The sequence below is a fragment of the uncultured Methanobrevibacter sp. genome, from assembly GCF_947170395.1.
Taxonomy (GTDB): domain Archaea; phylum Methanobacteriota; class Methanobacteria; order Methanobacteriales; family Methanobacteriaceae; genus Methanocatella.
Window position 1 is genome coordinate 1 of record NZ_CAMVTE010000007.1, and the last position, 56,768, is coordinate 56,768.

Annotated in this window: 62 protein-coding genes (1 of these 62 running past the window's edge); 39 read left to right on the forward strand and 23 right to left on the reverse strand. The window is 36.0% G+C overall.

Annotated elements, in window-relative coordinates; all coding sequences use genetic code 11:
• Positions 1–587 (forward strand): putative PEP-binding protein (locus Q0W04_RS02855; RefSeq protein WP_366938620.1); only part of this gene is annotated, 587 nt, incomplete at its 5' end.
• A 59-nt stretch (positions 588–646) separates the two neighbouring features.
• Positions 647–1,804, forward strand: coding sequence for a tyrosine decarboxylase MfnA (gene mfnA, locus Q0W04_RS02860; RefSeq protein ID WP_298500181.1), 1,158 nt, complete (start codon positions 647–649; stop codon positions 1,802–1,804).
• Between the two features lie 3 nt (positions 1,805–1,807).
• Here mfnA and Q0W04_RS02865 read toward each other — a convergent pair whose 3' ends face one another.
• Genes Q0W04_RS02865 through Q0W04_RS02880 form a run of 4 tightly spaced genes read right to left on the reverse strand, consistent with a single transcriptional unit; the run spans position 1,808 to position 4,864 of the window.
• Positions 1,808–2,182: a dihydroneopterin aldolase family protein gene (locus Q0W04_RS02865; protein WP_298500184.1), complete on the reverse strand. Its 375-nt coding sequence runs from the start codon at positions 2,180–2,182 to the stop codon at positions 1,808–1,810.
• Positions 2,182–2,904: a class E sortase gene (locus Q0W04_RS02870; protein WP_298500187.1), complete on the reverse strand. Its 723-nt coding sequence runs from the start codon at positions 2,902–2,904 to the stop codon at positions 2,182–2,184. The genes Q0W04_RS02865 and Q0W04_RS02870 overlap by 1 nt, the downstream gene beginning before the upstream one ends.
• Positions 2,905–2,941: 37 nt before the next feature.
• Positions 2,942–4,111, reverse strand: coding sequence for a DUF515 domain-containing protein (locus tag Q0W04_RS02875; RefSeq protein WP_298500191.1), 1,170 nt, complete (start codon positions 4,109–4,111; stop codon positions 2,942–2,944).
• A gap of 51 nt (positions 4,112–4,162) precedes the next feature.
• Positions 4,163–4,864 carry an archaetidylserine synthase gene (locus Q0W04_RS02880; RefSeq protein WP_298500193.1) on the reverse strand — a complete coding sequence of 234 codons (702 nt, stop codon included), beginning with the start codon at positions 4,862–4,864 and terminating at the stop codon, positions 4,163–4,165.
• A 389-nt stretch (positions 4,865–5,253) separates the two neighbouring features.
• Between Q0W04_RS02880 and Q0W04_RS02885 the strand changes: the two genes are divergently transcribed.
• The 11 genes from Q0W04_RS02885 to atwA all read left to right on the forward strand — a co-directional run bounded on the left by Q0W04_RS02885 (position 5,254) and on the right by atwA (position 14,525).
• Positions 5,254–5,892 carry a hypothetical protein gene (locus tag Q0W04_RS02885; RefSeq protein WP_298500196.1) on the forward strand — a complete coding sequence of 213 codons (639 nt, stop codon included), beginning with the start codon at positions 5,254–5,256 and terminating at the stop codon, positions 5,890–5,892.
• A 2-nt stretch (positions 5,893–5,894) separates the two neighbouring features.
• Positions 5,895–6,968, forward strand: a complete 1,074-nt coding sequence (locus Q0W04_RS02890) for a rod shape-determining protein (RefSeq protein WP_298500199.1) — start codon at positions 5,895–5,897, stop codon at positions 6,966–6,968.
• Positions 6,969–7,008: 40 nt separating this feature from the next.
• Positions 7,009–7,623: a ribonuclease HII gene (gene rnhB / locus Q0W04_RS02895; RefSeq protein ID WP_298500202.1), complete on the forward strand. Its 615-nt coding sequence runs from the start codon at positions 7,009–7,011 to the stop codon at positions 7,621–7,623.
• 91 nt (positions 7,624–7,714) lie between these two features.
• On the forward strand, positions 7,715–8,554 hold the full coding sequence (locus Q0W04_RS02900; RefSeq protein WP_298500205.1) for a MotA/TolQ/ExbB proton channel family protein: 840 nt from the start codon (positions 7,715–7,717) through the stop codon (positions 8,552–8,554).
• 8 nt (positions 8,555–8,562) lie between these two features.
• Positions 8,563–8,976 carry a biopolymer transporter ExbD gene (locus tag Q0W04_RS02905; protein ID WP_298500208.1) on the forward strand — a complete coding sequence of 138 codons (414 nt, stop codon included), beginning with the start codon at positions 8,563–8,565 and terminating at the stop codon, positions 8,974–8,976.
• A gap of 14 nt (positions 8,977–8,990) precedes the next feature.
• Complete coding sequence (locus tag Q0W04_RS02910) at positions 8,991–9,617, forward strand: IMP cyclohydrolase (protein ID WP_292813140.1); 627 nt, start codon at positions 8,991–8,993, stop codon at positions 9,615–9,617.
• Positions 9,618–9,650: 33 nt separating this feature from the next.
• Positions 9,651–10,415, forward strand: a complete 765-nt coding sequence (locus tag Q0W04_RS02915) for a coenzyme F420-0:L-glutamate ligase (RefSeq protein WP_298500212.1) — start codon at positions 9,651–9,653, stop codon at positions 10,413–10,415.
• Positions 10,416–10,423: 8 nt separating this feature from the next.
• Complete coding sequence (cofD, locus tag Q0W04_RS02920) at positions 10,424–11,329, forward strand: 2-phospho-L-lactate transferase (protein WP_298500216.1); 906 nt, start codon at positions 10,424–10,426, stop codon at positions 11,327–11,329.
• Between the two features lie 21 nt (positions 11,330–11,350).
• Positions 11,351–12,112, forward strand: coding sequence for a GTP cyclohydrolase III (locus tag Q0W04_RS02925; RefSeq protein ID WP_298500219.1), 762 nt, complete (start codon positions 11,351–11,353; stop codon positions 12,110–12,112).
• 30 nt (positions 12,113–12,142) lie between these two features.
• Positions 12,143–12,853 (forward strand): tRNA-dihydrouridine synthase, encoded by a 711-nt coding sequence (locus tag Q0W04_RS02930; protein WP_366938623.1) that lies wholly within the window; start codon positions 12,143–12,145, stop codon positions 12,851–12,853.
• A 73-nt stretch (positions 12,854–12,926) separates the two neighbouring features.
• Positions 12,927–14,525 (forward strand): methyl coenzyme M reductase system, component A2, encoded by a 1,599-nt coding sequence (gene atwA, locus Q0W04_RS02935; protein ID WP_298500225.1) that lies wholly within the window; start codon positions 12,927–12,929, stop codon positions 14,523–14,525.
• A gap of 6 nt (positions 14,526–14,531) precedes the next feature.
• On the opposite strand, the gene Q0W04_RS02940 is transcribed toward atwA, so the two are convergent.
• Complete coding sequence (locus Q0W04_RS02940) at positions 14,532–15,224, reverse strand: M48 family metallopeptidase (protein ID WP_298500228.1); 693 nt, start codon at positions 15,222–15,224, stop codon at positions 14,532–14,534.
• A gap of 176 nt (positions 15,225–15,400) precedes the next feature.
• Between Q0W04_RS02940 and Q0W04_RS02945 the strand changes: the two genes are divergently transcribed.
• From Q0W04_RS02945 to hemA, 3 genes are read left to right on the forward strand one after another with little or no spacing between them, the layout of a single operon-like run.
• Complete coding sequence (locus tag Q0W04_RS02945) at positions 15,401–15,883, forward strand: methanogenesis marker 9 domain-containing protein (RefSeq protein WP_298500231.1); 483 nt, start codon at positions 15,401–15,403, stop codon at positions 15,881–15,883.
• Between the two features lies 1 nt (position 15,884).
• Entirely contained in the window at positions 15,885–16,505 is a 621-nt protein-coding gene (locus Q0W04_RS02950; protein WP_298500234.1) for a bifunctional precorrin-2 dehydrogenase/sirohydrochlorin ferrochelatase, read from the forward strand.
• Positions 16,502–17,701 carry a glutamyl-tRNA reductase gene (gene hemA, locus Q0W04_RS02955; protein WP_298500239.1) on the forward strand — a complete coding sequence of 400 codons (1,200 nt, stop codon included), beginning with the start codon at positions 16,502–16,504 and terminating at the stop codon, positions 17,699–17,701. The genes Q0W04_RS02950 and hemA overlap by 4 nt, the downstream gene beginning before the upstream one ends.
• A 7-nt stretch (positions 17,702–17,708) precedes the next feature.
• Here the strand turns inward: hemA and Q0W04_RS02960 are convergent, their stop codons facing one another.
• Positions 17,709–18,833: an AAA family ATPase gene (locus Q0W04_RS02960; RefSeq protein ID WP_298500242.1), complete on the reverse strand. Its 1,125-nt coding sequence runs from the start codon at positions 18,831–18,833 to the stop codon at positions 17,709–17,711.
• A 101-nt stretch (positions 18,834–18,934) separates the two neighbouring features.
• On the opposite strand from Q0W04_RS02960, the gene Q0W04_RS02965 reads away from it, so the two are divergent.
• Together Q0W04_RS02965 and Q0W04_RS02970 are read left to right on the forward strand one after the other, a co-directional pair.
• Entirely contained in the window at positions 18,935–20,005 is a 1,071-nt protein-coding gene (locus Q0W04_RS02965) for a metallophosphoesterase (RefSeq protein WP_298500245.1), read from the forward strand.
• A gap of 49 nt (positions 20,006–20,054) precedes the next feature.
• Positions 20,055–20,567 carry a zinc ribbon domain-containing protein gene (locus Q0W04_RS02970; RefSeq protein WP_298500248.1) on the forward strand — a complete coding sequence of 171 codons (513 nt, stop codon included), beginning with the start codon at positions 20,055–20,057 and terminating at the stop codon, positions 20,565–20,567.
• Here Q0W04_RS02970 and Q0W04_RS02975 read toward each other — a convergent pair.
• The 7 genes from Q0W04_RS02975 to top6B all read right to left on the reverse strand — a co-directional run bounded on the left by Q0W04_RS02975 (position 20,564) and on the right by top6B (position 27,893).
• Positions 20,564–21,400, reverse strand: coding sequence for a TIM barrel protein (locus Q0W04_RS02975; RefSeq protein ID WP_298500250.1), 837 nt, complete (start codon positions 21,398–21,400; stop codon positions 20,564–20,566). The genes Q0W04_RS02970 and Q0W04_RS02975 overlap by 4 nt on opposite strands.
• Positions 21,401–21,436: 36 nt before the next feature.
• Positions 21,437–22,453 carry a phosphorylating glyceraldehyde-3-phosphate dehydrogenase gene (locus tag Q0W04_RS02980; RefSeq protein ID WP_298500252.1) on the reverse strand — a complete coding sequence of 339 codons (1,017 nt, stop codon included), beginning with the start codon at positions 22,451–22,453 and terminating at the stop codon, positions 21,437–21,439.
• A gap of 121 nt (positions 22,454–22,574) precedes the next feature.
• Positions 22,575–22,778, reverse strand: coding sequence for a heavy-metal-associated domain-containing protein (locus Q0W04_RS02985; protein ID WP_298500254.1), 204 nt, complete (start codon positions 22,776–22,778; stop codon positions 22,575–22,577).
• A 63-nt stretch (positions 22,779–22,841) separates the two neighbouring features.
• A complete protein-coding gene (locus Q0W04_RS02990) occupies positions 22,842–24,656 on the reverse strand; it encodes a cation-translocating P-type ATPase (protein WP_298500256.1) in 1,815 nt (604 codons plus the stop codon).
• Between the two features lie 60 nt (positions 24,657–24,716).
• Entirely contained in the window at positions 24,717–24,989 is a 273-nt protein-coding gene (locus Q0W04_RS02995; protein ID WP_298500258.1) for a metal-sensing transcriptional repressor, read from the reverse strand.
• A 100-nt stretch (positions 24,990–25,089) separates the two neighbouring features.
• Positions 25,090–26,190, reverse strand: coding sequence for a DNA topoisomerase IV subunit A (locus tag Q0W04_RS03000; protein ID WP_298500261.1), 1,101 nt, complete (start codon positions 26,188–26,190; stop codon positions 25,090–25,092).
• A gap of 8 nt (positions 26,191–26,198) precedes the next feature.
• Positions 26,199–27,893, reverse strand: coding sequence for a DNA topoisomerase VI subunit B (gene top6B, locus Q0W04_RS03005; RefSeq protein ID WP_298500415.1), 1,695 nt, complete (start codon positions 27,891–27,893; stop codon positions 26,199–26,201).
• 435 nt (positions 27,894–28,328) lie between these two features.
• Here top6B and Q0W04_RS03010 point away from each other — a divergent pair, with 435 nt between their 5' ends.
• Positions 28,329–29,063: a hypothetical protein gene (locus tag Q0W04_RS03010; RefSeq protein WP_298500264.1), complete on the forward strand. Its 735-nt coding sequence runs from the start codon at positions 28,329–28,331 to the stop codon at positions 29,061–29,063.
• A complete protein-coding gene (locus Q0W04_RS03015) occupies positions 29,056–29,277 on the forward strand; it encodes a hypothetical protein (RefSeq protein ID WP_298500267.1) in 222 nt (73 codons plus the stop codon). Before Q0W04_RS03010 ends, Q0W04_RS03015 begins: the two co-directional genes overlap by 8 nt.
• A gap of 28 nt (positions 29,278–29,305) precedes the next feature.
• Here Q0W04_RS03015 and Q0W04_RS03020 read toward each other — a convergent pair whose 3' ends face one another.
• The gene (locus Q0W04_RS03020) at positions 29,306–29,923 is read right to left on the reverse strand and encodes a KH domain-containing protein (protein WP_298500270.1); all 618 of its coding nucleotides are present in this window, start codon (positions 29,921–29,923) and stop codon (positions 29,306–29,308) included.
• 54 nt (positions 29,924–29,977) lie between these two features.
• Here Q0W04_RS03020 and Q0W04_RS03025 point away from each other — a divergent pair, with 54 nt between their 5' ends.
• From Q0W04_RS03025 to Q0W04_RS03065, 9 genes are all read left to right on the forward strand, one after another.
• Positions 29,978–30,595 (forward strand): hypothetical protein, encoded by a 618-nt coding sequence (locus Q0W04_RS03025; protein ID WP_298500274.1) that lies wholly within the window; start codon positions 29,978–29,980, stop codon positions 30,593–30,595.
• 111 nt (positions 30,596–30,706) lie between these two features.
• Positions 30,707–31,915, forward strand: coding sequence for a chloride channel protein (locus Q0W04_RS03030; protein WP_298500277.1), 1,209 nt, complete (start codon positions 30,707–30,709; stop codon positions 31,913–31,915).
• Positions 31,916–32,362: 447 nt separating this feature from the next.
• Positions 32,363–32,974 carry a UPF0175 family protein gene (locus Q0W04_RS03035; RefSeq protein ID WP_298500280.1) on the forward strand — a complete coding sequence of 204 codons (612 nt, stop codon included), beginning with the start codon at positions 32,363–32,365 and terminating at the stop codon, positions 32,972–32,974.
• A complete protein-coding gene (locus Q0W04_RS03040; protein ID WP_298500283.1) occupies positions 32,971–33,477 on the forward strand; it encodes a hypothetical protein in 507 nt (168 codons plus the stop codon). Before Q0W04_RS03035 ends, Q0W04_RS03040 begins: the two co-directional genes overlap by 4 nt.
• Positions 33,470–33,940: a hypothetical protein gene (locus Q0W04_RS03045; protein ID WP_298500286.1), complete on the forward strand. Its 471-nt coding sequence runs from the start codon at positions 33,470–33,472 to the stop codon at positions 33,938–33,940. The genes Q0W04_RS03040 and Q0W04_RS03045 overlap by 8 nt, the downstream gene beginning before the upstream one ends.
• Complete coding sequence (locus Q0W04_RS03050; RefSeq protein ID WP_298500289.1) at positions 33,925–34,641, forward strand: hypothetical protein; 717 nt, start codon at positions 33,925–33,927, stop codon at positions 34,639–34,641. The genes Q0W04_RS03045 and Q0W04_RS03050 overlap by 16 nt, the downstream gene beginning before the upstream one ends.
• 37 nt (positions 34,642–34,678) lie before the next feature.
• Complete coding sequence (locus Q0W04_RS03055) at positions 34,679–35,188, forward strand: hypothetical protein (RefSeq protein WP_298500293.1); 510 nt, start codon at positions 34,679–34,681, stop codon at positions 35,186–35,188.
• Positions 35,189–35,388: 200 nt separating this feature from the next.
• On the forward strand, positions 35,389–36,438 hold the full coding sequence (locus Q0W04_RS03060) for a hypothetical protein (RefSeq protein WP_298500296.1): 1,050 nt from the start codon (positions 35,389–35,391) through the stop codon (positions 36,436–36,438).
• A gap of 605 nt (positions 36,439–37,043) precedes the next feature.
• Positions 37,044–37,592, forward strand: a complete 549-nt coding sequence (locus Q0W04_RS03065) for a hypothetical protein (protein ID WP_298500299.1) — start codon at positions 37,044–37,046, stop codon at positions 37,590–37,592.
• Between the two features lie 148 nt (positions 37,593–37,740).
• Here Q0W04_RS03065 and Q0W04_RS03070 read toward each other — a convergent pair whose 3' ends face one another.
• Positions 37,741–38,514 (reverse strand): serine protein kinase RIO, encoded by a 774-nt coding sequence (locus Q0W04_RS03070; protein ID WP_298500302.1) that lies wholly within the window; start codon positions 38,512–38,514, stop codon positions 37,741–37,743.
• Between the two features lie 27 nt (positions 38,515–38,541).
• Positions 38,542–38,847: a translation initiation factor eIF-1A gene (gene eif1A, locus Q0W04_RS03075; RefSeq protein ID WP_292793457.1), complete on the reverse strand. Its 306-nt coding sequence runs from the start codon at positions 38,845–38,847 to the stop codon at positions 38,542–38,544.
• A 107-nt stretch (positions 38,848–38,954) separates the two neighbouring features.
• On the opposite strand from eif1A, the gene glp reads away from it, so the two are divergent.
• Genes glp through Q0W04_RS03090 form a run of 3 tightly spaced genes read left to right on the forward strand, consistent with a single transcriptional unit; the run spans position 38,955 to position 40,927 of the window.
• Positions 38,955–40,178, forward strand: coding sequence for a gephyrin-like molybdotransferase Glp (gene glp, locus Q0W04_RS03080; RefSeq protein WP_298500306.1), 1,224 nt, complete (start codon positions 38,955–38,957; stop codon positions 40,176–40,178).
• Positions 40,179–40,205: 27 nt separating this feature from the next.
• The gene (locus Q0W04_RS03085) at positions 40,206–40,667 is read left to right on the forward strand and encodes a GyrI-like domain-containing protein (RefSeq protein WP_298500309.1); all 462 of its coding nucleotides are present in this window, start codon (positions 40,206–40,208) and stop codon (positions 40,665–40,667) included.
• A gap of 8 nt (positions 40,668–40,675) precedes the next feature.
• Positions 40,676–40,927: a hypothetical protein gene (locus Q0W04_RS03090; RefSeq protein ID WP_298500312.1), complete on the forward strand. Its 252-nt coding sequence runs from the start codon at positions 40,676–40,678 to the stop codon at positions 40,925–40,927.
• 10 nt (positions 40,928–40,937) lie between these two features.
• Here the strand turns inward: Q0W04_RS03090 and Q0W04_RS03095 are convergent, their stop codons facing one another.
• From Q0W04_RS03095 to hypD, 3 genes are read right to left on the reverse strand one after another with little or no spacing between them, the layout of a single operon-like run.
• On the reverse strand, positions 40,938–42,248 hold the full coding sequence (locus tag Q0W04_RS03095; RefSeq protein WP_298500315.1) for a TldD/PmbA family protein: 1,311 nt from the start codon (positions 42,246–42,248) through the stop codon (positions 40,938–40,940).
• Between the two features lie 7 nt (positions 42,249–42,255).
• Positions 42,256–42,960: a phosphoglycolate phosphatase gene (locus Q0W04_RS03100; RefSeq protein ID WP_298500318.1), complete on the reverse strand. Its 705-nt coding sequence runs from the start codon at positions 42,958–42,960 to the stop codon at positions 42,256–42,258.
• Between the two features lies 1 nt (position 42,961).
• Complete coding sequence (gene hypD / locus Q0W04_RS03105; protein ID WP_298500321.1) at positions 42,962–44,008, reverse strand: hydrogenase formation protein HypD; 1,047 nt, start codon at positions 44,006–44,008, stop codon at positions 42,962–42,964.
• 85 nt (positions 44,009–44,093) lie between these two features.
• Here hypD and Q0W04_RS03110 point away from each other — a divergent pair, with 85 nt between their 5' ends.
• Entirely contained in the window at positions 44,094–45,767 is a 1,674-nt protein-coding gene (locus tag Q0W04_RS03110) for a cytidylyltransferase domain-containing protein (RefSeq protein ID WP_298500324.1), read from the forward strand.
• A 10-nt stretch (positions 45,768–45,777) separates the two neighbouring features.
• On the opposite strand, the gene Q0W04_RS03115 is transcribed toward Q0W04_RS03110, so the two are convergent.
• From Q0W04_RS03115 to Q0W04_RS03125, 3 genes are all read right to left on the reverse strand, one after another.
• Positions 45,778–47,328, reverse strand: a complete 1,551-nt coding sequence (locus Q0W04_RS03115) for an NERD domain-containing protein (RefSeq protein WP_298500327.1) — start codon at positions 47,326–47,328, stop codon at positions 45,778–45,780.
• Positions 47,329–47,464: 136 nt separating this feature from the next.
• A complete protein-coding gene (locus Q0W04_RS03120; RefSeq protein ID WP_298500329.1) occupies positions 47,465–49,174 on the reverse strand; it encodes a glycosyltransferase family 39 protein in 1,710 nt (569 codons plus the stop codon).
• Between the two features lie 10 nt (positions 49,175–49,184).
• The gene (locus tag Q0W04_RS03125; protein ID WP_298500331.1) at positions 49,185–50,027 is read right to left on the reverse strand and encodes a UbiA family prenyltransferase; all 843 of its coding nucleotides are present in this window, start codon (positions 50,025–50,027) and stop codon (positions 49,185–49,187) included.
• 132 nt (positions 50,028–50,159) lie between these two features.
• Here Q0W04_RS03125 and Q0W04_RS03130 point away from each other — a divergent pair, with 132 nt between their 5' ends.
• The 5 genes from Q0W04_RS03130 to Q0W04_RS03150 all read left to right on the forward strand — a co-directional run bounded on the left by Q0W04_RS03130 (position 50,160) and on the right by Q0W04_RS03150 (position 54,968).
• Positions 50,160–51,254, forward strand: a complete 1,095-nt coding sequence (locus Q0W04_RS03130; protein ID WP_298500334.1) for an inositol-3-phosphate synthase — start codon at positions 50,160–50,162, stop codon at positions 51,252–51,254.
• A 143-nt stretch (positions 51,255–51,397) separates the two neighbouring features.
• A complete protein-coding gene (oadA, locus tag Q0W04_RS03135; RefSeq protein WP_298500337.1) occupies positions 51,398–53,107 on the forward strand; it encodes a sodium-extruding oxaloacetate decarboxylase subunit alpha in 1,710 nt (569 codons plus the stop codon).
• Between the two features lie 33 nt (positions 53,108–53,140).
• Positions 53,141–54,139 carry a tRNA-dihydrouridine synthase gene (locus Q0W04_RS03140; RefSeq protein WP_298500340.1) on the forward strand — a complete coding sequence of 333 codons (999 nt, stop codon included), beginning with the start codon at positions 53,141–53,143 and terminating at the stop codon, positions 54,137–54,139.
• Between the two features lie 162 nt (positions 54,140–54,301).
• On the forward strand, positions 54,302–54,607 hold the full coding sequence (locus tag Q0W04_RS03145) for a nucleotidyltransferase domain-containing protein (protein ID WP_298500342.1): 306 nt from the start codon (positions 54,302–54,304) through the stop codon (positions 54,605–54,607).
• Positions 54,600–54,968: a HEPN domain-containing protein gene (locus Q0W04_RS03150; protein WP_298500345.1), complete on the forward strand. Its 369-nt coding sequence runs from the start codon at positions 54,600–54,602 to the stop codon at positions 54,966–54,968. The genes Q0W04_RS03145 and Q0W04_RS03150 overlap by 8 nt, the downstream gene beginning before the upstream one ends.
• Before the next feature lie 128 nt (positions 54,969–55,096).
• Here Q0W04_RS03150 and Q0W04_RS03155 read toward each other — a convergent pair whose 3' ends face one another.
• Positions 55,097–55,582, reverse strand: a complete 486-nt coding sequence (locus tag Q0W04_RS03155) for a hypothetical protein (RefSeq protein WP_298500350.1) — start codon at positions 55,580–55,582, stop codon at positions 55,097–55,099.
• Between the two features lie 244 nt (positions 55,583–55,826).
• Here Q0W04_RS03155 and Q0W04_RS03160 point away from each other — a divergent pair, with 244 nt between their 5' ends.
• Positions 55,827–56,768, forward strand: partial view of a M48 family metallopeptidase gene (locus Q0W04_RS03160; protein WP_298500354.1) — the 5' portion only. Its footprint extends 69 nt past the window's final position; 942 of the gene's 1,011 nt are visible here — the first part of the coding sequence; the start codon lies at positions 55,827–55,829; its stop codon lies beyond the right edge, outside the window.

Here is a 56,768-nt window from a genome sequence, read left to right on the forward strand (position 1 = left end):
GTTGGAGAGGAATCAGAAGAGAACTCGATCAGCCTGAAATCCTTAAATGTGAATTTAAAGCTATCAAAAAATTGCATGAAAAAGGATACACAAACATTGGTATTATGATTCCGTTGTCACAAAGCCCTGAAGAACTTAAACAGGCAAAAGCACTCTGTTCTGAAATTGGCTTTGAACCTCACAAAGATGTTGATTTCGGAATGATGGTTGAAATTCCAGCAGCTGCAATAATGATTGATGAATACATTAAAGTTGGTATCGACTTCGTAAGTTTAGGAACCAACGATTTAACCCAATACACTCTTGCAGTTGACAGAAACAACGAGTTTGTAGCAAAACACTACTCCGAAGAACACCCTGCAGTAATGAAACTGATTGAAAGAACAATCAGAAAATGTGCTGAAGCAGGTGTTAAATGCAGTATCTGCGGTCAGGCAGGTAGTGTACCTCACATTGTTGAAAAACTTGTTGAATTTGGAATTACAAGTGTATCATCAAATACTGATGCTATAGCTGATGTGAGAAAAACTGTCGCTAGAGCTGAACAAAAAATTATTCTTGACGCTGCCCGTAAACGTTTAGAATAATCTTTTTATTCTTTTTTTTATTTTATTTTTATTTTAATTATTTTTAGTTAGGTTGTTTTATGCAAGATGAACCAATAGACAAGAATGTTATTTTAGAGGAACTCTCCAAGCTTCATGAACTGGATTGCAATTACGGTGACGGCCGAATCTTAGGATCCATGTGTACTGAAGCACATCCTTTTGCAAAGGAAGTTTACTGCAAATTCCTTGACACAAATCTGGGAGATCCAGGTCTTTTTAAAGGAACAAAATCCATTGAAAATAAAGTAATTGAATCTATTGGTGAGTTGCTGTCTCTTGATTCTGCTTATGGAAATATCGTGACAGGAGGTACTGAAGCTAACCTCATGGCAATTCGGGCTGCCCGAAACCATGCAAGAAAATATAAGGGAATTGTAGATGGTGAGATAATCATTCCTAAATCTGCGCATTTTTCCTTTAAAAAAGCGGCCGACATGCTGAATCTAAAGATTGTCGAAGCCCAGTTGGATGAAAATTACAAGATTGATGTGGAATCATTGAAGGAAGTAATTTCAGACAGGACTGTGGCTATTGTAGCTATTGCTGGAACAACTGAATTGGGTTTGATTGACCCTATAGAAGAGATTTCACAAATTGCCTTTGAAAAAAATATATATTTCCATGTGGATGCGGCATTTGGAGGATTTTCCATTCCATTTTTAAAGCAGAGGGGATATGATTTACCTGATTTTGATTTTTCCCTTCTAGGGGTCTGTTCAATAACTGTTGACCCTCATAAAATGGGTCTGGCTCCAATTCCTGCCGGGGGAATAATTTTTAGAAAAGAGGAATATCTCGAAGTCATGGCGGTTGACTCCCCATATCTGACCGTAAAGACACAGTCCACAATTGTTGGAACTCGTCTGGGAGCTTCTTCAGCGGCAACCTATGCTGTAATGAAATACTTTGGCAGAAAAGGATATTGTGATTTGGCTGAAGATTTGATGAAAACAACCCGATTTTTTTATGACGGTTTGGTTGAGATAGGCTATGATGTGGTTTGTGAACCTGAACTTAATATTGTTGCATTCAATCATCCGGATATGGAAACCAACGAGCTTGCCCAAAAATTGGAAAAATTAGATTGGAAGGTTTCCGTTGCAAAGTGCCCGAAATCCATTCGTGTAGTTTTAATGAATCATATTAAAATGAATCATATAAAAGAATTGTTAGAAGATTTAAAAGAAATATATTAACTTTCAATCTTCTTTAATGTCTTCCACATACATTAAAGGATAATTAAGTTCTTCTATAAACTCAATCCTTATTGTTGCGGTGACATTTTCAACTTTTGTGTAGATTTTAACGTCCAGCATGTCTCCTGTAAGTGATGTGTATTCGAATTCTGTCATTGACTCTTCGAGTTTGTCAAATCGGATGTTTACCTTTACATCTTCAATTGCAGGCTGTAACTTCAGTGATTCTTCCATACTTGTTTCCAGGCTTTTTTTGGTGGTTTGGTTTACGGGAGTTCCCACAAACTGGTGGAAAAGCGCTCCCATACTGATGGCTCCTTCAAATATGGCTCTTTCACGTGTAGTTATATTTGAAAAGTATTCCTTGTCTACGTCCATTATATTCCTCCATTCAAAAAGATAATCTTGTCATATATCAGTTCCGATGGGATTGGATTTATACAGCAATATAATAAAATTGCGAATATGATTAGGATTATTGCCAATATGTAAATCCTTTGGTCTTTAGGATATATGAAACTGAAAATCAATCCTGCCACTAAAAATATTGCAGTTATAATCAGTGCATTTGATTCCTGCGGATTGTCCTGAAGGATTTGTGTATTTATAGGGTTGGTCTCGCTTAATTCACCCTTTATGATTAAACGGTTTTCTGTAGATCCTATAGGATCGCATGTAATTAAGTATAAATAGTTTCCACCCTCTTCGGCATTAAGTGAATATGTTGCCGGAACAATGGTTGAATCCACCACTTTATATTTCATTTCTCCAATTCCAGGCCACTCCAAAACCAATTCGTCTCCATTGGACAATTCATTAAGTCTTAAAAATGGTGAGCCCTGCAAAGTCCTGTGTCCAAACAGGAGCACATCTCCGGTTAATGGAACATATGAACTAGGTTCGTGCAGAACCCCCTGTGATAATGATTCATTGTTAATCTTTTCATTGACACCTATGGATGGAATTACAATTGTCGGAGCTTCAACATTTCTTTCCACAGCAATTTTTGAAGAGAAATAATTGACTTCCCCCATAGCATATAATCCAATTATAAGTATGCAAATTATAACGATTATAGTTGAAATAGTTGGCTTTTTCATATTATCACTTTTGTAATGACCTAATATAATAATTTTTTCAGTTTGAATATGTGGTGTTGATTTCATTGACCATCCAATTTGGCGCATTTGCCGTTGGGATTGTCAGCACAATATTGTCCATGTTGTTGATCATGAAATTGACTTTATCTCGTGGTGTTTCAATCAGAATCATGTACTGAGCATCCAAATCTCCAAGATTGATTTGGCGTTCGTAATTGGATAATTTGATACCATAGTCCTTAAGCATGTCGATTGTCTGCTTTTCATCATAGCCTTCAATTATAGACCCTTTAAGCAGTTCCAATACGTTGGATGAAAAGCTTTTAGTATTTTCTGTAGGGTAGGTGGTATTTCCTTTCACGTTCATTTTTGATTTGGAATATTCGGAATCGATTTCGCCGTTTTCTTCATATCTCATGATGGATAAAACCGTACAGCCGCTTATTTCTGGACTGGTAGTGTTATTGTCAATGCCTTCTTCAGTATAATTGTTGCTCAAGTAAACGTCAACTATGCTGCCCACATTGATAAGTCCTGCCCCGGCCTGAAGTCTTGATACAAGCAGAGGTACCGAAACGGTATTTGGTTTTTCAAATTTTAACTTGGATAATATTGTGGCATCATTGCTGCTTACAATATTCATTGCATCTCTGCTGTTCATCAAAACGTCTTTGCTTTCATTTTCATAAACGACCATTGTCCTGTTGTAATCATCCTGATTGGCGGTAATCGATTTTTTGTGATATGATCTCCAGTCCTTTGTAGCGGGCGATAGAATGTTTATGCTTTCAAGTTCGCCTGTGCTTCTTGCATCATTGATTTTGTTTTCAAGCATCAATGCGTTTGATGAGGTTACCAGAGGTCCTGAATATAAATCATGCAGCTCATTTAGTTTTGTGGTTTTTACAAGTGACAGTTCTTCCTGCTGCGGTTGGTAAATCAGGAAATAATAGGAAGTTATAATCAGTGTAATCAGAATCAGTGTCGTGATTATGATTCCAATTTTTCTTTTCTGTTCATCTTCTGTTATTTTTGTTGTTTTTGGGTTTAGATAAATTCCAATTTTATGATTTAATCTTTTCAGAGGACTTAATTCATCTTTTTTATTGGGTTTTGGAAGATTTTCTTCTCTAAACTGCTGTTTAATGTCTTTAGTTTCTTCAAAACCTTTCGGAAACAATGGATCTCGCGGTCTTTTGGTAGTCATGGTTCTACTCCTAATCAGTCAATTAAAAGTAGATGGATTAATTTAATGGTGTTATAGATAGTTTTTGATTAAATTAATTATTAGGTAGTATAGGCAAAATACTAACAGTAATAGTGCAGGGATATTTATGCCGTATAAAACAAGGTTTATAGGCAAAATTAACAACACAATTAATATACATGATATTGCAAGGATAGGAACATTGTCAAATTTGGGATAAATTATTGTACTTATCATAATCAGTGAAACTGCAACGCTTAAGAGGAATGCAAGGTAAATGTTGTATATTCCGCTTAGGTATAATGTGGCTATTATGAATGCAATTCCAGGTATTGGAAATCCAATGAAATCCCTAGTTTCAATCTTATCCGCAATCACATTATATCTTGTTAATCTTAGAATTCCGCAGATAACAATTAATAAACTTATTAGTAAACCTATGGATTGAATAATGGCTGATGTGGTGTTAATAGTTGAATACACAAAAATTGCTGGTGCCACACCAAAGGAAACTGCATCGGATAGTGAATCTATATTTTTTCCAAATCCAAATGAGTCCTGCCTGTTGGTTTTTCTTGCTACCCAACCATCTACTGAGTCGAACATGATTGCAAATATCATTAACAGAGCGGCCATTCTGAAATCATGATTTATGGAACAGATTATGGATAAAAATCCGCAGCACATGTTTAGTAATGATATCACATCAGATATTGCAATAAATTTTTTAATGTTTGTATCTTCGATTTTCATGTTAAACTCCAGTAATACTTTTAATTTCATAGGTTATTAATTTTATCTTTGTTTTCGCCTTATTTTTATTAATATTTGTTTTTAATTATTTATAAGTGTTATTTTTTAATGGTTTAATTATTTTTTTTATATTTTTAAAATTTACTTGCTACTGTTTATTTTTTTTTAATTTAGTCAAGGTAATTATTTACTTTGGTTAAAAAATTGTAATTTATTAATTAGTTTTGAAAAATCAACACTAAAAGATAACATATATATAATAATATTTTTAATAAATATTAAGTGTTAGACGTTAGGTAAGTAGCTTTAAAATTCATTTTTCAATGCATTTTAATGGTTATTTATTTTTAATATGTGAGTTTATATTAATTTAAATTGCGAGTAGTCAAATGATAGAAGATAATATCCGTGTTCTCAGACAGGCTGCAAGGGTCACAACCGATAAGGATTATAAAATCGAGAAAAATTGGTGTGTCATTGCAGGCAATGTTGATTTGGTTGATGAAATGGCCTACAAAGCCATACTGTCCAATTCAACAATAAAGATTTTGTTCAGGGAACATGTGATGTTGAAGGATGGAAAATTGGATAAAAAATTTGATTTTCTCATGCTTTACGGCAATTCCATTGTCATCGACAATTTCGAAAACGCTACAAAAGACTATGGCGGGGCGTATGTCAAGGTGCCGCGCAGGTATCTTTCCGAGGAATCCAATGTGATGGTGTTTGTCGGACCTGATGATGTGATAAGGCGTGCCGTATCGACAATCGAGAGGTCAAGGATTCATTTCAAAATCCTTAAGGAATCTCAGACTACTAGTTTCATTGATGTTGATATAAATAAGGATGTTAAATTACCAAATTTCATCAAATCTGCTTTGAAACCTTTTTACAATGCAAATGAGGTTGTCTTAACAACTCTTGTTGTATCTGTTGAAAACGATGCAGATGTCGGAAAGGTTCAAAGTATAGCTACATCTAATAAGATATTCGTTATAGACTTTAAAGACATTGTAACGGAGGATTAACCATGAATATTTTTGGAAAAGACGAGGAAGAACCACAAGTTGATGATACCAGAGTCATTAGCAATAGTTTAGGAATAGATTTAGGAACTTTAAATACCGTGATTGCAAAACCTTCCGGAGATAAATTTGACTTATATCAAATTCCATCCGTTGTTGCAGTTAAAAAGGATGACCCATCAGAAGTTTTAGCTGTTGGTGAAGAAGCTAAAAGGATGCTTGGAAGAACTCCAGAAGACATTCTTGCGGTAAGGCCTTTGAAAAAAGGAGTAATCGAGAATGTTGTACAGGCACAGGCATTACTCATTAAAGCAATGCAAATCGGTATTAATGAGGGAGAAAGCGTTGGAAGAATCGTTATCGGTATTCCTGGTGACGCATCTGAAGTGGAAAAGAATGCTGCTGAAGAAATTGGTAGAAAAGCTGGTGCACAAAATATCTTAGTTATCAGTGAAGGTTTGGCTGCAGCTATCGGTGCAGGTTTGCCTATTGCTGAACCGAACGGTACAATGGTTATTGATATCGGTGCAGGTTCAACAGATGTTGTTGTAATTTCTCTTGGTGGTATTAACGATATCGAAACCGTAAGATGTGGCGGTGACGACATTGACAACAGAATAGTTGAACTCGTTGCAGAAAAATATGATGTAGCTATCGGTATTCATGATGCCGAATCTGCAAAAATTGAAGTGGGTATGGTTCACTGTTCAGAACAAATTGAAAACCTAAGTGTGGAAGTCATTGGTAAATCCTTAGAAACAAACAGGCCTAAAAAAGTTGTAATTGACTCAATGTTGGTTGCTGAAGCTGTAGAGCCTTATATTCAACAAATCATCGGTGGTTTAAACGTAATATTGGAAAGGTTATCTCCAGAATTGATGATGGGTGTTTACAACAATTCCGTTGCAGTCGGTGGAAGTTCAAGACTCAGAGGTCTTAAGGAAAGGATTTTCGATGAAATTGGAATTCCTATAGAAATTTCCGATGATCCGATGACTGTTGTTGCAAAAGGTACTGCTATTGTAGCTGCTGAACCTCTTGCATTAGAACCTGAAGTCCGTCTTAGGGCAATGAAATAAATAAATTTTTATTTATTTCTCTTTTTTTTATTTGATTTTTATGGATATTTTAGGCATTGATGAAGCAGGCAGAGGATCTGTTTTAGGGCCTTTGGTTATTGCAGGTGTGGTTGTACCTGAAAAGATGGAAAAAGTGTTGGAGCGTATGGGCGTTAAGGATTCCAAAAGATTAGCTCCCCACAGACGAACTATTTTATCTCGAAAGCTTAAAAAGATGTTTGAATATGAGATTGTTGTGATTTCAGCTCGTGAAATTGATGAGATGAGAGCAGATGGAATCAATCTCAATGAAATAGAAAAAAATGCAATGGAATCTATTCTGCTTAAAATAAAACCCGAAAAGGCTATTGTCGATGCCGTTGATGTAAAGGCACAACGTTTTCAGGATAATCTCTGCAGTGATACTGGTGTTAATGTCATAGCAGAACATAAGGCAGATGACAAATATATTGAAGTCAGTGCAGCTTCAATCATTGCTAAAGCAGAAAGAGATGATCATATAGCGCAAATCAACAAGGAATTTATTAAATCTGGAGGCATTGGTTCAGGTTATCCTTCAGATCCAAAAACAAAGGAATTTTTAACTAATTATACTTATGATGAAATGCCGGATTTTGTAAGAAGGTCATGGGCTACTGTAGCCAAAATGAAGTAATTTTAAGATTTTTTTTAAATAATATTTAAGTATATGAAAAAATATAATATTCTTATAAAATTTTCGATAATAATAAACATAGAGGATAAAAATGATTATTGAATACGTTACTCCACTTCTTGATGGGATTGTTGACATTTTCTCTCAGGGTGGAATTATTACTTACATAATTCTTTTTGTTGGAATTTATGGTCTTGTTATTTCAATAAGAAAAATCGCTTACCTTAGAAAAATCAGTAAGGTTGATACCACTGAAATATTTGGGGTGGTTACCGCATCTATGGAAAGAGGCGGTGCTGTTGAAGCCTTAAAGCAAATAAACGGTTTTAAGAATCCTATTTCTAAGATTATTTCTGAAACTTTAAAAATCGGTTATAAGAATAAGACTGAAGTTGAGGAAAGTATGGAGCAGATTTTCATCGTTGAAGTGGCAAAGATGACTAAAGGATTGAGTACTATTAAAACCATTACGGAACTCGCTCCTTTTTTAGGTTTGATTGGTACTGTTATCGGTATTTGGATGACATTCAAATCATTGGGGGTTCATCCGGATTCCGCAGCAATGGCTGAAGGTATTTATGTTGCATTGACAACCACAATCATGGGTCTTTTGGTGGCCATTATATTGTTGCCGGTTTATACCTATATCCAGGGGCTTATTGAAGCGGAAATGGATAAGATTGAACTTGCCACTAAAATGACCAACTGGGGATTCGCAGTTGTTAAGGTTAGAGTTGATTCTAATGTGGAATGTGCACTTGAGGCCCTTCAGGAAGCCGAAGGTGTTGTTAACACAAGATTGATATCTGACCCTTATGCCAATATTAAGGTTTCATTCAAGCCGAGTATGTTAGATAAGAGTATTGCAAATATTATTTTAGAAAAATGTAATGTTAATGCTGAAATAACTGAAAGTAAGCTAAAACAATAGGTGATTGGATGGCTATTGATGTAAGAAACTATAAGAAGAAAGTTTTGGATCAAAAACCAAGTATTAATTTAGTTCCTTTTATTGATATTCTGTTCACAATCATGATTTTTTTAGTGGTTACTAGTAACTTTTCAGCTACTGATGTTCAAACTGATGATGCTGATGTTACAGAAGATGCATCCGGAAAGCCAAATGTCACCGATGTTTCGGGTGATGCTCAATACTATGTTATGCCTGTAGCTAACTTGCATAAGGTTACAGTCAACGGTGTTGATAAGTCTGATACGATATCGGGTAGCGCCGTTGGTGTTCTGGGCAAAGTAATTGATCAAGGAGAAATTTCCATTAAACCGGGTGAAATAGACATTACAACTCCTGCTGGAATCTCTCCGGATGAGGCTGTAAAACGTCCTGAAGTTTAATTGGGGGAATTATTGTGTATACAGGTAGAATATTATCAACAGGAATGAATAATGATGGTAAACCTTTTGTGGCATATCGTGTTTCAAGCAGGTCATTTCCAAACAGGCAATGTTTGAAATTTGAAAATCGTGCAGCGATTGTTCCGAAGGAAGGTTTTGAAAAGGATATTTATGAGAACACATACATCACATACAATTGTATTCGTATTGTAAGGGATATGGCTATTGTGTCAAACGGTTCTCATACTGATGTTATAGCAGATAAAATTGCTTTAGGAATGAATATCAAAGATGCTATTGCATATTCATTGCTCACTATGGACTATGAAAAGGATGATTATCATACTCCAAGAATTGCCGCTGTTGTTACATCCACTAACAAAAAGGACGAATATGGCTGTTATGTTGGAATAGCTAACGATAAGAAATTGTTGGTTGAACAAATCCCATATGGGGATGCAGTATTCATTTCAACATATGGAAGCCAGGTACATGATTTGGTTGAGTTTGAAGCAAAAACCGCTACCGAATCTGCTAAATTTATTTTCGATGAAGGTACTTTTGCAAATTATAAAAAGCCAGTAACTTCATGTGCTGCTGTTTTTGATGGAGAATGGACTATTGATGTCTATAATCCATAATTCTTTTATTTTTTTTAATTTTTAGATGATATTATGACAATTGAACTGATAGGCTTAGAGAATATTCCCATTGTTGATGACAGTGATGATGTTTCAAAAATCATCAAGGATGCAATCGATAAGCAAGGCTGCTCAATCATGCATGGGGATATTATTTTAATCGCAGAAACTTTAATTTCAAAATCTGAAGGAAATTTCATCAAATTGGACGAACTGGCCCCATCCGATGAGGCTTTGGATTTGGCTAAAAAAGCCAATAAGGACCCCAAACTTGTTGAAGCAATTATCCAGCAATCCAATGAGGTTGTTGAAGTGGGTCCCAGTTTCATCATTACTGAAACCAAACAGGGTTTTGTCTGTGCAAATGCAGGAATTGATGAGTCCAACGTCGGTGAAGGTCTGGCCACTCCAATGCCTGTTGATGCCGACAAGTCCGCTTTTAAAATTCGTGAATATTTGGAAAAGGAATTTGGCGAGGAAATTGCCGTAATCATAACCGATACTCAGGGAAGAGCATTCAGGTTCGGAGCAATCGGAACTGCAATCGGATGTTCAGGTATTTCACCACTTTGGAAAAGGGTTGGAGAAAAGGATTTGTACGGCCGTGAACTTGAAACCACTGAAATTGCAACCGCAGATGAACTTGCAGCTGCCGCATCTCTTATCATGGGGCAGGCAGATGAAGGATTGCCGGTTGTTCTTATTCGTGGATTTGCCAATTTCGATGATTTGAGAAATGTTGACTCAGACATATCTCCGTTAATCATGCCGAAGGAGTTCGACGTATTTAGAAAATAAGTGGTTTTATGATTACTGTTTTATCAGGGGGCACAGGAACCCCAAAATTATTGCAAGGCTTAAAAGAGATTATCGATCCAAGCGAATTGACAATCATTGTCAATACATTGGAAAACGATTACTTTGCGGGAGTTTACGTATCGGCAGATATTGATACTGTACTGTATACCATGTCAGATTTAATCAACGATGAGCTGTGGTACGGAATTAAGGATGACACATTCATCACTCATGAAAGGCTTGAGGAAATTGGATGTCCTGAACTTTTAAGGATTGGTGATAAGGACAGGGCCACCAAAATCCAGAAAACATTGCTGATGGAAAAGTACGATTTGACAAGGGCCTGTGAAATTCAGGCGAAAAACATGGGTCTTGAGTGCAGAGTCATCCCGATGAGTAATGAAAACTCAGACATCAAAATAGTCACCGATATGGGTGAGCTGGAGTTTCATGACTTCTTAATAAAACACCGTTCAGAGCCTGAAGTTTTGGACGTTAAATTCTCAAAGGTTTCTCCGGCCGAGGGGATTATAGATGCAATCAATAATTCCGATGCGGTTATTATCGGTCCATCAAATCCGGTTACTTCCATTTCACCGATATTGTCTTTGGAAGGTGTAAGGGAAGCTTTAAAAAATACTTTTGTCGTTGCCATATCTCCGATTATTGGTTCGGGTGCCGTTTCAGGTCCTGCAAACAAATTCATGAATGCACTTGGTGTTGAAGTCTCAGCAGCAGGTGTTGCATCAATGTATAGTGATTTTTTGGATATGATGGTAATCGATGCAAAAGATGATGACAAAAAAATTAAGGTAAATCAAATAATTAATAAGGTAATAGTAACAAATACTATAATGAATAATTTAGATGCTAAAAAAAATTTGGCTAAAATTATTATTGAAAATATTCCTTAATATTTTATAGGCGGTTATTCAATGATACAAATGACTTTAATACAAATTGACAATTATGGTCCTTGGACAGTAACTCCAAGGCCGAGAACTGAATCTGATTTACAAATGCTACAGGCAAGTTTATTTGCTGATTTAAATAATCATTTTGGAAATAAAAAAGGTTTAGTTTTCTTTACAAGATTCGACAACTTGCTTGCGATTTCAAACGGTCTTGATGAAGAGGACCATTTAAGAATTCAAAGATCTATCAGAAACAGATACCCTATCACTATTAGTATGGGTGTTGGCGCTGCAGAAACTCCTCACGAAGCTCAAAAATTAGCTACCATTGCTCTTCAAAAGGCAGGTAGTGCTCAATCCGGTGAGAGAAAGGAAATTTTAGCTATCGACAGTTTGGTTAGTGAGGAAGACAGTTTTGTTCAGGCAGCACACATTGACATCAATAGTGTTACAGAAACCTTAACTGATATAGAATCTGCATTTGATACAAGTTTTATGGTTAATAAGGCTCAACATTACTTGATGACTAAATTAATCAAAAAAGGAGCATTGCTGTTCTTCATAGGTGGGGATAACTTCATGTCTCCATGTAACGGTTTGTCCGAACAGGAAATTGAAGACATCATGGTCGAAATTGATGAAGAGATTGGTATCAAACTCAAAGCAGGTATCGGAAGAGGTAAAAACGCTGAAGATGCAGCTTATATGGCTGATATAGGTCTTGAAGAAATTCGTGCTCATAATAATGAAATGTGGACTTGGGTAATTGAAAAGGAATACTAGGGAGTATTTATGATTAAAGTAGTTGCGCCTATGGCTGGAATAACTGATGCTGATTTTTTAAATAGGGTTATTCCATTAGGTTTTGATGTGGCTACTTTGGGGGGATACAGTTTAGATGCTCCAACAATTGAAGCAAGCAAAAAGATTATCGCTCGTGGAAGAAAGGAATTTGACTTTCCTTTAAACGATATCTTTTCACACATTGAAAGAGAGGTTGCTTCAATCAAAAGGGTTCACAGCAATGTAAAGGTATCAGCAAATGTTAGGTCAACAACTCCTCAACCAATAATTGATGTTGGGAATATTCCTGATTTGGATATAGTTGAAATTAATTGTCATTGCCGCCAAGACGAGATTTTAAGTATTGGTTGTGGACAAGAAATGTTAAAAAGGGCTGATTTGAAAAAATTTATTTCTCAAGTTGTTGACAATGTTGATTGTGAAGTTTCAGTTAAAATCAGGGCTAATGTAGATGGAGTAGATACATTGGCTGTAGCTTGTTTAATTGAAGATGCTGGTGCTGATTATTTGCATGTTGATGCTATGAAAAAGGGAGTTTTCGATGCAGATTACAGTCTTTTAAAGGAAATCTGTAATAATGTTCATATTCAAGTTATTGGAAATAATTCTGTTAACAGCGAAGCCAATATTAAAAAGATGATTGAAACTGGTGTAAACGGTTTTTCAATAGCTCGTGGGGTTATTTCCGGTAATTTAGATTTTAATATTTCTAATTTTTAATATTTTTAAAACAATTGTTATTAGAAAACATTATTAATGGTTTAAAATAAAAATTATTTCAATAGGTGATTACATGGATTTTATAACTCTTAAGAATATTACCAAAACTTTTGATGGTGTTGATGTTCTTAAAGATATTAATTTAAAGATTAGTGAAGGAGAGACTTTAGGTATTTTGGGAAGAAGTGGAAGTGGAAAATCTGTTTTAATCAATATGCTCAGAGGAACACTCGATTACAAGCCTGACGGTGGACAAATTTTAATCAATGTTGCAGTTTGTCCTGATTGTGGTATTGTCGAGTCCCCATCTCATGGCGGCAAGAAATGCAGCTGCGGAGCAACATTTGAAACTCAGGAAGTTGATTTCTTCAATTGTGAAAGGAAATTGTTTGCAAGCATTAAAAGAAGAATTTCCATCATGTTGCAACGTAACTTCGCATTATATGATGAAGAAACAGTTATCGAGAATGTCATGAGGGCAATGGGTGATGACAAACAGTATGAAGAAAAGATTTACTTCGCTTTGGAATTATTGGAAATGGTTCAGATGAACCATAGGATTACTCACATTGCACGTGATTTGAGTGGTGGAGAAAAACAGAGAGTTGTACTTGCAAGACAATTGGCTAAAAACCCTATGATGTTTTTAGCAGATGAACCGACCGGTACTTTAGACCCGCAAACTGCGGTAAAACTTCACAATACTTTAAAAGAAGGTGTGAAGGATGAAGGAATTACCATGTTAATCACATCTCACTGGCCTGAAGTAATGGTTGAACTTGCAGATGAAGTAATCTGGCTCGAGGACGGTCAGATTAAACAGGAAGGAAACCCTCAGGAAGTTGTAGACAGTTTCATGGAAACAGTTCCTATTCCTAAAAAACCGGAAATCCCTGAGTTCGGTGAACCTGAAGTTGTTCTTGAAAATGTTAAAAAACATTATTATTCAATTGAACGTGGTGTTGTAAAGGCTGTTGACGGTATAAACTTAACAATTAACAAGGAAGAAATCTTCGGTATTGTAGGTTTAAGCGGATCCGGTAAAACAACCACTACCCGTATGTTAATGGGATTGACCGAACCAAGTAGTGGAGATATTCAAATCAAACTTGGTGATGAATGGATTGACATGACCAAAGTTGGTCCTCTTAACCGTGGACGTATCATGCCTTATATCGGATTATTGCACCAGGAATATTCTTTATATCCTCACAGAACCATTTTGGGTAACTTGACTGATGCTATCAGTTTAAACTTGCCTGCGGAGTTCGGTAAAATTAAAGCTATTCATGCATTGACCACTGTTGGTTTTACAGATGCAAACGCTCAGTTAATTTTGGATAAATATCCTGACCAGTTGAGTGTAGGAGAAAAGCATAGGGTTGCACTTGCACAGGTTTTAATAAAAGAACCTAATCTCATCGTCTTGGATGAACCTACAGGTACAATGGATCCTGTTACACGTGTTGTCGTAACCGATTCCATTTTGAAAGCCCGTGCAGAATTGGAACAAACATTCATTATCATTTCTCACGATATGGACTTTGTTTTAGATGTTTGTGACAGGGCAGCCTTAATGAGAGGAGGAAAACTCCTTGATATAGGCACTCCTGAAGAAATAGTTGACAAATTAACTGTAGATGAAAAAGAAGACATGCTTAAAGAACATTAGTTCTTCTTATTCATTCAATATTTTTTTTATTTTTTTCCATTCCGGACAGAATTCGTCCATTAATTTTTTAAATTTTTTGCCGTGATTGAATTCAATCAGATGGCACAGTTCATGTATCATCACATATTCAAGACATATGGGATCTTTTTTTGCCAGATTCAAATTCAGTGTTATTCTTTTGTCCTGATATCTGCAGTTTCCCCAATTTTTCATGTTTCTGATTTTCACTTCAGATGGTGTTTTTCCGACGATTTTTGTGCACTTGTCCAAAACAGGGGGTATGGCCTTTTTCATCTCGCTTCTATAAAATTCTGCCAGTATCTTTCCTCTTTTTTCAATTGTGCTTCTTTTTGGAATCGGCAAATACAGGATGGATTTTTCTTTATCCACCAGAACATGCTTTATGTTTTCATTTGAGATTAGCTGCATTGTGTATTCCTTTCCCCAAAGGTAGTGTTTTTCGCCGTTGTCATATTTCAGAGGTGCTTTGATGTTATTGTCTTTTATGTATGATTGTTTTTTTAAAATCCATTCTTTTCTGGATTTTACAAAATCTGCGATATCTCTGTCGGATAAAAACAGTGGCGCAGAGATTTTGACTTCACCGTCTGGGGGCAAAATGCGCATATACATGTTTTTAATGTTTTTTCTGTGTAATGTGATGGCTATTCCTTCAATAATTGTTGTTTCTTTTGTCATTTTAAAAACCTGATTTATTAACCTGATTTTGGTGTTGCAGATAGTATGGTATGGTATATTTATAAGTACTATTTTTGAATATTATATATTTTTCTCACAAAAGATTATATATTTAGTATTTCAATAAATTATATTATTATTTTGTAATTTTTACTATTATTGTTCGGAGGTTTATTATGACTTGGGAAGATGCGCCATCTCATATTTGCAGAGGCGGGGATGTTAGAGGATTGGCTTTTTGTTGCCCTCCAGTCAAACCATGTCCAGTTTTAAATGCATTACAGGAAGTTAACTTAACTCCTCAAGAGTATATAGATATTAAAATTCAATTCGGAAAAGAAACCCGGTTAGGGGAAGGTGCCGGAACTTGTTTCGGTTCACTTATTTGGTGTTGCAAACCATCAAAACCTTGTCCGTTAAGGGACATGACTTTAAGGAATATGGGAATGAGTCATGATGAATATTTGGACTTGAAAAAGGAGCTGTCCGAAAAGTTGGTTGGCGTTAAAAAACCTGATCCTGATGAACGAGCAGAAGCATTGGCTGAAACATTCCATGTAAGTAAATTGGAAGCCATGAATGTTTTAACCGAATGCAATAATGATTTAAGAGCAGCTGTAAAAGTTTTGCATGCAAGATCTCTTGAAAATTCTGATTAAAATGGATTGGACTTCTCTTTATTTGAAAACTTCAAATTTAAATGTTTTTATTTTGGGAACTGGTGAAGTTGCAACCAGGCGTGCCAATAAATTTCTAGACCATGGTGCCAATGTAAGGTTGGCGGGAAACAGTCTGTCAGATGAACTGGAACATAAGGGGGCTGTCTTGTGTTCAACTGATGATGTCGACGATTTGGTTGAGTGGTCTGATATTGTTGTTGTCGCCAGCGGTGATGAAGAGATGTGTGATTATGTCTGCGGAATAGCTCACGACAAATTGGTCAATAGGGCCGATTTTCCACAGAAAGGGGATGTTATTGTTCCGACAAGTTTCAATATTGGAGAAATTGAAATATCTATTTTTACAAACGGCAAAAGCCCGTTGATGGCTCGTCAGTTAAGAAAAAAGATTCAGTCAATAATCACTGAAGAGGATATTCTGAAAATAGAGCTTCAGGATTATGCGCGCTCAATGTTAAAGGAAAATCTTGAAAACCAGAAAGAGAGGAGAAAATACCTTTATGAAATTTTTGAAGATGAGCATATTAATGATTTGATTGAAGAGAGAAAACTTGATGAGGCCAAGGCTTATATTGACAATTTAATAAGGGGATTAGAGTGATACTTAATTTAAGGGTTGACCATAAGATGGCTGATATTCAGTCAATGGAAAATATTTCAAAGGAAATGGATGAGCTGTTCTGGAAACTCCAGGAAAAATATTCCGTTGGAGAATATGTGGAGATTTCAACATGCAACAGGAAGGAATACTACATTAACAATGACAACATTCCGGAAGATGATGAACTGCTCTCCCATGAAAATCAGAGCATTCTAATTGAATATGGTCAATCAGCGGTTATGCATTTGCTGCGTATGACTTCAGGTCTGGAATCCATGATTGTCGGTGAAGACCAGATTTTGGGTCAGGTAAAGGATGCAAAGAATAAGGCAGTAAAAAATCATCACTGCGGAAAATCCCTCGATGCAATTTTTACAAAGGCCATTCACGTTGGCCAGGTTGTAAGAAACAAGACCAACATTAACAAGGGGTCTGTTTCAATCGGTTCTGCAGCCATTGATCTTGCAGAAAAGCATATCGGCAGTTTGGATGACAAGTCAGTTCTTGTTATCGGTGCCGGAAAGATGGGCAGATTGGTTGCCAAGGCGCTTGCAGAAAAGGATTTGAATGCTATTTTTGTTGCAAACAGAACTTATTATGTTGCAGTTGACCTTGCAAAGGATTTGGGTGGAGAAGCTATTTTATTCAATGATTTGGAAGAATATTTGGCCACTGCGGATTTGGTAATAAGCGCAACCAGTGCTCCACATGCAATAATTGATAAAAAACGTCTGTTAGGTATTGAAAGGGATTATGAAAGCTTGATGATAGTTGATATTGCAAATCCTCGTGATATATCTGAAGATGTCTGTGAATTGGGTGTTAAATCTTTCAATATTGATGATTTAAGGGAAATTGCTGATGAAAATACTCGCCTCAGAATCAAGGAGTTCGGTGAAGCTGAAAACATCATCGAAGAAGAGTTCCTTTTACTTAAAGAAAGCTTCAAAATAATGGAAGTTGAAGAAATTCTTGGTAATTTAAGAGCATCTATGGAAGATATAAGACAACGTGAAACTCAAAAAGCTAGTGTTAAGTTGGCTGATATAGATGGCAGTGCAAAAATTCTTGATAATTTAACAAATTCCATTGTCAATAAGATATTCTTTGACATTTCCAAAAATGTTAAGGCAGCCGCAAAGGATGAAAACAAGGATATTATTGAAGCTGCAGAATACATTTTCGATTCAAAATAAGGATGTTTTATTCAAACATCCCTTTGATATCCTGATTTTTTATTTTTGTTGATTTTATTGCATAGTCAATATTGGACATGACAATCATGTTGGAATCATTGGCTATTGCATTGTGAAGGGCGGTCTTCAGAATCTTTTCTTTAATGTCCCTTCCGGACAGTCCTTTGGTAAGTTTGGCGATTTTATTCAAATCCAAATCGTATTTCAAAGGCATTGTCTTCAGATTTTTTTCAATGATGGCTAATCTTTCTTCATCATCAGGCAGACTGAATTCGATTTCCTCTTCAAATCTGCTTCTCACAGCATAGTCAAGTGATGTCGGATTGTTTGTAGCTCCAATTGTTATTACTGATTCATTTTCACTTATTCCGTCCATTTCGGTTAAAAGTGAATTTACTATTTCTGAAACGTCTCCTCTTAGAGACTGAAATGACCTGTGAAGTGCAATTGCATCAATTTCATCTATGAATATTATGGATGGTGAATTTTCGCTTGCTTTTTTAAACAAATCGTGGATTTTAGATGCACCGTCTCCAACATGGTCGCCTATCAGTGAAGTTGCCTTGATTAAATACAATGGAACATCAAGCTCGTTGGCAAGGGCCTTGACAAGCATGGTTTTACCGGTACCGGGAAGTCCGTAAAAGAGAATGTTTTTCGGTGCCCATGGTCCGAATGTTTCGGGGTTTTCCAGATATTTTGTTATCACCTTGACCTTGTTTTTGGCATTTTTCTGTCCAACAATGTCTGAAAGCAGTAATTTTGATTTGATTTTTGATTTATCGTTTAATTTGTTCAATTCGTCTGTTATAATCTTGATTTTTGTCTTTTCAGAAATTATGGAGTTGTTTGGTTTTGCGGTTACTATCTCAAAACCGTAATCCGGGATGATTTTTTGATCAAACAAGTGTGATTTTTCGCATACCTCCAATCCCAGCCACTGTTCACGGGCATATTCTTCAAATAGCTTGGTGTTGGTAATTTCTATATCTTCGTCCATCAAATTGAATTCAAATGGATAACCAACAGGTTTAACTACAACAAGCTCAGCATAGTCTTTGTTTTCATTATCTTTAATGACCGGTTTGGAATTGGCTGATTTCATCTCTTGTTTTTTGTTGTCACTTTTCAAATCATCACCTCCTATGGCTCAATTTTAACATTTTTCTTATTTGTTTTAATTATTTAAATAGTTGTTGAAAGTAATATATCTATTGAATGGGAGTATAGTTTATGAGTTTTAGAACAAGAAGAGTCGTATTCATGACGCCATTTTATATGCTGTTTGAATTTTTCCTGCTTAAATACACATTGGCGCTTTTGGGTGATGTCAGTGACATCTATTTGATTTTACTGACTGTGGTTATTGGTCTGCTGCATGTTGTGCCGATGTTTTTTGAGGCAAAAAAGTCAACACCTATGGGCAGGATGTGCCAGACGGTTGACGGCGTTTGGATGTGGGCATCATTGATGTTTCTAATTGATATAATAATCATTTATGCTCTTGGCATGTTTGTTGAGTTGCCTTTGATGATTAAAATTGCATTGTTGGCTATTGTTCCGATTTTAGGCATTTACAATTATTATAAGGCTCATAAACTGGTTGTAAATGAAAAGACAATCGTGTTGGATAATTTGTCCCGTGAAATAAACATTGCTCATTTGTCTGATGTTCATTTCGGTTCTGTAAGGCACAGGGAAGTCATTAAAAAGGTCGCAGATAAGTTGAAGGAACTTGAAGATACCTGTGAAATAGCCATCATATCTGGTGATTTGGCCGACGGGTCATCTGTTGTTGAAGAGGATGATTTTTGTGAACTTAAAAAGGTCAATATGCCTATAATATTCACTCCGGGAAATCATGATTTCTATCCTGGTCTTGAAAATGTCTTCAGAGCATGCAAAAAGGCAGGAATCATTATTTTGGATAATCAAAGCTTTGAATTTGAATGTCTTAATATTTTCGGCTTGACATTCAGTTTTGAGGATAGGGCAGTTCCAAAAATTGATGAAACACTTATTCGTGACGGTTTTGTAAACATCATAAATTATCATGTCCCCTATTATTTTGATGAGTTTTCCAAAATTGGTTTTGACATCCAGCTTTCAGGCCATACTCATGGGGGACAGTTCTATCCTGCAAAAACCTTTGCAGAAAGATTGTTCGAATACAATATGGGTCTTTTCAAGAATGATTTGGGCAAATATATTCATGTGACAACAGGTGTCGGTTCAATGGATACTCCAATGAGATGGGGAACCGATTCCGAGATTGTCGTTTTGAAATTGAAAAAGAGAAATTGAATATAAGTTTTTAAATGACTTTCATCTAATATTAACTTAGGTATTTATCATGGCAATAGAAAATAATCACAATCACTTTTGTATTTACTGCGGAGCGAAAATAGATTCCAAGCAGAATTTCTGTGCGGTATGTGGAAAACCGGTTTACAAGGATGAGCCTGAAGTTCGAATCCATCCTTCAAAATATAATGCTAAAATTGAGGAACTGGCTCAGGAGTATGATGTCAAACAGGCAAGAGCTAGTGAACTGGTTGAAAAGCTTTTCGATCCAAATCACCTGGCTTATGAGAGATTTTCAGCTTCAATAAATAAATCCAACAATCTTTTTGATATTCAATTGGGAATTGCAAAAAAGATGGCTGAAATAGACGTTGATGAAAATCCTTTTGTTGAAAAGGAAATGGAATCCAAACTGGTTACTCTGCAGACTTTCATCGACAAGATGGATGATTTGACAAATGAACTGATTATTCATTTAAGTTCAAATAAACAGGATAATGATGATATAAATAATCTTTTTAAGGATATGGATGATTTAATAGATTCCGTTAAGGATTATTAAATCATGCTTTCATATATTTCTTTCATTTTAAGTGCGTCAACATCTCTTAAAGGTGTTTCGCAGATGATATTTGCCTTCCAGCCATTGTCAATAAGATTTGCCAGCAAATCCTTAATGTTCGGACCGTATTCATCACTTTCATCAAGCGTGTGGTGTTTCACTTCACCATGATTTGAATATTCTATGGTTGTAAAGTGACAGTGCAGGCGGTCAATGTCAAGCTTGTTTTCGATTGTTGAGAATATGCAGTTGTAATCGTCTTTTTTTGTTAGAAATCCTCTTCCACGGGCATGGATATGGGCAAAATCTATTGTAGGTTCGAAATGATCAAATGTTGCACACAAGTCAACGATTTCTTCGATGTTTCCCTGTTGTGTTCTTTTGCCTGTGGTTTCAGGTGCGAATGTGAACTCCTCGATTCCTTCAGCTTCAAGTTCTTCAAACAATCTTCTAACTGTATCTTTTGATATTTCCATCGCCTTTTCAGGCTTTCTGTTCAGATATGCTCCTGGGTGGAATACCAGTCTGTAGGCGCCCATCCATTCTCCTGCACGTGCCATTGAAACGAGATGGCCGAGACTCTTTTCAAGCTTGTCTTCTTCCTTTGCACATAAATTAATATAATATGGACCATGCATTGAAATCAGAACGTCATTCTTTTCGGATTCCTTTTTCAATGTGGTTGCAGAACTTTCACCAATCCTTACTCCATAGGGGGATTGATATTCGTATGAATCAAGTCCTTCCTCATGGATATATTTCGGAGCCTTATATGCCGCTCCCTTATAATTGACAGGGCTTCCTGCAGGACCAAAAAGTACATCATGTTTCATTTAAATCAGTTAAAAAAATAGTAAAAAAAGGGGAATTTAGAATATTCCCATAGCTTTGTTGGTTTTTGCAATTGACTTTTCGTTGTCACTTTCCATTTCAAGGAGTGCACGAATCGCATCGATGTTTTCAGGAATTACGTCAGATTCCTGGTGTACAGCTTGCATGTAGAACAGTTCATTTCCAACGACATTGATGGATTCTTTCCATACTGGAATTTCATATAAGTCGTTTCTGTTTCTTCCAAGCTCTTTAGCATATTCCATAAGCTCAGCGGTTGAACCTAAACCTTCTTCAGCTGACACTACAATGACTCTTGAACGTTTTTCCAATGCTTCAACGATTTCTTCGGTTTCAACATCGTTGTTGATTTCAACCATGATGTTGTGTTGGTGCATCAGGGTAGTAGGAACGAGCAATGCCATTGTGGTTACATCAATGCCGTTCATTACGGTCTTTACGTCAGGACCGTGGTGGGAAGGCACTTTTGGAGGGTTAGGAACAATTGCGTTGATTGGACCCTTTTTGATTTCTGATGGGTCTGATCCTCTTCTAACCATTACTGCCCTTACTTTTTTAATGTCTGCAATAGGGTCAATTGTTGATAATGTACGGGTGAGTCCGGTAGTGTTACATGAAACTACTCTTGTGTAATCTGCACCGTATGAATCATCATAATTTGAAATAGCATTAAATGAAAGACCGGTCAATTCGTGGTCTTCTCCACCTTGATAAATAGCTTTAACGCCTGCTTTTTTATACATTTCAAGATTTTGAGGTCCGATGCTTCCAGGTGTACAGTCGACAACAACATCTGCTTCCCGAATCATGTCTTCAACGGTACCGGCTATTTCAATTCCGGCGTCTTTAAATAATTGTTCTCTTTCCGGAATTCCAATGTATAACGGATAGCCTTTTTCTTCAACTGCAGTTCTTGCTTCGTAGTTTGGTCTAGTTTTACTTACACCAATTACTTTCATATCATCCTGAGCAGCTACTGCATCAGCCACTCTTTTACCGATGGTTCCATAACCATTAATTGCAACAGTTTTCATTTTAATCCCTTTTTTATTTATAATAATTTTAAAAATATTATTATATGGATTAAAATTTATTGTTTAAGTTATTTATAATTTGATATTTGAAAATTAGAAAAAAATAAAAAAAGAAGTAGAATTATTCTACTTTGAATCCAGCTTCTTCGACAGCTTCGTTAATGTCTGCATCACTTACTTCGCCGGACATTGTGATGGTGGTGATTCCGGAGTCCAAATCTGCTTTGGCGTCATCGATTCCATCTACGTCTTTTAAGCAAAGTTCAACAGCGTTTACGCATGATGGGCAGTGCATGCCCACTACTTTAATTTCTTTTTCAGCCATTTTTATTCACCTTTAATTGATATGTAATAGTAGGTCATCGGATTATTTAAATTTTTAGTATGCCTAACTTTTTGATGTTTTGTAGTTGACTAATGTAGAGGAATAAATGATGACAATAACGGACCCGATATTGTGAACCAATGCCCCTTCAATCGGGTTTAGACTGCCCAGAAGAGCCAATGCCATTGCCAGGAAATTCAATCCGAGGGAAAATGCTATGTTGAGGTTAATTGTCTTTATTGTTTTTCTGGCAATAGATATTAAATGAGGCATATCTTCAATGTTGTCGTTGATAAGAGCAATATTGGCGGCATCAATTGATATGTCGCTTCCAATGCTTCCCATCGCTATTCCGACATTGGCCTTTCTTAGGGCAGGAGCATCATTTATCCCGTCGCCAATCATCGCAATCTTTTCGTCATTCATCTGTTTTTGTTTAATGTATTCGCTTTTATCTTCTGGAAGGCAATTGAATCTGGCGTTGTCGACGTTGACTTTTCCTGCAATGTATGAGCCGGTTTTTTCGTTGTCACCTGTAAGCAGTGTGGTCTTTATTCCCAATGTTTTCAATTTTTCAATTGTGCCTTTTGAGTTTTCTCTAACGACATCTGTTAAAATGACTTTACCAAGCATTTCTTTGTTTTTGCACACATATATTGCTGTTTCGCCGTTTTTCAATTGATTGTTATCATCAACGGCAATGTTTTTGTCTTCAAGAAACTTTCTGTTTCCTGCAATTATTGTATCGCCATCGATTTTTCCTTTCACTCCCTTTCCAAGATTAAGTTCAAAATCAGACACTTCGGCCAAATCATTGCCGTTATAGTGTCTTACAATTGATTTTGCCAAAGGATGTTCTGATTTTGACTCGAGAGATGCGAGTAGATACATCATCTCTTCTTCGTTGACTGATTCTATTTTGGTTACTTTTGGTTTTCCATATGTCAATGTTCCGGTTTTGTCGAATATCAATTCGTCAATGTAAGCTAGCTCCTCTATTGATGATCCGTCCTTTACCAGAATTCCATATTTTGTGAGATTTCCGATACTTGCCATAATCGCTGTAGGTGTGGCAAGCACCAATGCACAAGGACAGAATACCACCAGAACGGTAACTGACCTTGTTATTTCAAAGGTTATCAGATATATTAATATTGCTGCAGAAAATGCTATTGCAACAATCAATGCTGCCCATTTGTCTGCGGTCTTTACGATTTCTGCATTTTCGGGTTTTGATGTTTCAACCAATCTGATTAATTTTTGTAGGGAACTGTCCTGGCTGATTTTTGTTGTTTTCATTTTAAATGATCCGTAGAGATTTATTGTTCCGCTGTAAACCTCGTCATCCTTTATCTTGTCAACGGGCATTGATTCGCCTGTCAGCATGGACTGGTCGATTGATGTTTCGCCTTCAACAATTATTCCGTCAGTTGGTATGTTTTCGCCTGGAAGAACTTTTAGGATGTCTCCGACTTGTACTTGTTCGACAGAAATTTTTTCTTCGATTTTGTTTCTAATTCTTGTTGCAACTTGAGGTGTTAGTTTAACAAGTTCCTTTATTCTTCCTTGAGTTCTGGATACAGTATATTCTTCTAAAAATCCACCGATTGCCATTATTGTTGCAATTTCACCTGCTGCAAAAACTTCTCCAATAATAATTGAAGCTATTATTGCTATGGATACAAGCAAATCCGCCTTTATGTCGAATTCACTTACTAATCCTTCAATACATTCTTTTAATATCGGTAATCCACAGAGTATTACTGCGACCCAAGATAGATAATCGAGTGATTGAGTAAAGCTTGCAATAAGACTTGCTGTGGACACAATTATTAGTAGTAAGTCAATCTTTTGACTTTTGTCTAATTTGATTTTCATATTAAACAGCCCCAATAGTATAGGTATACCCCATAGGGTATAGTATAATTTGAAAAAAAATTATAGTCGTGAGTAGTATTCCATTATTGTTGAAATGTCACTCAATGCGTCATCTGCATCACCCTGTTCAATTGCATCTCTGACACAATGTTCAAGGTGTCCTTCAACTATAATATGGCCAACTTTATGTAATGCGGATTTTGATGCGTTTATTTGCATTAATATCTGTTCACATGGAATGTCTTCATCAATCATGCGGTCAATTGCATTGATCTGTCCGATGATTTTTTTAAGTCTTCTATGTAAATTTTCACTGTCCATACATTCTTTCAAATTAACACAACCTATACCTGCTAGGGTATATGAATCTTTTAGTATATAAATGTTTGGATGGCGAAAAAAATAAAAAAAGAAAAGGAGGAAAACATCAAGACTATGCTTGATTTTCCATTTCCTCAAATTTAGCTGGGAAATATTCGTCTACAACGTATTCTAACCCATATTTTGAGAAAGATTGCTGTTCTGCTTTCTTACCGATTTTAAGCATCTTTTTAATTTCAGTTTGCCAGAAATCAGTTTTATACCTTGGGTCTTTTGAAAGCTCTTTCAGTCTCATGACGTCAACATCTTTGAGTTTGTCTGTTGGAAGGTCATAGTTGATAATGTCTGATGCTGTTACTCCAATGAATTTCGCATCAGGAGTAGCTAACTGACTGTTAACGTGAGCTAATTTTGCACTTCCAGAAATGATAACCTGTGCAATGTGGAATCCCCAAGGGTCTCCGTCGTTACAGATATAGACTGGCAAATCAAGGTCGTGGTTAACCCTTTTAATGAATCTTCTTGTAGCACGGGCAGCCTGTCCCTTAAGCCCGACAATCAAACAGTTGAATCTTTTGTGAGCATTTTCCTGCACGAGCCTGTGGAACATTCCCATGGTTTCCACTGCCAATACCTTATCGACATTGTGGTCTAAAAAGTCCACCTGGTCAATTGTTGGTGAGATTGTATAACCTGATTTTCCCATTTTGGCAGCATTGACTTCAGTACCTTCATCCAATAGGGTGAGGTCACCATAAACTGATGCTCCGTCTTCTTCCGGCATTAACCCTAACTCTTCACGAGTGGTTCCTAAAGTAACTTCCAAATCTTCTCCAACAATGTTTGATTCCTGCTGTGTTTTGAAACTGATTCCCCAACCTTCAGAAACGTAATACATCTCCCTGATGGTAGCGGTCTTTTCACGAGCTACAAGATCTTTACAGAAATTACCTACATAAACCATCTGGCCCAATTTTCTGATTTGCTTTACGTTACCGAGAGATCTTCTTCCGAATCTGTCTCCCAATACGTAGTATCTTTCTGCAGTGTCATAAATGATATTTCCGGTACCTCTGGATGGGACTTTAATGGAAGGAACTTTGTTTTTCTCAATATCTTCGATGATTTCCTGTCCTAACCCTGTAAGTTTATTAAGAGTGTACTCTTTTCTTTCTTCCTTATGTGATTTACCGCCTTCTGGCTTTTTACTCATTTAAATCACTACTCCTCAAATTCCTCTTCATTATCATCATTGTCTATGAAATTGTCTAATGTGGAACTGCCTGATTCGACAGTGCGTCCGAATTCATCAACCTCTTCCATGATGATTGCATCAAGTTCTTCCTCTTCCTCTTCTTCTTCCACTTTCTCTCCAAGCAATTCGGCAAGAGCCCTTTTGGTTACTTTTGCCAGAACCTCATGGTATTCAGGAACTCCTGTTTCACCAAGTTTTGCAGCTTCTTCGATAATTACAGGAACGTATTCTTCGAATACTTTTGAACGTTTTTCCTTTTCCTTGGCTGCTCTTTTGGCTCTGATATGCTTTTGAAGTTTACGTGCCAGTTTCATTGTGGCCTGTCTGATTTCGTGAACGATTTCAGGTTCAGGTGAAACACTTTGTTTTCCTGTTGAAAGGTAAGGTACCTGTGTTGAGATAATATTTACAAATAATGTCAATGGAGTGTTGTCCATATCTCTTAAACCGTAACGTTTCCAGTCGATACTTTTAAGGGCTTCTGTAATTGCACAGCTTCCTGCATCAAATGTCAATGGAACTCTGTTAGCGAACCTCATGATTTCTGATTTTCTTTTCTCGCTGACAACTCTTCCTGCATCTCCACCGTAGGCAAGACCCGCTTCAATAATGAATGAAACACCACCTGCGTATGTAACAGGTTTTCTTGTAATTGTCGCTACAAATTCAGGTTTAAGGATTTGTTTCATACCCTTTTCGATTTGTTCGGATCCGATTGGTATAAGTCCGTCGGTTGGCGGAGCCATGAATTTCATTTTCTTGAAGCAGTGGACAATAGCTTCAGCTTCAGGGAATGTCATTGCTTTCGGACGTTTGTTCATGTCAATTCCAGTTACCTCAGCAATTTCATCAACTCTTTTGTTTGACATTCTGGACATTGAAGAAGTCATCATACTTTTGTATCTTCTTTTGTCGGTATTTTTAGCCATTGTCATTAAGTCATCTGCACTTACACCTTTTGGGTGAGGCAATACTTCTTTTGGCTGTACTGGAACGACGTCAGCCGCTCTTTTAAAGATGTATTTGTGTCCGGATGGGTCCCTGAATGTAATCTTTGCATGAGGGTTTCCGATCATGGTTCTTCTGATGTATTCAAAAGCACCCTGTTCTGCCAATGAGTAGGACACGTCTTTGAATTGCAGTTCAATGCATACACCAGTACTTTCTGCTGGATAATCCTCTCTTTCCATCAGGATTCCACGGTTATTTTCAACATCCATCTGGAACTTCATCTTAACTCCCTTGATTTCATCGCCTTCCTTGTAGCATGAAATTACACGGGCAGGTTTACCGGTGGTCATCTGTGAGAGAAGTACACAACCACTACAACCTAAACCCTGCTGTCCTCTGGATTGGATGTTTCTGAATTTGGATCCTGCAAACATCATACAATATACCTGCATTACATAATCTTCAGGAATTCCGGGTCCGTTATCCTTATGTCTTAAAATATAATGTTCCTTATCAATACGTTTCAATTCAATATCGATATCAGGCAATATTCCAGCTTCTTCGGCTGCGTCAAAACTGTTTGTAATCAGTTCGTGAAATACAATAGTTAATGAACGAATTTTACCTGTAAATCCAAGCATCTGCTTGTTTTTTCTAAAGAACTGTGATGGGGTTAACCTTTGAAAGTCTTCTTCCCAATCAAGTCCCATTTGTTGTTCCGGGGCCAAAATTTTTCCTCCTTAAATTATATGTTTTAATGTATTATATGATATTATATTTAAATCAAATGAGAGAGCATTTGAAAAGTAATATTAATTCGGTGCCCTAGCTAGTTCGATTAAATATATGGTAAAATAATAATTAAAAAACATGTAAAAAATATAGTATTTACACTACACTATCTATATATGTTGGTTACAGTATATAAGTTTTTACTATATTTTTAATAATTCTTATAGCAATCTTTTATTAAAATTGATTTGGTTGTAGAATTGGTTTTCGTTTTGATTTTTTAAACTTTATCGGGCTTATTTTTCAAATTAAATAAAAAGTTGTACAGGTCTGTAAAATTGTTTTGGGTTCGTAAAATTGCTCTTATTTGATACTGGCTCCTTTAAATAAATTAAAAAACAAATAGCTTACTCATGATTTCAAAAAAAGATGTAATCAAATTCATTAAAAAAGTTCATCTCGAAGATGTGACTAAATCTTACAAGGATTTGCTGAAGGATAATCGGGGAGGATTTTTAATTCCATTTGAGTTCAAATTGACTGACAGAGATTATGAGCGCTATCGCCACCTTCCCATCAACTGGTCGATTGGTCCGATAACCAAGGAGGATTTGCCTGATGAGTTTTCCCAAAGGGCGGTCAAGACTGTTGACATGTTTCGAAGAAAAACTTTTGATTTGGATTACGAATGCTTAATCTATTTCAACATTCATTCTGGCAATATAGTTTCATGTGCTTTTTCGGACAATAGGCATGATGAGGTTAATGCAGTAATTTTTCCGGATTGTATTGAAGGAATGCATATTGCATCTATACATAATCATCCTCATCAATATTATTCACCTCCTTCAGGCAAAAATTTTGAGATGTTGGGTCTAGACTTTGAAGAATATGAAATAATTTCTGCTAAAAACAAATTATGGATTTTAGAATCAAAAGAAATGGTTTTTGATGATGAAATAATTCAGGATATTCGTAAAAAGGCTAATGAATCATTTCAATCTTATTTGCATGATGCTAATTTCGTGTTGGATAATGGTTATCAGGTCATTGATAATGTAGAAAGGGATTATGGGATTTTTCTGTTAAACTATTTAAATAGTGAATTTGAAAATATTAAATTAACCAAGGTGGATTTAAATGACTGATTTTGATTATAGGGGAATTCCAGTTCATGTTTCACGTGATGCCGGTTACAGTAAAATTGACTCCATTTCTCCTGAAAAACGAAAGAAAGCTAAAGAAAAAAAGAATAATTCAAATGTTAAAACCCGTATAGATGTGTTGGATGAGCTTTTTTCAAAAATGGGAGTTATAGTTCATCCTGAAAGAATGACAAATTGGTATGCATTTACTGATTAAAAAAATAGTATGTTAGGAGCTTTGGCTCCTAATAGTCTTTTTCATCGAAGTCGATTCCATCCTTGAATTCGATTTTATCATCTTCGATTCCGACTAAATCCTTGAATTCCTTCATTTTCAGTGTTTCTTTTTTATGCTCCAAAAAGCCATAAACGGATTTGTGTCTGGATCCGTTCAATATCATTTCAATGGCTTCTTTTGCAATCATGATGTTGTCCATCTCTCCAATCAGGGAAACGGTTTTACCATAAATCGCCATGTCAACTTCAGCCATTTCCATTATTATTTCACGTGTTTTCCCGTCTTTTCCGATAATTCTTCCTTTGTATCTTGCAAGGGCTTTTTTAGATTTTCCAATGTATAACGGTAAACTCAACACTTCAAGGTAAATGTCATCGCTGATTAATTTGAGTGCAACTTCAGGGTTGAATCCCCGTGCAATTGCCTTTACAATATGATTTGCATTCCAAACACCTAACGGGTCTTCCATGTCATCTCTAGGTGTGATATAAACTGTTCCATCTTCACTATCAATATCCAAAAAGGTTCCTGTCACTTTCTCAATGGATTTTTTTACTCCGCCATTGCTTCCGATTAATGCCCCCACTCTATTTTGAGGTATTTTTAAATAATCTGTTTCCGGCATAATTTTCACCTTTTATTTCTAATTGTTATTAATTATCTAATCCTAATTTTTTAAATGTTTTCATTGACGGCAATTCAAACATTGATGAGAACAGTTAAATATGATGTTAACTATATTTTACCAAGTACAGCAATTTTAAACGGAGGATGTGGGATGCGCAAGAATACTATATTTGCAATTTCTTTCTTTTTAATAGGTTTGGTGGTGTTGTTTTCATATCATTCTGGAGACCCCGTTCCTGGAGGAGATAAGTATAGGCTTCCAGAACCGAGGGAGATTGACATTAACGGCATTCCATTTGAAATCTCATGGGGATTTCTCGAGGATGAAAATTCACATGGCATTAAATATGGCGATGTCCTCTTAAATCATAATGCAACTGTAGCTGAGCGGACGTTTCACCAAAACGACATCATACTGCTTGACATCAAAGTCTATGACTTTAAAGGTAGTGATGTATCATATGAGGATTTGAATAAGCTGAATGACGGGTCCTGGCAAACCAAGTCAATCAATGGTGTTGACGGCATTTTTAAGATGGAATCTGTTGACACATATTCAGGTTTTGTTAAAAACACTCATCCAAGATATTATTTCACCTATATTAAGGACAATAAGCTTGTAATGATTCAGTGCGATAAGTTGAATACTTTAAATGATATTGTTGAATAGAGTTTCTTTTTAATCTTAAATTCATTTTTAAAAATCTGGAATTGTCCAAATTTAAATATTTAATTCTACAAAAATAATTTCAACAGTCAACAATTTTTTGAGGAATTTCAGATGGATTTGAAAAATAACCTGCTTTTAACAGCCTATACGATAATGGTTGGAATTGTGGCCGGATTGATTATATGGGGTTTTATTCGGGCAATGAACTTTGGAATTCATCTGTTGTGGGTTTATCTGCCGGGATTGATTAATTTCAAATATTATACTGTTGTTGTATGTCTGGCAGGCGGAATTATAATAGGTTTGTGGAAAAGCAGGTATGGTGACAGTCCGGAAGATTTAAATGAGGTAATTAAAACGGTCAAGGAGAATCACAGATACTCCTATGCCAATATTTTCCCGTCAATTGTATCTTCCATATTGCCGCTGATATTCGGTGCAAGTATCGGACCTGAAGCGGGTTTGACAGGCATTATTGCAGGGCTTTGTACTTGGGTGGGAGACAAATTGAAGATATTCAATGAGGAGCTTGAGGAATTGGCCAATATAGGTATTACCGCAACATTGGGTACGGTATTTGTCTCTCCGATGTTCGGTTTTGTGGAACCTATAGAAAATGAGCAAAGCAGTCTTCCAAAAACCTCAAAAAACATTCTGTATTTTGTAGCCATTTTAAGTTCCTTTGGAATATTCATTTTCCTCAATCATCTGACTCATAATCAGGCAGGTCTTCACTCAATGGGCACGGCCACATTGTCAAATCTGAATTATCCTGCTTTAATAGTGCTGATAATTTTGGGAATGATTCTGTCATATGTATATTTCTTAAGCCATCGTTTGTCCAAAAAATTATTTAAAAAGCTGGAGGGCAATTTCATTGTCAAGGGAGCAATTGGCGGTTTGATTTTAGGAATAATCGGAACTTTACTGCCTTTGACAATGTTTTCAGGTGAACATCAGATGTATATGCTATTGGATAACGGTGCCCAGCTGGGATTTGCCGTTTTGATTTTGACAAGTGTCGTGAAGATAGTTCTGACAAACGTTTGCATAGAAACTGGCCTTAAGGGTGGGCATTTCTTCCCACTGATATTTTCAGGAACCTCGATGGGATATGCTTTGGGCGTTCTTTTGAATATGGATCCGATAATTTCAATGTCTGTTGTTACAGCATCTTTCATGGCCAGCATTTTAAGAAAACCGATAGCTGTGGTATTGCTTTTGATAATTATATTTCCTATGAATTTGATTCCGTTGATGCTGGTGGCTGCTGTGGCGGCTTGTTTGTTGGATGTTCCTAAATTTTTAGAGGCTATGTAGGTTTGTTTGATAAATTGGGTGTTATCTAAACTTGGAATCCACATATTTTCGTAAAAACGATTTTTTACTTGCAGCTCTTCGGGCAGCATTTTTCTGTAATAAAATTTGGACCTAACTTAATATAAATTTGTATAATTTTAATGATGTGTTCAATATTATTTTATCCATGTAATATTGCTTTATACTTGAAAAATTGTATTTATTTCATTTTATTTACTTCATTTTGACTGTTTTGTTAGATATTTTTGATTTTAAGAATTATAGGTAGGTTTAAATATACAATAATACAAATTATATATATGTCTGAAATCATGTTGGGTTAGGGTTATTACTGTTAGAAATAACGTTAGTCAGCTAATATTTAATATGATTTAAATATAAATAGAGAATATAAAAAAGTAAAATAAAATTTGGAGAAAGTATTGTTCAATTAAGGAGGAATTTTTCATGATGTCTCAACTTGTGGAAATATTATTCGATGATTTAAAAGGTAATTTAGGAAAACAATACATATTATCCCTTTTAGATAGTAATAACCAAGAACCTGTCCATGGGAAAACTCGTTTAATGAAGGAATTGTTTTTCATATCTTTAAATGTTCCTGAATTAAGTAAAGAATTTGAATTTGAAGCAGACAACTATGGTCCAAGCAGTGATGTGATAATGGGATACATAGATGATATGAGTCAAATGAAATTAATTGCTGCTGAAAAAAGAAGCCATGGAAATGTAACTTACAGTTTAGGTGAATATGGAAAAAAATTCCTCGAACAAGAAAATTTAGACCTTGATTATGAATTAATCTCTGAAATGAAAATATTATGTCATGGTATAACTAATGATGAACTGTTGGCATTAACTTATTTTTCATTTCCGGAAATGACTGAAGAATCATTGGTAAAAAATAAAATATGGGCTAAACGTCAAAAGTTGGCATTAGGATTGTATAGTAAAGGCAAAGTTAGTCTTGAAAAAGCGGTCGAAATCTCCGGATTAAATTATAGGGAATTCCTAGATTTATTAAATTCTAGAAATATAAAAGTGGAGTTAGTATTATGAAACTAATGGACACTTCAAGCATGGTACTATTTTTAGAGTTTATTTCAGAATATGAATTTCTAATTAAATTTTCTGAATCAGGTGAAGTAATGATTATCACCGCACAAGTAGAAGAAGAATACAATGAGAAAAAAGATTCATCGATACAAAATCCAAATTATAATTTAGATAAACTATTAGAAAAAGAAATAATTATTAAAGAAACCTGTGAAATTAATGAAATATTCAAAAGAAGATACTTTAAATTAGGAATCGGTGAAAAAAGTATCATGAGTCTGGCTTTAGAATATCAAGAACATGGCTATGAATGTTATTGTGTTCTTGATGACAAATATGCTAGAGATGTTTGCCAAAAATTGGAATTGAATGTCAAAGGATCTATTGGATTACTAGTGCTTCTAAAAGAAAAAGGATTACTTGAAAATCCAAATGAAGTTGCCAATAAAATTCGCGAATCTCCATTCAGAATATCAAATACAGTATTGGAGGTATTAAATGCATAAAGTTAAAGTATCACATCAAGAAATAGATGAAGATTTATTCATTCGTTCTGAAAAACTTAAAATCAATAACAAAACATTAAGAACTCCAATAAAAGCAGTTAACATGCCTAGCTTAAGGAATGATGTTCCTTTAAACCCTATTGTTAAAGGTGTGAATGAAATCTTTAAAACATTCAAATACAAGGATATTAAAGGATATTGCACTGGTGAAAAAGATGAAACAAATATTTATAAAAGCATCAATACTCCATTAAATAAAACTGATAGGAATACTGAAGTCAACATATGTTTCATTCAATTGCCAGATTCACAATTGCCTCAAGACAATGAAATTGATTTTATAGCTAATGTTTCTTATGTTTACTCAGATATTACTCCATTACCCTTAGTTCAAAGTTTGTTTAAAGGTAATGATGGTATTAAAGATTTGGGAGTGTTAATGAGTTCATGCAAAAATGTATAGACTCGATTAACAGATTAAATAATAAACCTATACTTGGAATTATTCCGGGAACTATCCCCTCTCCATTAGTGGGATTCCTGATTGATTTTTATTATAAGAATGATATCACTTCATTTGCTTTTGATTTCCAAGGAAGAATCCATAAAAACTATGAAGTTCAAATCAGGGCTATGATTACTAAAATTTTAGAATTGGACATCTCCAACGAGTCTTTCCTATACTCCTGCAATACTCAAAGAGGAAAAGTAAGCAAAGGATCAACTATCATTAAAGGCAATGATATTGCGGTTTATAATTATGGTTTTGATGTGATGGGGGATTCTCATGTCAAATCTAAATGGCCCCCTGATGTTGCAAGAAAACTGAATGAACGTGCAGGTAATGATTTAAATATCAGATTATTTAATTCAGATGATTATGGGCATTATAAATTTTCAGATTTGGATGCTATTAAAAAAATGTATCCATTTAATGAAACTGCAATTACTTTAGATTGCTTTGACCCAGCTATCATAAAGCAAAGGGCAACAGATTCTCAGAAGTTGTTCAATACTGAACGTGTTGGATTGGAATTAATGAAATATAAACACATGTTAAACCGAAGTGAATCAACTTATGAGTATATCAATACTAAAGAACAAATTAGGGATTCTCTAGATAAATTTAGAGTGTATAGATCTAATTTGGATAAACTATTATAATTTTAGGTTATTTTTATTAATTATTAGCAGGTACATCATGTCAGGGTATGAAACGGTTTACGCAAATAATAATGTGATGGATGATTTTTCAGACATTCTTAACAAGTTTTACAATTCCGTTAAAGATAAATTCACTAAAAATGAAGAAATATCTTTTGATGAGATTATTATCAAATATTCAGAAGATAATGAATTTCTGAAAGATTTAGACTTCATTAAATCTTCCTTAAATGAAATTTCAGAAATGATGGAACAAATCAACTTTGAAAATGATGAATATTATAACTTTGCATCAATCAAAAGAATGATTATCTACATTGTTGATAATCCTGAAAAATACTTTTTCCAGTCTCATTTCATAGTACTTCTTTTAAAAAACTTCAACGATTTGATTGTTAAAGAAAGACAATTGGATGATTATCAAGAAGAATATGAGAAATTTGATAAGTTCTTATATGAACAGGAAGATTACTTCTACACTGAAATCTTTGACGGTGATTCAAAATATGATGATGCAATAGATAAAGTAACAAATATCTTGGGGTAGGCTAATGAATACCTTTTTAGACACTAATGTAATAATAGGTTACATTTATAATATTGAATGATTTAATATCGGATTAATATAAAATATATATTAAATTTAAAAAACCAGCGGATGTTAATGTTGGACAATTTAATATATCAAATGCATTATCATTATTAGTTTTTAATAAAAAAGTCAATAATTAGTATTGGAGGAAATTCATGACAAAAAAATTCATTATTAGAGATGATGATAATCCTAAAATTATTCACAATGATTTGTCAGATTATCTTGATGTTGAATCTATTTTAAAAAAGGATTATGAATATATTTATGAATCTATTCTAAATGAAGGATTTATATTGGAAAATAAGTTAGGGGATGTTTTTAAAGAAATATTATTTGAAAACAAAGTCGTAGGGTTTGCTTTTTATGAATTAAATTCTGCAACGGATTTTGTTTTAAATGAAATTTATGTTTTACCGGAATTTAGAGGCAATTCATTATTTTTATTGGAAATTTATATACTTCTTGCAGCAGGCAATTCATTAAGTATTTTGCAGCCAACAAAAAATCTTGTTGAAATTTTGATTCATTATGGATTTGCATCTAAATTAAGTAAAAATATTGTAGCTAGTGCCATTAGCTTTGATTTTAAAAATGAAGATATCTTATCCAATTCTAATGAAGAATTTGATGATGAGCAGATAATGTCTTCCAATATTTATGATTTAGATATTCGCTCCAGTTTATTTCTTATGGATATTTCAACTCCAGGACGAAATATTATTTATTATCACGAAGAACTTGAAAATGATTTTAATGAGTATGGAAAACGTAAATCATTAAATGATAGTTATTTTAATGAAATCAAAGATTTATTCCTGCAGAATTCTGAAGAATTTGCTCAAATAATGTTTGATTTAAAAGATAAATTGCCGAAGTCTCAATTGGGATTTGATATAGTTGTAGGGCATGGCGATGAATTTTCAGATTATATGCAAGATATGATTGATGATGGAATCATTTCTAAAAATAAAGCTCAGGAAATTAAGGATGTTTTAACAGAAGAATATGAACGTGGTGAAGTTACAGATGATGGAATAATCACCCGTTTTAACTTTTTCCTAAACGATTTGGATTCACAAATAGACATATTGGATATTTTTCAGTTGAATACAAAGATATGTCCATATTGTTACAACCCCATAAATTTATCTGATGAATCATGTCAAATCTGTGGTTATAATCTGTTATATGAGCCTGATTGATGATGATTTTGAAGAGGGATTCTCATTGATAAAGAAAATATTTCTTCTTCCCTGTCGGAGTTATTTGAAAGATAAAATAGAAAATACAAACTTGAAAATATTAATTATGGAAAAGAGTATCCCACAAGCTATGATTTGGATCAATTTAAAATTTTAAAATTCATTGATGAATATCATAATTTGGATTTGGCATTTATTATAATTAATAATTTAAAATTGCCTTAGGATATATTTTCTGAATTATTATTTAGTGAAGAATATGTTACTTTTCAACTACCCCGACCTGTAGAGGTCGTGGATTGTGAGTTATTTTCACAATCCGCTAGTTGAATAGCCTCAGACTTATTATTAATAAGTCTACGTTATTGAGAAATATTATAGTTACCTATAGATGTTTAAGCCTAGTCTGTAGCTCTAAGGTGGGCGATTAAACAGTTCTGAGATGGTAAGAACAGTGTTGCTCACATATAAAACTCTCAAATAACATTGGCGAAGGCTAAACTTACCCAGGAATAGGGGGTAAACTTTATATTAGTTTACAAACTAAACAAAACGGCAATTCCTCCTCGACCTAAAAGAGGTCGAGGTATCCTTGCCAAATATAGATGAATTTTTTAATCAGGTTTGATTTCGATGATTTTAACAGATTTCATGATGTTAATGATGGGGATTTCAACCAAATAGTTTCTAAATATCTTGATGAGCATATTAAACTGGCTAAGAAGAAAAGAGATTTTGACTATTTGATAAATTGTTTTTCTGCTAAAGCAACATTTTGTGTATTGGATGAAAATCTAGATGATGCGCTAAACTGGGAAATGATGAGATTTTGTTTAGCAATTAATCCAGTATATTTAGATAAAGAATATTATAATTTTTACTTACCTTTAAACCAAGAAAATATAGATAATTTAAGGTTATTGAAAGATGAATTTTCAATTAAAATATTAATGGATTCATTTGAAAAATCTTGGGATTATTTTAAGTTTAATAGGGGCATTGTTTCAAAAGAGGATGCTAAAGTTATTCTTGAAAGACTGCTAAATAATCATGAGGATTTGAAATTAATTAATAAAGAAATTAAAGGAAAATACTTTGGGAAAAATCGCAGTGACGATACTCTTCAGATGAATTTGAATGATTACTTTAAATGAATGGAGTTGGTTTTTCAGGATTCAAATTCATCTTTGAATTCCCTATAGGAATTGTAATCACTTTTTAATTGTTTTTTAACAAATCTAATTAATTCATCATCTTTTAGATTATCAAAGATCTCATCAATTTCCATAAATTTGTTTTTATCTAAAACTTGGGATCCACATATTCCCAAATTTCTTTAAAATTAGTTTCAACACCCAGTTTTGTATATTCTCTGACAAGGGTGTTTATGTCTCGTTCAAGAAGCTCTTTAGAAATCGGATTGTCCAGTACTACTGACTGTGAAACGTCAATGATGACAGGTTCTTCATTTAAATTTAAAATATTGTAGTTGGACAAGTCACCATGGACCAGTTTCGCTTCACGAACGAACAATTTGAGCTGCACCAATAGTTTGTTAAAGAATTCATCCGGATTTTTAGGTGGCTGGTTTTTGACGGGCTGTGCCGGATTTCTGTCTTCATCTCCAATAAATTCAATAATCAAAACATTATTGGAACTTGTAAATGGTTTTGGAACGGTTACTCCCGCATCGTATAGTCTTGTCAGGTTTTTAAATTCTTTTGTAACCCAGGAATAAATTATTTTCCTTTTGTTTTTGGTTTTGACGTTAAATCTCGGATCTCCTTTAAGATAATAATCCATTTTTTTAAAATCGGAAGTGGCTATCCTGTAGATTTTAACTGCCACAAAACTTTCATCATCTCTGATGCCTGTAAGCACGTTTGCTTCTTTGCCGGTACTTATGGCTCCATTTAAAACGTCAATGAATCCCTGATTAGCTAGTTTGTATAATGTTTCCAGTGTTATTTTATCGAAAATTTCATTTCCCACTTTTCTTTCTGAACTGTCCTTTTTTCGTTTTCGGGAATGCAATTTTTCGTGAGCGGCATCTGCTTTAGCTATTTTGGAATCCATTTATATCAAAAAAATAAGTAAATAAAGCTACATTTTTAAGTAGCCTTTTCTTTCAAGCCAGTTTGATTCTGTTTTGGTGTATCTCCAGATTACATCGGCTTTTTCATCAGATTGGAAATCCCATGGTTTTACAAGGATTACGTCTCCTTCACGAATCCAAATACGTTTTTTCATTTTTCCAGGGATTCTGGTCATTCTTATATTTCCATCTGCACAACGGACTTTTAGTTTTCCATGTCCCATAATTTGTTCGACTACTCCAGGAATTTCACCTTTTTTAGGGGTTCTTACTCTCCTGTACTCTTGCTGTTGATTTTGATTAGGTTTTGACAAATACTCTCCTCCAAAAATATAATACCTTTCACATTAGATTAAATTATTTATATATTTATGAATATATTATTATATTAAGTTATTGGATACTATATAAAGGGGTAACTATGGGAACTGAATTTTTAAAAATAAAAGAATGTGATGAAGCTATTGACATTATTAATGAATTATTCGACAAAAACCTTGCTGCACAAAGTGAAGAGATAGCAGTAACAGAATCCTATGGAAGGATTCTTTTTGAAGACGTTTACTCAAGAATGGACTTCCCGCCTTTTGACAAGGCATTAAAGGACGGATTTGCAATTCTTGCCGAAGACAGTTTTGGGGCTTCAGAAGAGTCTCCAAACACCCTCGAGGTCATCGACTTTTTGGAGGCAGGTTCAACCACAGACAAAAAGGTCGAAAAAGGCAAATGCATCGAAATAAGTACTGGTGCAGCCATGCCTGAAGGTGGTGAAGCTGTAGTGATGGTGGAATATGCCGAAAAGTTCGACGGTAAGGTCAATCTTCTTACAACAGCCACTCCTTCACAGGATGTTGCAAAGAAAGGCTCCGATATAGAGGAAGGAAAACTGATTCTTAAAAAAGGGGACTTTTTAAATCCGGGTAAAATAGGCGTTCTGCTCTCACAGGGTTTTGAAACAATTGAAGTTTACAAAAAACCTACAGTCGGTATAGTGTCATCAGGAAATGAAATCACACTTCAGGGCGAGGAGTTGGAATATGGAAAAATCTATGACGTAAACGGTGGAATGATTAAAAACGATGCAATTTCCTGCGGTGCGGATGCAAAATTCTTAGGGGTCATGAGGGATGACTACGATGAGGTAAAAAGCAAGATTACGCAATCCCTTAAGGAAGTTGATGTGCTTTTCTGCTCAGGCGGAACCTCAGCAGGTCTTGGCGATGTCCTCAAACATGTTCTCGATGAGCTTGGAGAAGTTTACATTCATGGAATATCAGTACAGCCTGGAAAACCTACAATCGTAGGTGTTATTGATGGAAAGATTGTCATCGGACTTCCAGGAAATCCTGTCTCTGCACTGATGATATTCAACGCATTTGTTGCCGAACCTTTAACAAGACTTGCAGGAATCGACAGGGACTTTGAGCTTAAAACCACAAAGGGAACAATGACCCGCAGAATCCACTCTCAAGTCGGAAGGATGCAATACCAGTTGGTTAAAGTCGATGGTGATGAGGTTCATCCAATTTTCAAGGATTCCGGAGCGATATTTTCACTTTCAACAGCAGACGGTTATGTCAAAATTCCAAAACTTGTTGAAATCCTTGATGAAGGCGAGCAAGTAGAAGTCTTTTTATTCAATTAAGATTAAAAAATTATGTAAGGTGTAATTATGGATTATGAAGTAAAAGTAATTCCAGAACAGAAATTGGGAGTAATAAACTGCAAGACTCCAATTGAAGATTTAGGCATATTTCTTTCCATATTGATGGGTTGGGTTGATGCAGAGGAAATTGAAACCGAAGGGGAACCTTTCGTTGTTTATTTCTCACCAAGGCATGAAGTCAACGAAGGTGATGCGGTATATGACGTAAGCATTGCCATTAAAGGTGATGCCGATGAAACCGACAGAATCCGTGTCGTTGACATGATAGAAAACAAGGTATTGGCAGCCAAACATTTCGGGTCTACAGATTCAATCATGGATACCTATGCAGGTCTTGTTGAGGTTGCTCAAAAGAACAATTATCATATCATCGGATCTCCTAAGGAAGTCCTAATCAAAGGTTTCCATAACTGTGACAATGAAAATGAGTTCATAACCGAAATTCAATTGCCGATTATTGAAATGTAGGTGTTAGAATGTCTAAAAAAGATAAGTTTGATATCGATGAGGAAATCGAAAAGATTGCCCGCAATTCAAATTTCAATATCAGAAAAACAGAATATTCCTTTGAAAAGCAGTTAAAAAAATTGGATAAGGAAATTGATGCTGCCATGAATCAGAAACTGAAGGATTTTGATGAAAACAAGCAGCTGACTTCAGATTATTTAACAATTGACTATAAACAGGATACAATTGACAGATATAGAGAAAAATTAAAAAAGATTTAATTTTCTCTTTCTAATTTTTTCCGACAACCCTCAAATCATGTACCAGCAGTTTTGGTATGATGTATGGACCGTACTGTTTGATTTCACAGTTTAAACCTTCTACTTTTTTCATTATTTCAAAGATGTTGCCTGAAATCATTGCCTTGTCAATAGGGTCTGCCAGTTCACCATTTTCTATTTTAAATGCATTGCTTGCCTCTACTGAGAAGTCTCCGGAAATAGGATTTGCTGTATGTGCTCCCAAAACGCTTGTTGTAAGCACGCCACTTTCAATTTCATCAAGATTTCTCATTTCACTGAATTTGAATTCCAGATTGCTTGGTGAAATCATGGGTGTTGAAAGATAAGACCCTCTATATCCGTTTGAGGTTGTCTTGACGCCTTCCTTGTTGGCAGTGTAAATGTCATAAATGAATGAATTCAAAACGCCATCCTTAATCAGGTCAGTCTTTTGGCTGACGCTTCCTTCACCGTCACATTTTGTGCTGAGCAGTCCCTTTTCCAAAAGGGGATTGTCTGTTATGGTAAGGGTAGGATTTGCGATTTCACTTCCTGTTCTGTCCTTCAGAATTGACCTTCCGCGCATCACGTTTTCACCGTTGAATGCAGACATGAATGTTTGAAGAAGTCCTGTTGCAGCATAATAGTCCAAAACAACACTGTAGTCTCCGGTTTCAATAGGTTTTGTATCAAGTGAGCTTTTTGCCAAATCACAGACTTCCTGGGCTAGCTTTTCACCGTCCATATCAAAGAACCTTGATGACTGTGAGTTATATGCGGTTGCAATCCTGCCGTCCTTTTGAATGGTTACGGACAGTCCCACGCCGAAGCCGGTTCCTTCATTTTCGATTGAAACTCCATTTGAGTTGACAATCAGTGACCTGCCTTCGCTTGCGGAAAATCCTGAACCGGTAATTTCACAGCCGCTGTCGGATGCTGTTTCAATCACGTTTTTTAGAAACTCGACGGATTCGTCAAGATCAAGGTCATTGAATTTCTTGTCATAAACCTTTTCAACTTCCGCTACCTTTTCTTTTTGGGAAAATGCATAATTTTCATCATTTTTGTTCAGTTTGCTGTTTTCAATAGCCTGAAGGCCGGTTTGGGCAATTTTATCAAGATTTGATGTAAATGCAAAACCGAGCTTATGGTCTTTAAGGATTCTTATTCCAATTCCCTGTTCGATTTCTTCCTTGGCAAAGTTCAGCTCGTCCTGTTTGGAGTCCAGTTCAATGACTTTTGACTCGTCAATAAAAATTTCATATTCATCGCATTTGCCTTCAACGGCTCTTCTTGCTTCGTCAGCCAGTTCATATATCATATTATCACTACAGTGCAAATTTTTCAATGGCTTCAGCCACTCCATCACCAAAGTTCTTCTCGCAGGTGTATGTGCTAATCTCTTTGAGTCTGTCTTCGGCATTTCCCACGGCTATTTTGTAACCGACCTCTTTTAGAAAGTCCTCGTCGTTTTGGCTGTCTCCGATGGCCATGACGTTTTCCATGTTTATGCCGTTTCTCTCACAAAGGTATTTCAGTGATGTTCCCTTGTTTACTCTTTTATCGGTTACGTGGAGTGCAAAGCCGCTGTCATAAATTTCAAGTTCATCGAGATATTTGAAGTCCTTCAGCGCTTCATTTAAATCTTCAAGGGCAAGTGTCTTGTAGAATACAGTTTCTGTCAGTCTGTACATGTTGTCATGAGATGCATGCTGGGCGAATCTGTCTCCTAGCTTTTCTTTCAGGTGATTTTCCGCTGATGTGACAAAGTCCCTGTCGACTAATGTTTCAACGGCATTGTCGTTTTCACCTTCCTTAAAGACAACACCTCCGTTTTCTGCAACAAGTCCTCCGCTGCATCCGATAAGGACTTCAGCGGCATATGCATAGTTGACCACATTTCCTGTAACGATTATTGTTGGTATTCCTGCAGATTCCGCTTTTCTTAAGGCTTCGATTGCTGATATGCAGATTTGCCTTTTCTCGTCTGTTATTGTTCCGTCGATGTCTACTGCTATTGCTTCAATTGTCATTCTATCCTCTTGAGTATCTGTGTGCAATGTTACAGGTTCCTTCTTTACTTACCATACATGCTCCAATAGGGTGGAGCGGATTGCATGCCTTTCTGAATAGCTTGCAATCTTCAGGCCTTGCAAGACCCCTTAAAATAGGTCCGCAGATACAGCCTTTAGGAGCTTCATTAACGTCTTTGACTTCAATGTCGTATTTTTCACGTGCATTGAACTCGGAAAACTCGTCCTTGATTTCCAGAATTGAATTAGGTATTTTGGGAAATCCTCTCCATTCCCTTGATGTCACGTCAAATACCTGTTCCATCATTTCCTGGGCTATGACGTTGCCTTCCTCTTTTACTGCTCTTGAGTATTCATTGTCTACTTTCGGTGTTTCATTGTGAATCTGTCTTAAAATCATATAAACTGACATTAAAATGTCAAGAGGGTTGAATCCGGCCACTGCCTGTGGGATTCCAAAGTCTGTTGAGAAGTATTCGAAAGGTTTTGTTCCGATTATTGTACATACGTGTCCCGGCTGAATCAGTGCGTTCAGGCTTGTCTCTCCTGAATTGATTAAAAAGTCAATTGCCGGAGGTATCAGCCTGTGGCATGAAAGCACAGAGAAGTTTTCAGGCGGTGTTGAGAGAAGTTCCGCAGCGGTTGTCGGTGCGGTTGTTTCAAATCCTGCTGAAATGAATGCAACATCATTGTCCTGCTTTTCAGCTATTTCAATAGCTCTGTTGATTCCGTAAACCACTCTTACATCTCCACCTTCTGCCTTTGCATCTGCAAGGGATCTTTCAGAACCCGGAACCCTTAACATATCTCCGAAAGTGGTTATTGTAACTCCTCTGTCGATAAGTTCAAGGGCCTCATCGATTTCACGTGACGGCACTACGCAGACTGGACATCCCGGACCTGCAATAATTTCCACTTCGTCAGGAAGCAGGCTTCTAATCCCATTTTCCATTATTGTGTGTTCGTGGGACCCACAAACGTGCATTATTTTAACGGGTGTAGCTAATTTATTTATTCTTTCTATTAATTCTTTTGACATATTTTTCATATTAACACCGAAGATTTAATATTATACATTGAATATATTTAGTATAAGATGTATTATATTTTGTTATAATTTATTAGTGATTATCATGTTTAACAATAATCTTATTCTGGTAGTTATTCCTGCAAGGGGCGGTTCAAAAGGCATTCCCCGTAAGAATCTCAGACTGCTTAACAACAAGCCTCTCATTTCATATTCGATTGAAACCGCAAAGGCTTGTGAGTATGTTGATGATGTTGTGGTAACTACCGATGATTCACAAATCGCATTGATAGCCGAAAAGTTCGGAGCCAGCGTCATCAGACGTTCACCTGAGCTTGCAACCGATGAAGTAACATTGGACCCGGTAGTTCACGATGCCATGATTCAAAAGGAAAAGCTGGCATTCGATGAATATGATATCATTATCACCCTTCAGCCGACCTCACCGCTGATTACCACACAAACCCTTGACAGGGTAATTGAAAAATTCGATGACTTCAGTCTCGACAGTGTGCTTTCAGTAGTTGATGACAGGCATTTGAGCTGGGGATATGATGAGGACAACAAAAGATATTTCCCGAATTACATTGAAAGACTTGATGCAGATCAGCTTCCGAAATCATTCAGGGAAACCGGAGCTATTCTGGCCACCAGAAGACAGTTTGTCCGGGAGGATTCCCGTCTGGGAACCAATATAGGTATTGTTGAAGTGTCCCGTGAGGAACGTGTCAACATCCAGACCTATGAGGACTGGTGGATTGCAGAAAATTACCTTCAAAAGAAAAGGACTGCAATTGTTGTCAACGCTTCTGATGAAATCGGAATCAGTCACATTAACAGGTGTCTGTCCCTCGCTTCCAAACTGGTGTTTCACGACGTGCTGTTTTTGATTGACGAGCATTATCAGCTGGGAGTGGATATGGTTGATAAAAACAATTTCTCATACCAGACATATGACGATATGGGGGATTTGCTGAAATACCTGAGGGCATATGGTCCTCAGATTGTAATCAATGATATTTTGGATACTTCTGAAGAATACATTTCCGCTTTAAAGATTGAAGACTATTTCGTTGTCAATTTTGAGGATTTGGGTGTCGGAAGTGACCTTGCAGATGTTGTATTTGATGATTTGTATGAACATGAACTGGGTGCACGAAACGTGTTTACCGGCCACAAGTATTTCATATTGAAGGATGAGTTCTACTATCAGCCTCCTAAGATAATTACGAATGCGGTAAATCGGGTTCTGATTGCATTCGGGCAGTTTGATTCAAACAACGTAACCGAAAAGATAATCGATTCCATACTTGCCACAAATTATGAAGGCAGAATCGACGTTATCTTGGGCCTTGACTATGAAGGTCTTGATAATCTCATATCAAAATATGAATCAAACCCTCTGATTCAGATATACAGAAACGTTTCAAATGTCAGCGAGTTCATATTCAAGGCTGACCTTATTTTCACATCTCCAAACAAATCCATGTATGAGATTTGTTCAATCGGGGTTCCGACAATCTGTCTGTGTCAGGATGACAGGGATGTCTCCCATGTATTTGCAAACAGCAAAAACGGATTCATAAACATGGGTCGTGTGGAGGATTTGTCCCAAAAAGATATAATCGATCAGTTTGTCAATGTGGTCAATGATTTCGATTTGAGAATGCAGATGCACAAAAAGATGCTTTCAATCGATTTGAAAAACGGTTTTGAAAATATTCTTGCTGTTATTGAGGAAGAATACCGTAAATTTGAATTCAATAAAAATTTGAAATAAAAAAAAGAAATTAAATTTCTGAAGAACAATCTGCAGAATAGTTGTTTATTAAAACGGCACATTTGTCGATTGTTTCAGAATCTAATTTTATAGTGCTTGTCTGGATTTGATTCAATAACTCTTCAATGAACAGATCCTCATCGGTTAAAGGCATATTGATAACTACAACCTCGTTGTTGATGAAACCTACCAGAGGTTCAACAAAACAGTTTTTGATGTTGTTGTCATTAAGGAAGTTAATTAAATCTTCACCTAAACTTAAAGCTTTTTGTTTGATTTTATTGTCCTGGGAGAATTTAGCCTGTTTGGTTGTGTATCTAAATCTTCTCATGTTTCCTGAAGCAGGAATCTCTTCAATTTTTTCATCATCGCTTTCGGTTGATCCAATCAGATTTAAATTTTCATTTTCAGATTCTAATCTAAGTTTAGGATTGTATTTCTGTGAGAGAAGTGCATAAATTCCTGTTGGACCTACAACCAGGTGGTTGATGCTTGAGTTGGATGTTGGAGTCTTTACATTATAGAAAACATAGAACTCTTCAGGCAAGCTTAACAGGTGTTCCCTGATGATTCTTGTTCTTATTTCAGTTTCTTTAACATCTCTAGTTTTGTAAATTCCATAACATAAGATAATAACTCCAATGAATAAAGCAATGATTCCAACGCCACTGTTTATCAAGAGGATTTCGATAATGCTTAAAACGAATATCACCGCACCTACAAGAAGGAGTGTAGTGTTGGTGTCCATGTTCTTTATATCGAAATCATCATATCCGGTACTTAGAAGGGATCCTGTAGTTGAATCTCCAACTCCAGGTTCAGGTTCAGGGATTGTAAGCCTGTCAATAAAGCCTCCAAAGGACCTTTCATGCTGTTCTTCAGTAGAGGTTGGATAATATTGATTCATGCTTTTGAAAAACTCATCTTTAAGGAAAGTTTTCAAAATATTGTAATCGTTAGTTTTTGGAAGGGCAAATTCCTTTCCAAATTTGGATAAAACAGATTCCGGAATTGTTGTCCTTGCGGTTTTCAATTCAAACTCTTCTGCCTCTTTGAGTTCTTGCTCTTCTTTTTCTGCATCAGCAATTTTGAGCATGCTCTCTTCGGAGAAGAAGTTTTCCAATCTGTTAGTAATTGATTTTAAGGAGCGTGTATTATCTTCTGCTTGTTCTTCCATCTCAGGTTCAGCATCTTGGACTTTATTTTCTTGTCTGATGGTTTGAATTTCTTTTCTTCTTTCCTCAACATATTTGTCCAATTCCGCATTCAGCTCGTCGTCCAAATATCTTAAGGAACCTCCGCAGCTATCACATTCATAATCAAGTATGCTATCGCTACTTTTGATTTTGTATTTCAATCCGCAGTCCTCACATTGGACTATCTGGGAATTGTCATACTTAAATGAATCAATAAATGAGGAACGAGAACTAGCTTCTACATCAGAATATTCTTCCAAGTATTCCAGGTCTCCTGCACATGAAGAACACTCGAATGTTGATATATCGTCATCATCATCGAGTTGGTATTTTGCACCACAGTTCTTACAGCATACAACTTTCATATTATCCTCTTTAAAATTACTTATGATATTACTTTTTTATTTTTGTTTTTATATATCTTTCTAATTAATGTCATTATTGTATTATTCATGATGGAGTGGAATTTAGTTGTTTTCATTTAAATGGTTTAAATAACAGTTATTTTTCCAGATGGTATATGTGAACTTCTCCGTTTCGATATATCTCAACATACGGTTCGCCGATTGTCTTGTTGTCCTTGGCTATGAAATATTCCACATTGTTTTCAAGCATTTGGTCTGTGAAGTTTGTTTCATTGGATACCTTTTCATATGATGGAATCTGCATCTTCAGGATAAATGACATGTCTCCACCACGGTCTGCCCAGATTGTCTTGTTTGCATATTGGGGGTCGTATTGGCTGAGCCATTCTCCGACAGCCTTCTCCTCACTGGCCGCTGTCATGAAATTCGGATGCATCTGATTGTCAAATGTGTGGGGTGAGTTTCCAAGGGCAAAAACGCCTGTACATAATAATATTGCACAAATCAGCGCTATCGGAGCGATAGTTTTGATTTTGTCCATGTATTTTACTTCCTTCAATCTCTCAAAAATCAGTGTCATTGACAGTATTATGAAGTATGCAACGACAGGAAGCATAGGCATGAAATATCTGTCCACCTTGATGTGGTAATATGTAAAGAATGAGAAATTGATTACAAACCAGCAAAGCATTACAAAATCAAAAGCCAGATGGTCCATTTTTGTCTTGTATAATAGCCTATATAATGCCAGCAGGGCTATTGAAATGATTATGATGGAATATATGATTGATATGCTTAGAAATGTTATTAGGTATATTGCCAGTCCTAGGACAAATATTGCCAGTTTCAGCTTTTTGTTTTCATTTTTCAATATTTCTCTGTTTTCGGCTGAGAAAAGCTTTTTGAGATACAGTATGAGTCCTGCAATTAAAATGACAATAAGAATATATGAAACTATTGAAGGGTATCCTCCAATCCAGCTCATTGCTCCGATTTGAAATGCTCCGGGTTTCAGGGAATACGGAACGAAATTAGGTGTTCCAAGATAAATCAAAAAGTTGTTTGTGTAATAGAACACGTTGTTGGTTGCAGCGCTGATGGCATTGTCGGTTGAGTTTGAGATGTATCCTCCCTGGACTATGAATGTCAAATCTATGTTGAGACTGAAGTATATTGCGATAAATGCTGCAAAAACCAATGCTCCGGCACCGATTCCGATAAAAATGTCTTTTATGTTTTGTCTGATGTATGCGATAGGGTCCTTTACCAGGAAAAATGGAATCAGCATTACCGGAATCATCAGCAGCGCTGTGTATCTTGTAAAGAATCCGAGAATTGCAAGGGGAAATGCGATGTAGAGGAATTTGGTGTTCCTTTTGAATGACAATACTGTGAAATATATTGTCCAGATTGACAGGCACATTCCCGGAATGTCCAGCATTCCTTTTGTAACCCAGACGATTACCAACGGAAATGTTGAAAGAATCATTGAACCTGTAAAGCTTAAAACCTCATCAAAGCGGAGCCTTAAAAGCGCATACATTCCAAGGGCTGAAAATATATAAAATATGCTGCTTACAACGATTATTGTAGTGTCTGATATGAATCCCATTCTGAAAAATATCGATGTTATCATCGGAATGAGCGGGGACAGTCCTCTTGTATTTGCCAGTCCGGTATCGTATCCTGCATAAAACAGCGCATTGTTTAAATAGAAAAATACGTCCCGAACATAGTATACTCCGGCCCTGCCGTCAATGTTTAAAAGCAGCAGAGTAATTGCCGCAACAATCACAAGCAGTGATGATATTGCGATTATGTCCTTTTTATGTTCCTTGAAATTCATGGTTCTCCCTCTAAATCGATCCGAATACGAATGCGACAAACGCAATCAGCATTCCAATTTTCAGATACTTTGATACCTTTCCTGCAGTTTGCCTGTCCTGATTTTTTCCAATAAGCAATGCTGAATACAGGAATAACAAAACGGCTATTGCAATAACAATCAGATAATAAAATCCGAATATGTGGTTGAAGTACAGGATAGGGCATAGTGTGCAGTCAATGATTATCAAAATGACTGCAAGTGCGGCGGTGATTTTTTCGCCGTATAAAATCGGAAGTGTCTTTGCACCCTCCGATTTGTCCCCTTCCATGTCTTCAATGTCCTTTACAAGTTCCCTGGCTGTTGTCATTACAAATGCGAAGAAACCCAAATACAGGGATGTAAGTATGATTGTAGGATTGTTAAGTGTAAATCCTCCGAATACAAATCCGAAGCCTGTCATGAATCCGACAGTGATGTTTCCAATAAGCGGCATTGTCTTCAGTTTGTATGCATATAGATAAAGTATGACATCTGAGATTAAAACGATGATGAATGGAATCCAGTTGGATGTAATATAACTGATTAAAAACCCGCAGACTGTTCCAAGCAAAAAGAGAAGGTATCCGTAATTTCTTCCTGCATTTAGTGAAATCCTTCCGGATGGTATTGGCCTTTCCGGCTTGTTTATCAAATCGATGTTGTAGTCGAAATAGTCGTTAATCACGTTTCCCGCAGCGGTTTCAAAAAACACTGCAAGCATTGCAAGAACTAACGGTATGGAAATGGTCTTGTCAATAATGGCTATTAGAATTATTGCTATTGCTCCCATCAATGCATTTCCTGGCCTTAATATCTCTATATATGGATTCATGTTATCTTCCTTTTATTCAGTTTAAATCTATTGATTAAAGCATACTTTTATATAGATTATTTCTATAACATAATATTAGTATCTTATTTAATAAAATTATTACTTAAATTAATTTATTAGCTGGTGTTAAATTTGGATAAAATTAAAATCGCTATTGTTGGAATAGGTAACTGTGCAAGTTCACTTATTCAGGGAATTCATTATTATGATGGTAAAAAGCCGGAAGATTCAATAGGGCTCATGCACTGGGAAATTGGAGGATATGAACCTAGTGACATTGAAGTCGTTGCGGCTTTTGATGTGGATGCAAGAAAGGTTGGAAAAACCATTGATGAGGCAATTTTTGCAAAACCCAACTGTACAACAGTTTTCCAGAAAGACATTCCGAAATACGACGTAAAGGTCAGTATGGGTCATGTGTTGGATGGTGTTGCTGAGCACATGTCCAATTATGATGATGAATACACATTTGTCGTAAGTGATGAGGAACCTGTTGATGTCGTTTCAGTACTGAAGCAAAGTGGTGCTGAAATTTTGGTGAACTACTTGCCTGTAGGTTCTGAAGAGGCTGCAAGATATTATGCGCAGTGCGCTCTTGATGCGGAAATAGCTTACGTTAACTGTATGCCTGTTTTCATTGTAAGCGATGATGAATGGGATAAAAAGTTCAAGGCAAAAGGAATACCTATAGTTGGAGACGATATCAAAGCTCAAATTGGTGCTACAATTACTCACAGAACACTAGCTAGTTTATTCATGGATCGTGGTGTTAAACTCGACAGAACATATCAGATTAACACAGGCGGTAACACTGATTTTTTAAATATGCTCAACCGTGAAAGACTGGACTCCAAAAAGGAATCAAAAACCGAAGCTGTTCAGTCAGTATTGGATGAAAGAATGGAAGACCGTGACATTCACATAGGTCCTAGTGATTATGTTCCATGGCAAAACGACAACAAGCTATGCTTCCTTAGGATGGAAGGGCGCACATTCGGTGATGTTCCTATGAACATAGAACTCAGATTGAGTGTGGAAGACTCTCCAAACTCTGCAGGTTGTGTGATTGATGCTGTCAGATGCTGTAAATTAGGTCTAGAAAGAGGAATTGGTGGACAATTGACTTCTATTTCTTCATACACCATGAAACATCCTCCGATTCAATACACAGACGATGAAGCATATGAAAATGTTGAAAAATTCATTTCCGGCGAGCTGGAAAGATAATTTTTCATATTCTTTTTTTTATTTTTAACTTTTTTTCCGTTTAAAGTAATTTATATTATTAATTTATATATTACGAAAAACATATATTATAGTTGGATATTTTAACATTATTTATAACTAAATTTTAAAAGAGGTGTAATTTAATGGCAAAAGTAAGATTTACAGAAACAGCACTTCGTGATGCTCACCAATCCTTGCTTGCAACCAGGATGAGAACAAGAGATATGATTCCTATTGCAGAAGAGATGGACAATGTCGGATACTTCTCTGTTGAAGCTTGGGGTGGAGCTACTTTTGATACCTGCATTAGATACTTGAACGAAGACCCGTGGGAAAGATTAAGACAATTGAAATCTGAATTCAACAAGACTCCTATTCAAATGCTTTTGAGAGGGCAGAATTTAGTAGGTTATAAGCATTATCCTGATGATATTGTCACCAAATTTGTGGAAAAGTCTTATGAAAACGGTGTTGATATCTTCAGAATTTTTGATGCCTTAAACGATGTAAGGAACATGGAAAAGGCAATCAAAGTGGCTAAAGACCAGGGAGCACATGTACAGGGTACCATCAGTTATACTATAAGTCCTGTTCACACATTGGACGGTTTCGTAGAGCTTGCAAAAGACCTTGAAGCTCTTGACTGTGATTCTGTAGCCATCAAGGACATGGCCGGATTAATTACTCCTAAGGCTGCTTATGAATTGGTTTCTGCATTAAAAGAGGAAACCGATTTGCTTGTTGACTTGCACTGTCACTGTACCAGCGGTATGACTCCAATCAGTTATTATGCTGCCTGTCAGGCCGGTGTTGACATTTTGGACACTGCAATATCTCCGCTTTCATGGGGAACAAGCCAACCACCAACAGAAAGTATGGTTGCAGCCCTTCAAGGCACAGAATTCGATACAGGCCTTGATTTAAAATTACTCACTCACATCAAAAAATACTTTGACGACATCAAGGAAAAATACCTTGGCATTCTGGATCCTATCTCTGAAAGTATCGATGCTGATGTACTGTTATACCAGATTCCTGGAGGAATGCTTTCAAACCTCATATCCCAGCTCAAGGAACAAAACGCAATCGACAGATATGATGACGTTTTAGAGGAAATGCCTCGTGTAAGAAAGGATATGGGATATCCGCCTTTAGTAACTCCTACAAGTCAGATTGTAGGTATCCAATCAGTTATGAACGTATTGGGCGGTGAAAGATACAAAACAGTATCCAAAGAGGTCAAGGAATACATGAAAGGAATGTACGGTAAAACCCCTGCTCCTGTAAATGATGAAATTTCCAAAAAAATCATCGGAGACGAAGAGGTCATTACCTGCAGGCCTGCCGATCTCCTCGAGCCTGAATTCGACAAATTCAAAGCAGATGGTGAAGAGCAAGGATTCATAGAATCCGATGAGGATGTGCTGACCTATGCGTTATATCCTCAGGTCGCTCCAAGATTCCTCAAAGGCGAAGCCGAAGAAGAAGAGCTCCTGCCTCCTCACACACTTTCAGATGAGGGAATTGAAATTCCAACAGAATACAACGTCGAAGTCGATGGAGATATCTTTGAAGTCAAAATCATGCCTACCGGATTCATGGACGTCACTGAAGGCAGCCAAAGGCCGGTCGGAAACGTTGAAGGTGGTGTAATATCTTCAATGCAGGGTATGATCATCAAGCTCAATGTAAATGTTGGAGACAAAGTTGAAAAAGGCGATAACATCGGTGTAATCGAAGCAATGAAGATGGAAAACGACATCCAATCAGAATTTGAAGGTACTGTCGAGGAAATCTTCGTTGAACCTGGTGATGCCGTAAGTATCGGCGATATTTTAATGGTTATCAAATAGATAACCTCATATTTTCTTTTTTTGGATGATATCATGAAGGATATTTTTGATGAATGCCAATTCGGCGATTTGAAACTCAATGGGCGTATTGTAAGAACAGGAACCTGGGAGACAGAAACCGAAGAGGGCGGATTTTTGACACCTGCAATTTATGACAGATACGAAAGGATTGCAAGCAGCGGAACAGGTCTGATAGTTTCTGAAATATTTGCCCTTGACCATAAGGACAGGTTCTTTGAATATTCAACAAATCTGAATTACAGAGGATTCATCAAGGACTATCAGATGGTTACAGATATTGTCCACAAATACGGAGTTCCTATTTTGGGCCAGCTGGCATTTTTCTATTACGATGACGGTGAAAATCAGAAGGTGGAAGCCAATGACATTACCGAAGAGGGCATCAGAAAACTACAGGCTGAAGTGATAATGGCGGCCAAGAAATTCTCATTTGCAGGCTTTGACGGCATTCAAATCAATATGGGGAATAACTTTTATCTTTCACGATTCATGAATCCCTACTTCAACCAGAGAACCGACAAATATGGTGGAAACACCGAAAACAGGGTAAGGATTTCTTCTGAAATAATCAAGGTCATCAAAAAGACCATGGACATGCATGTAAGCTGCAGAATCAATCCGTGGGATGTTAGAAAAGGAGGGGTGACCTCTGAGGAAAGCATTGCAATTGCAAGGGAGCTTGAAAAGGCAGGTGCAGATAGCATTCAACTGACTGCAAGAACCATTTCCCAAATCTATGACAAGGGCGTAAAGCATCCGTTTTTGGTTTATGTTGACGAGCTGATTGATGCGGTTGACATTCCTGTGGTGTTGGGCGGATCTCTAAGGGATATGAAAACAATCAATGAGGTTTTAAACAGTACTCAAGTTGAATTTGTTTCTATGTCCAAACCATTTGTGGCCCAGGCTGACTTTTTAGCGGATTGGAAGGCAAACGGTGAAGGTGTGGCTATTTGTCAAAGTTGCAATAATTGTTATAGCAAAAAGAAGAGCACTTGTTTTAAATACTAAAATAAGATTTTTACTTTTATTTTATTAATTTCGATTTATTTTTTTTTGATTATGATATTTAAGTATTTTGGAAGTGTGATTTTGTGTAGTTGTGCACTTTCAAAGTATTTATTATTGATGAAGTTGATAGTAGTTATTAACTGATAATCGTTGGTGATTATAATGAACAATAGAATTGAAATTGCTTATGAGTTCGCAAATGAGATTAATTCCGATGATATTATTAAAATCATATTATATGGTTCTGTTGCTCGTGGTGATGATACAGAAGAATCAGACATAGATATTTTAATCATTTCAGACTATGAAAGCAAAATTGAACCAAAAATATCTAATGAAGTATTTAATATAATTGCCAATTATAATGAGTATATTTCTGCTCAAATTATTTCTGAAGAAATTTTCAATCAAACAAAACATTTCTCTTTTTTAACTAATGTCATGAAGGAAGGTGTTTTAATTGGATGAAACAGAAGAATTTCTTAAAAAAGCTAATACAAAACTAGTCGCCAGTAAAATTTTATTTGAATCTGAAGATTATTCCGACTCTGTTAGTTTATCATATTATTCAATGTTTTTAATGGCTAAAATTCTTTTAATTAAAAAAGGTTTTTATCCTAAAACTCATTCTGGAATGATTAACACATTTTATAATGAATATGTGGGTAATGGGGATTTTGATGAAGAAATATTTAAAAATTTTGCTAGAACACAATCTTTAAGAGAAAAATCTGATTATTCTGCTTTTGATGGGATAACTGAGGAAATAGCTAATGATAAAATTATTCAAGCAGAAGAGTTTATAGCTGAAGCTCAAAAATTTTTATAAAGTATTTTTTTTAAATTTAATCTATTCTGTAATATGATTAGCTAAATAGTTATTACATTTGTTTAAAATACTATTCAGTTCTAACAAGTGTTTGTTTTAAGCATGACCCTTGCGTTCCTTTTTGATGTTCAGTATCTTGACCACTGGTATGCAATTCGGGGCGATTTTCTCACATGGATTATTCCACATTTCTTAAAACCGTTCTTTTCAATTTGTTTTTGCATGATTAAATTGTCTTTGTGGGTGTCTATTCTGATATTGTTTGATACGGTTTTGCAGTAATCTATCGCACACTTAAAAATGCCGTGCACTTTCCCGTCGCTTGCTATTCTGTGCACGGTTACATAGGCTTCATCATTAAGCCATTGGCCATTTTCTATATGTTGGTAGGAAGGTTCAATAGTGTCAAAAAGGGCAAATACTCCATGAATGCCATCATCATCAAAAATCAGGTAACAGGCCTGGTTTGTGATGTCGTCTGTGATTAAATCTTTGCCGGGATATGAGCGTCCCCACTGGTTGGGATTGCCCGATGCAATCATAAAATCCTGTGCTGTTCGATAAATCTCCATTATCGCAGTTATGTCCTCATGTTTTGCTTTTCTGATGTGCATGATTATTATATGGTTTGAACATGGTTTTTAATGTTTTTATCTACGTTCATAGTGGAATCCTTTTTCATTAAATTGGTACTAGAATATTTCTTTTTTAATTGAATTTCCAACCAATTAAATTAATACTTGATTCAGTTCACACTAATTTTATTAACTCTATTTTTAACTTGCTGGCTTCTATTAGATTTGTTGACTTTTTTCAAATGCATCATCTATATTAAAAACTTCCAATATATAATTATACATGGCAAAAGATGACAGAAGCAGTGTCAATCCGTTTACGGGCAGGTCCCATTTTGACATAATAAACGACGATGATTTTTTAAGGGATTCATACAATGAATACTATTCCATCATAAACAGATCACAACTTCTCGATGACACTCCAAACGGGCAACTGGTCAGAAATGTTGCAATCAGACTGATTCAGGCAGTGGAAAACCACCTGGCAAAAATCGGAAGAAGCGATTATACCGAGGATTACTATGACTGGGATTTCCATCTTGTTGCAGACGATACTGTAAATGCTTTCTGCATGCCTGGAGGCAAAATAGTGATGTTTTCAGGAATTCTTTCTGTTGCAAATACAGAAGAGAAGGTGGCTTTCATATTGGGCCATGAAATGGCACATGCCCTTCTTGACCACTCAAGAACCCAAATAAGCGCCCAAAACGCTCAAAACGCTATCACTTCCGCAGCATGGTTTGGAAGCTTTGCCCTGGATTTGGTCGGTCTTGGGGGTATCGGGGATTTGACAAGGGCAGCTACCAATGTTGCAAGTATTGGATCTCAATTTTTCCTTTTAAATCCGTGGGGAAGAGACCAGGAGATGGAAGCCGACAGGCTTGGAATGATGATTATCCACTGGGCGGGATATGACATATCGCCGATTCCTGCATTCTGGCAGGCAATGGCCGGAGGAAATCCGAACGACCATGACTTCTTTTCAACCCACCCGTCAGACACCAAGAGAATCGAAGCTATGAAACAGCTTATTGTGGAAATCGAAAATGAAAAGGACTTTTACTCAGCTCCCGTTTTGGCCGACTCTTCAAAGCCGACCTCCCAAAGCCGGAGTGTTGTGGGTGAAAATGTGGTCAAATACTGTCCGAACTGTGGGGCTAAGGCGGATATTGATGCTAAATTCTGCACTTCTTGCGGATCCAAGTTCGATGATGAGCTGAAA

Excerpts from the sequence above, each read along its gene's own strand:
- Q0W04_RS03085 (WP_298500309.1), top strand. The coding sequence starts at position 40,206 with ATGGATTATGAAGTAAAAGTAATTCCAGAACAGAAATTGGGAGTAATA.
- Q0W04_RS03125 (WP_298500331.1), bottom strand. The coding sequence starts at position 50,027 with ATGAATCCATATATAGAGATATTAAGGCCAGGAAATGCATTGATGGGA.
- Q0W04_RS03010 (WP_298500264.1), top strand. The coding sequence starts at position 28,329 with ATGATTTCAAAAAAAGATGTAATCAAATTCATTAAAAAAGTTCATCTC.
- Q0W04_RS02980 (WP_298500252.1), bottom strand. The coding sequence starts at position 22,453 with ATGAAAACTGTTGCAATTAATGGTTATGGAACCATCGGTAAAAGAGTG.
- Q0W04_RS02950 (WP_298500234.1), top strand. The coding sequence starts at position 15,885 with ATGGATTGGACTTCTCTTTATTTGAAAACTTCAAATTTAAATGTTTTT.
- Q0W04_RS03100 (WP_298500318.1), bottom strand. The coding sequence starts at position 42,960 with ATGACAATTGAAGCAATAGCAGTAGACATCGACGGAACAATAACAGAC.
- Q0W04_RS03030 (WP_298500277.1), top strand. The coding sequence starts at position 30,707 with ATGGATTTGAAAAATAACCTGCTTTTAACAGCCTATACGATAATGGTT.
- Q0W04_RS03025 (WP_298500274.1), top strand. The coding sequence starts at position 29,978 with ATGTTTTCATTGACGGCAATTCAAACATTGATGAGAACAGTTAAATAT.
- Q0W04_RS02870 (WP_298500187.1), bottom strand. The coding sequence starts at position 2,904 with ATGAAAAAGCCAACTATTTCAACTATAATCGTTATAATTTGCATACTT.
- atwA (WP_298500225.1), top strand. The coding sequence starts at position 12,927 with ATGGATTTTATAACTCTTAAGAATATTACCAAAACTTTTGATGGTGTT.
- rnhB (WP_298500202.1), top strand. The coding sequence starts at position 7,009 with ATGGATATTTTAGGCATTGATGAAGCAGGCAGAGGATCTGTTTTAGGG.
- Q0W04_RS03110 (WP_298500324.1), top strand. The coding sequence starts at position 44,094 with ATGTTTAACAATAATCTTATTCTGGTAGTTATTCCTGCAAGGGGCGGT.
- Q0W04_RS03090 (WP_298500312.1), top strand. The coding sequence starts at position 40,676 with ATGTCTAAAAAAGATAAGTTTGATATCGATGAGGAAATCGAAAAGATT.
- Q0W04_RS02925 (WP_298500219.1), top strand. The coding sequence starts at position 11,351 with ATGATACAAATGACTTTAATACAAATTGACAATTATGGTCCTTGGACA.
- Q0W04_RS02990 (WP_298500256.1), bottom strand. The coding sequence starts at position 24,656 with ATGAAAATCAAATTAGACAAAAGTCAAAAGATTGACTTACTACTAATA.
- Q0W04_RS03035 (WP_298500280.1), top strand. The coding sequence starts at position 32,363 with ATGATGTCTCAACTTGTGGAAATATTATTCGATGATTTAAAAGGTAAT.
- Q0W04_RS02905 (WP_298500208.1), top strand. The coding sequence starts at position 8,563 with ATGGCTATTGATGTAAGAAACTATAAGAAGAAAGTTTTGGATCAAAAA.
- Q0W04_RS03070 (WP_298500302.1), bottom strand. The coding sequence starts at position 38,514 with ATGGATTCCAAAATAGCTAAAGCAGATGCCGCTCACGAAAAATTGCAT.
- Q0W04_RS02900 (WP_298500205.1), top strand. The coding sequence starts at position 7,715 with ATGATTATTGAATACGTTACTCCACTTCTTGATGGGATTGTTGACATT.
- Q0W04_RS02875 (WP_298500191.1), bottom strand. The coding sequence starts at position 4,111 with ATGACTACCAAAAGACCGCGAGATCCATTGTTTCCGAAAGGTTTTGAA.
- Q0W04_RS02865 (WP_298500184.1), bottom strand. The coding sequence starts at position 2,182 with ATGGACGTAGACAAGGAATACTTTTCAAATATAACTACACGTGAAAGA.
- Q0W04_RS02965 (WP_298500245.1), top strand. The coding sequence starts at position 18,935 with ATGAGTTTTAGAACAAGAAGAGTCGTATTCATGACGCCATTTTATATG.
- Q0W04_RS03065 (WP_298500299.1), top strand. The coding sequence starts at position 37,044 with ATGAATTTTTTAATCAGGTTTGATTTCGATGATTTTAACAGATTTCAT.
- Q0W04_RS03050 (WP_298500289.1), top strand. The coding sequence starts at position 33,925 with ATGCAAAAATGTATAGACTCGATTAACAGATTAAATAATAAACCTATA.
- Q0W04_RS03040 (WP_298500283.1), top strand. The coding sequence starts at position 32,971 with ATGAAACTAATGGACACTTCAAGCATGGTACTATTTTTAGAGTTTATT.
- Q0W04_RS03120 (WP_298500329.1), bottom strand. The coding sequence starts at position 49,174 with ATGAATTTCAAGGAACATAAAAAGGACATAATCGCAATATCATCACTG.
- Q0W04_RS03155 (WP_298500350.1), bottom strand. The coding sequence starts at position 55,582 with ATGCACATCAGAAAAGCAAAACATGAGGACATAACTGCGATAATGGAG.
- mfnA (WP_298500181.1), top strand. The coding sequence starts at position 647 with ATGCAAGATGAACCAATAGACAAGAATGTTATTTTAGAGGAACTCTCC.
- glp (WP_298500306.1), top strand. The coding sequence starts at position 38,955 with ATGGGAACTGAATTTTTAAAAATAAAAGAATGTGATGAAGCTATTGAC.
- Q0W04_RS02930 (WP_366938623.1), top strand. The coding sequence starts at position 12,143 with ATGGCTGGAATAACTGATGCTGATTTTTTAAATAGGGTTATTCCATTA.
- Q0W04_RS03095 (WP_298500315.1), bottom strand. The coding sequence starts at position 42,248 with ATGATATATGAACTGGCTGACGAAGCAAGAAGAGCCGTTGAAGGCAAA.
- cofD (WP_298500216.1), top strand. The coding sequence starts at position 10,424 with ATGATTACTGTTTTATCAGGGGGCACAGGAACCCCAAAATTATTGCAA.
- Q0W04_RS03045 (WP_298500286.1), top strand. The coding sequence starts at position 33,470 with ATGCATAAAGTTAAAGTATCACATCAAGAAATAGATGAAGATTTATTC.
- oadA (WP_298500337.1), top strand. The coding sequence starts at position 51,398 with ATGGCAAAAGTAAGATTTACAGAAACAGCACTTCGTGATGCTCACCAA.
- Q0W04_RS03055 (WP_298500293.1), top strand. The coding sequence starts at position 34,679 with ATGTCAGGGTATGAAACGGTTTACGCAAATAATAATGTGATGGATGAT.
- Q0W04_RS02975 (WP_298500250.1), bottom strand. The coding sequence starts at position 21,400 with ATGAAACATGATGTACTTTTTGGTCCTGCAGGAAGCCCTGTCAATTAT.
- Q0W04_RS02880 (WP_298500193.1), bottom strand. The coding sequence starts at position 4,864 with ATGAAAATCGAAGATACAAACATTAAAAAATTTATTGCAATATCTGAT.
- Q0W04_RS03020 (WP_298500270.1), bottom strand. The coding sequence starts at position 29,923 with ATGCCGGAAACAGATTATTTAAAAATACCTCAAAATAGAGTGGGGGCA.
- Q0W04_RS02890 (WP_298500199.1), top strand. The coding sequence starts at position 5,895 with ATGAATATTTTTGGAAAAGACGAGGAAGAACCACAAGTTGATGATACC.
- Q0W04_RS02945 (WP_298500231.1), top strand. The coding sequence starts at position 15,401 with ATGACTTGGGAAGATGCGCCATCTCATATTTGCAGAGGCGGGGATGTT.
- Q0W04_RS03000 (WP_298500261.1), bottom strand. The coding sequence starts at position 26,190 with ATGAGTAAAAAGCCAGAAGGCGGTAAATCACATAAGGAAGAAAGAAAA.
- Q0W04_RS03140 (WP_298500340.1), top strand. The coding sequence starts at position 53,141 with ATGAAGGATATTTTTGATGAATGCCAATTCGGCGATTTGAAACTCAAT.
- Q0W04_RS02970 (WP_298500248.1), top strand. The coding sequence starts at position 20,055 with ATGGCAATAGAAAATAATCACAATCACTTTTGTATTTACTGCGGAGCG.
- Q0W04_RS02885 (WP_298500196.1), top strand. The coding sequence starts at position 5,254 with ATGATAGAAGATAATATCCGTGTTCTCAGACAGGCTGCAAGGGTCACA.
- Q0W04_RS02915 (WP_298500212.1), top strand. The coding sequence starts at position 9,651 with ATGACAATTGAACTGATAGGCTTAGAGAATATTCCCATTGTTGATGAC.
- Q0W04_RS03115 (WP_298500327.1), bottom strand. The coding sequence starts at position 47,328 with ATGAAAGTTGTATGCTGTAAGAACTGTGGTGCAAAATACCAACTCGAT.
- Q0W04_RS02985 (WP_298500254.1), bottom strand. The coding sequence starts at position 22,778 with ATGGCTGAAAAAGAAATTAAAGTAGTGGGCATGCACTGCCCATCATGC.
- Q0W04_RS03060 (WP_298500296.1), top strand. The coding sequence starts at position 35,389 with ATGACAAAAAAATTCATTATTAGAGATGATGATAATCCTAAAATTATT.
- Q0W04_RS03145 (WP_298500342.1), top strand. The coding sequence starts at position 54,302 with ATGAACAATAGAATTGAAATTGCTTATGAGTTCGCAAATGAGATTAAT.
- Q0W04_RS03015 (WP_298500267.1), top strand. The coding sequence starts at position 29,056 with ATGACTGATTTTGATTATAGGGGAATTCCAGTTCATGTTTCACGTGAT.
- top6B (WP_298500415.1), bottom strand. The coding sequence starts at position 27,893 with ATGGGACTTGATTGGGAAGAAGACTTTCAAAGGTTAACCCCATCACAG.
- hypD (WP_298500321.1), bottom strand. The coding sequence starts at position 44,008 with ATGAAAAATATGTCAAAAGAATTAATAGAAAGAATAAATAAATTAGCT.
- Q0W04_RS02940 (WP_298500228.1), bottom strand. The coding sequence starts at position 15,224 with ATGACAAAAGAAACAACAATTATTGAAGGAATAGCCATCACATTACAC.